This window comes from Nonomuraea sp. NPDC050227 (genome assembly GCF_044459705.1).
Classification (GTDB): Bacteria; Actinomycetota; Actinomycetes; order Streptosporangiales; family Streptosporangiaceae; genus Nonomuraea.
Genome location: NZ_JBITJF010000003.1, coordinates 107940 through 151491, shown reverse-complemented (window position 1 = coordinate 151491; position 43552 = coordinate 107940). Strand labels below are relative to the sequence as shown.

Annotated in this window: 40 protein-coding genes (1 of these 40 running past the window's edge); 25 read left to right on the top strand and 15 right to left on the bottom strand. The window is 74.1% G+C overall.

All coding sequences use genetic code 11. The features are described 5' to 3' along the window. The first annotated feature begins 142 nt into the window (after positions 1-142). From ACIBK9_RS13155 to ACIBK9_RS13140, 4 genes are all read left to right on the top strand, one after another. Complete coding sequence (locus ACIBK9_RS13155; RefSeq protein ID WP_397157830.1) at positions 143-1252, top strand: hypothetical protein; 1110 nt, start codon at positions 143-145, stop codon at positions 1250-1252. 255 nt (positions 1253-1507) lie between these two features. Then, complete coding sequence (locus tag ACIBK9_RS13150; RefSeq protein ID WP_397157828.1) at positions 1508-2815, top strand: discoidin domain-containing protein; 1308 nt, start codon at positions 1508-1510, stop codon at positions 2813-2815. Next, the gene (locus ACIBK9_RS13145; protein ID WP_397157826.1) at positions 2816-4006 is read left to right on the top strand and encodes an MFS transporter; all 1191 of its coding nucleotides are present in this window, start codon (positions 2816-2818) and stop codon (positions 4004-4006) included. It begins immediately after the preceding gene. Continuing rightward, positions 4003-4938: a TolB family protein gene (locus tag ACIBK9_RS13140; protein WP_387682406.1), complete on the top strand. Its 936-nt coding sequence runs from the start codon at positions 4003-4005 to the stop codon at positions 4936-4938. The genes ACIBK9_RS13145 and ACIBK9_RS13140 overlap by 4 nt, the downstream gene beginning before the upstream one ends. 39 nt (positions 4939-4977) lie before the next feature. Here the strand turns inward: ACIBK9_RS13140 and ACIBK9_RS13135 are convergent, their stop codons facing one another. Beyond that, positions 4978-5601, bottom strand: coding sequence for a response regulator (locus ACIBK9_RS13135; RefSeq protein ID WP_397157824.1), 624 nt, complete (start codon positions 5599-5601; stop codon positions 4978-4980). After that, a complete protein-coding gene (locus ACIBK9_RS13130; protein ID WP_387682400.1) occupies positions 5598-6794 on the bottom strand; it encodes a sensor histidine kinase in 1197 nt (398 codons plus the stop codon). Before ACIBK9_RS13130 ends, ACIBK9_RS13135 begins: the two co-directional genes overlap by 4 nt. 200 nt (positions 6795-6994) lie before the next feature. Between ACIBK9_RS13130 and ACIBK9_RS13125 the strand changes: the two genes are divergently transcribed. The 5 genes from ACIBK9_RS13125 to katG all read left to right on the top strand — a co-directional run bounded on the left by ACIBK9_RS13125 (position 6995) and on the right by katG (position 12961). Continuing rightward, complete coding sequence (locus ACIBK9_RS13125) at positions 6995-7552, top strand: heme-binding protein (RefSeq protein WP_397157821.1); 558 nt, start codon at positions 6995-6997, stop codon at positions 7550-7552. Positions 7553-7609: 57 nt separating this feature from the next. After that, on the top strand, positions 7610-8269 hold the full coding sequence (locus tag ACIBK9_RS13120; RefSeq protein WP_397157820.1) for an ankyrin repeat domain-containing protein: 660 nt from the start codon (positions 7610-7612) through the stop codon (positions 8267-8269). Between the two features lie 270 nt (positions 8270-8539). Further along, positions 8540-10165 (top strand): ABC-F family ATP-binding cassette domain-containing protein, encoded by a 1626-nt coding sequence (locus tag ACIBK9_RS13115; protein WP_397157818.1) that lies wholly within the window; start codon positions 8540-8542, stop codon positions 10163-10165. Positions 10166-10260: 95 nt separating this feature from the next. Further along, positions 10261-10698 carry a Fur family transcriptional regulator gene (locus ACIBK9_RS13110; protein WP_352327424.1) on the top strand — a complete coding sequence of 146 codons (438 nt, stop codon included), beginning with the start codon at positions 10261-10263 and terminating at the stop codon, positions 10696-10698. A gap of 34 nt (positions 10699-10732) precedes the next feature. Further along, positions 10733-12961 carry a catalase/peroxidase HPI gene (katG, locus tag ACIBK9_RS13105; RefSeq protein WP_397157816.1) on the top strand — a complete coding sequence of 743 codons (2229 nt, stop codon included), beginning with the start codon at positions 10733-10735 and terminating at the stop codon, positions 12959-12961. A 106-nt stretch (positions 12962-13067) separates the two neighbouring features. Here the strand turns inward: katG and ACIBK9_RS13100 are convergent, their stop codons facing one another. Further along, complete coding sequence (locus ACIBK9_RS13100; protein ID WP_397157814.1) at positions 13068-13655, bottom strand: TetR/AcrR family transcriptional regulator; 588 nt, start codon at positions 13653-13655, stop codon at positions 13068-13070. Positions 13656-13765: 110 nt separating this feature from the next. Here ACIBK9_RS13100 and ACIBK9_RS13095 point away from each other — a divergent pair, with 110 nt between their 5' ends. Together ACIBK9_RS13095 and ACIBK9_RS13090 are read left to right on the top strand one after the other, a co-directional pair. Then, a complete protein-coding gene (locus ACIBK9_RS13095; RefSeq protein WP_397157812.1) occupies positions 13766-16009 on the top strand; it encodes an arylsulfatase in 2244 nt (747 codons plus the stop codon). Positions 16010-16182: 173 nt separating this feature from the next. After that, positions 16183-17367, top strand: a complete 1185-nt coding sequence (locus tag ACIBK9_RS13090; RefSeq protein WP_397157810.1) for an MFS transporter — start codon at positions 16183-16185, stop codon at positions 17365-17367. 20 nt (positions 17368-17387) lie between these two features. On the opposite strand, the gene ACIBK9_RS13085 is transcribed toward ACIBK9_RS13090, so the two are convergent. From ACIBK9_RS13085 to ACIBK9_RS13075, 3 genes are read right to left on the bottom strand one after another with little or no spacing between them, the layout of a single operon-like run. Continuing rightward, complete coding sequence (locus ACIBK9_RS13085; RefSeq protein WP_364335006.1) at positions 17388-17720, bottom strand: metalloregulator ArsR/SmtB family transcription factor; 333 nt, start codon at positions 17718-17720, stop codon at positions 17388-17390. Continuing rightward, positions 17707-18138, bottom strand: coding sequence for an SRPBCC domain-containing protein (locus ACIBK9_RS13080; RefSeq protein ID WP_387682376.1), 432 nt, complete (start codon positions 18136-18138; stop codon positions 17707-17709). The genes ACIBK9_RS13085 and ACIBK9_RS13080 overlap by 14 nt, the downstream gene beginning before the upstream one ends. Positions 18139-18197: 59 nt before the next feature. Further along, positions 18198-19574: an MFS transporter gene (locus ACIBK9_RS13075; protein WP_397157807.1), complete on the bottom strand. Its 1377-nt coding sequence runs from the start codon at positions 19572-19574 to the stop codon at positions 18198-18200. A gap of 123 nt (positions 19575-19697) precedes the next feature. Between ACIBK9_RS13075 and ACIBK9_RS13070 the strand changes: the two genes are divergently transcribed. The 6 genes from ACIBK9_RS13070 (at position 19698) to ACIBK9_RS13045 (ending at position 28398) form a co-directional block, all read left to right on the top strand. Continuing rightward, positions 19698-20462 carry an IclR family transcriptional regulator gene (locus ACIBK9_RS13070; RefSeq protein ID WP_397157804.1) on the top strand — a complete coding sequence of 255 codons (765 nt, stop codon included), beginning with the start codon at positions 19698-19700 and terminating at the stop codon, positions 20460-20462. Between the two features lie 25 nt (positions 20463-20487). Beyond that, complete coding sequence (locus tag ACIBK9_RS13065; protein WP_397157802.1) at positions 20488-21336, top strand: fumarylacetoacetate hydrolase family protein; 849 nt, start codon at positions 20488-20490, stop codon at positions 21334-21336. Further along, complete coding sequence (locus ACIBK9_RS13060) at positions 21336-22349, top strand: zinc-binding dehydrogenase (RefSeq protein ID WP_397157800.1); 1014 nt, start codon at positions 21336-21338, stop codon at positions 22347-22349. The genes ACIBK9_RS13065 and ACIBK9_RS13060 overlap by 1 nt, the downstream gene beginning before the upstream one ends. 20 nt (positions 22350-22369) lie before the next feature. After that, positions 22370-25159 carry an FAD-binding and (Fe-S)-binding domain-containing protein gene (locus ACIBK9_RS13055; RefSeq protein WP_397157798.1) on the top strand — a complete coding sequence of 930 codons (2790 nt, stop codon included), beginning with the start codon at positions 22370-22372 and terminating at the stop codon, positions 25157-25159. Positions 25160-25230: 71 nt separating this feature from the next. Beyond that, positions 25231-26799: a serine/threonine-protein kinase gene (locus ACIBK9_RS13050; protein ID WP_397157796.1), complete on the top strand. Its 1569-nt coding sequence runs from the start codon at positions 25231-25233 to the stop codon at positions 26797-26799. Positions 26800-27054: 255 nt separating this feature from the next. Continuing rightward, positions 27055-28398, top strand: a complete 1344-nt coding sequence (locus ACIBK9_RS13045; protein ID WP_397157794.1) for a cytochrome P450 — start codon at positions 27055-27057, stop codon at positions 28396-28398. A 92-nt stretch (positions 28399-28490) separates the two neighbouring features. On the opposite strand, the gene ACIBK9_RS13040 is transcribed toward ACIBK9_RS13045, so the two are convergent. The 6 genes from ACIBK9_RS13040 to ACIBK9_RS13015 all read right to left on the bottom strand — a co-directional run bounded on the left by ACIBK9_RS13040 (position 28491) and on the right by ACIBK9_RS13015 (position 32392). Beyond that, complete coding sequence (locus ACIBK9_RS13040) at positions 28491-28745, bottom strand: hypothetical protein (protein WP_397157792.1); 255 nt, start codon at positions 28743-28745, stop codon at positions 28491-28493. A gap of 150 nt (positions 28746-28895) precedes the next feature. Then, positions 28896-29177, bottom strand: a complete 282-nt coding sequence (locus tag ACIBK9_RS13035) for a response regulator transcription factor (protein WP_397157790.1) — start codon at positions 29175-29177, stop codon at positions 28896-28898. 71 nt (positions 29178-29248) lie between these two features. Further along, positions 29249-30220 (bottom strand): prolyl aminopeptidase, encoded by a 972-nt coding sequence (gene pip, locus ACIBK9_RS13030; protein ID WP_397158970.1) that lies wholly within the window; start codon positions 30218-30220, stop codon positions 29249-29251. 70 nt (positions 30221-30290) lie between these two features. Beyond that, on the bottom strand, positions 30291-31286 hold the full coding sequence (locus tag ACIBK9_RS13025) for an FAD binding domain-containing protein (RefSeq protein WP_397157788.1): 996 nt from the start codon (positions 31284-31286) through the stop codon (positions 30291-30293). Beyond that, the gene (locus ACIBK9_RS13020; RefSeq protein WP_397157786.1) at positions 31283-31798 is read right to left on the bottom strand and encodes a (2Fe-2S)-binding protein; all 516 of its coding nucleotides are present in this window, start codon (positions 31796-31798) and stop codon (positions 31283-31285) included. Before ACIBK9_RS13020 ends, ACIBK9_RS13025 begins: the two co-directional genes overlap by 4 nt. Before the next feature lie 171 nt (positions 31799-31969). Further along, positions 31970-32392 (bottom strand): nuclear transport factor 2 family protein, encoded by a 423-nt coding sequence (locus ACIBK9_RS13015; protein ID WP_397157784.1) that lies wholly within the window; start codon positions 32390-32392, stop codon positions 31970-31972. 136 nt (positions 32393-32528) lie between these two features. Here ACIBK9_RS13015 and ACIBK9_RS13010 point away from each other — a divergent pair, with 136 nt between their 5' ends. The 5 genes from ACIBK9_RS13010 to atpB all read left to right on the top strand — a co-directional run bounded on the left by ACIBK9_RS13010 (position 32529) and on the right by atpB (position 37648). Then, on the top strand, positions 32529-33122 hold the full coding sequence (locus ACIBK9_RS13010; RefSeq protein ID WP_352365705.1) for a winged helix-turn-helix domain-containing protein: 594 nt from the start codon (positions 32529-32531) through the stop codon (positions 33120-33122). After that, positions 33115-34521 carry an MFS transporter gene (locus tag ACIBK9_RS13005; protein ID WP_397157782.1) on the top strand — a complete coding sequence of 469 codons (1407 nt, stop codon included), beginning with the start codon at positions 33115-33117 and terminating at the stop codon, positions 34519-34521. Before ACIBK9_RS13010 ends, ACIBK9_RS13005 begins: the two co-directional genes overlap by 8 nt. A gap of 140 nt (positions 34522-34661) precedes the next feature. Further along, positions 34662-36170, top strand: coding sequence for a histidine kinase (locus ACIBK9_RS13000; protein WP_397157780.1), 1509 nt, complete (start codon positions 34662-34664; stop codon positions 36168-36170). Continuing rightward, complete coding sequence (locus tag ACIBK9_RS12995; RefSeq protein ID WP_352363766.1) at positions 36167-36760, top strand: response regulator transcription factor; 594 nt, start codon at positions 36167-36169, stop codon at positions 36758-36760. The genes ACIBK9_RS13000 and ACIBK9_RS12995 overlap by 4 nt, the downstream gene beginning before the upstream one ends. 111 nt (positions 36761-36871) lie before the next feature. Beyond that, on the top strand, positions 36872-37648 hold the full coding sequence (gene atpB / locus ACIBK9_RS12990) for a F0F1 ATP synthase subunit A (RefSeq protein WP_364420372.1): 777 nt from the start codon (positions 36872-36874) through the stop codon (positions 37646-37648). Between the two features lie 4 nt (positions 37649-37652). On the opposite strand, the gene ACIBK9_RS12985 is transcribed toward atpB, so the two are convergent. Next, the gene (locus tag ACIBK9_RS12985) at positions 37653-38528 is read right to left on the bottom strand and encodes a diacylglycerol/lipid kinase family protein (protein ID WP_397157777.1); all 876 of its coding nucleotides are present in this window, start codon (positions 38526-38528) and stop codon (positions 37653-37655) included. Between the two features lie 259 nt (positions 38529-38787). Here ACIBK9_RS12985 and ACIBK9_RS12980 point away from each other — a divergent pair, with 259 nt between their 5' ends. The 3 genes from ACIBK9_RS12980 to ACIBK9_RS12970 are packed head-to-tail and all read left to right on the top strand — an operon-like array spanning position 38788 to position 41402. Beyond that, positions 38788-39348, top strand: coding sequence for a hypothetical protein (locus ACIBK9_RS12980; protein ID WP_397157775.1), 561 nt, complete (start codon positions 38788-38790; stop codon positions 39346-39348). 51 nt (positions 39349-39399) lie between these two features. Further along, positions 39400-40071, top strand: a complete 672-nt coding sequence (locus ACIBK9_RS12975) for a response regulator transcription factor (protein ID WP_358297590.1) — start codon at positions 39400-39402, stop codon at positions 40069-40071. Continuing rightward, positions 40068-41402 (top strand): sensor histidine kinase, encoded by a 1335-nt coding sequence (locus ACIBK9_RS12970; RefSeq protein ID WP_397157773.1) that lies wholly within the window; start codon positions 40068-40070, stop codon positions 41400-41402. The genes ACIBK9_RS12975 and ACIBK9_RS12970 overlap by 4 nt, the downstream gene beginning before the upstream one ends. A gap of 121 nt (positions 41403-41523) precedes the next feature. Here the strand turns inward: ACIBK9_RS12970 and ACIBK9_RS12965 are convergent, their stop codons facing one another. Together ACIBK9_RS12965 and ACIBK9_RS12960 are read right to left on the bottom strand one after the other, a co-directional pair. Continuing rightward, positions 41524-42486 (bottom strand): hypothetical protein, encoded by a 963-nt coding sequence (locus ACIBK9_RS12965; protein WP_397157771.1) that lies wholly within the window; start codon positions 42484-42486, stop codon positions 41524-41526. A gap of 90 nt (positions 42487-42576) precedes the next feature. Then, on the bottom strand, positions 42577-43552 hold the 3' portion of the coding sequence (locus ACIBK9_RS12960; RefSeq protein ID WP_397157769.1) for a low temperature requirement protein A. Its footprint extends 137 nt past the window's final position; 976 of the gene's 1113 nt are visible here — the last part of the coding sequence; the start codon falls outside the window, past its right edge; its stop codon occupies positions 42577-42579.

The window sequence follows — 43552 nt, the reverse complement described above, 5'->3', positions numbered from 1 at the left end:
CACTCAAACCCCCCCCACCCCACCCCCCCTCTTTAATTCCCCGGGGCCCCCCCCCCCGGGGGGGCCCCCCCCGGGGGGCCCCCCCCGGGGGGGCCCCCCCCCCCCCGGGCGCGCCCCCCCCCCCCCCGAAGGGAGGAACCCCATGAGACGGGCCCTGCTGACCGGCCTGCTGCCACTCCTGCTGTCCGCCCCGGCCGCCGCGATGCCGCTTTCCGGAGCGGCGGCCGGTGCCGAGGTGGCCGAAACGGCCGAAGCGGGCGAGAAGACCGCGAGGGCCGAGGTGGTCGAGGTGGCCACGGCGGCCCAGCTCGCCGGCGCGCTGGCCGCGGCCGTTCCCGGGCAGACCATCAGGCTCGCGCCCGGCGAGTACCACGGCGCCTTCGTCGCCCGGCGCCCCGGAACGTCCGCCGCTCCGATCACGCTGACCGGACCGGCGGACGCCGTCCTGGTCAACGACGGTCCCTCCGGCGCCGCGCCGTCCTGCCCCGCGCCCGGCGGCGGCTGGGACTCCGGCTACGGGCTGTGGCTGTACGAGGCGCCGTACTGGCGGCTCACCGGGTTCACCGTCAAGGACTCCAAGAAGGGCGTCGTCCTGGACGCCTCCCCGCACGTGGTCATCGACGGCGTGTACGTGCACCACGTCGAGGACGAGGGCGTGCACTTCCGGCGCAGCTCGTCCGACGGCGTGCTGCGTGGCTCCCGCATCACCCACACCGGCCTCGTCCAGCCCGGTTACGGCGAGGGCGTCTACCTCGGCTCGGCCGGCTCCAACTGGGGCTGCCACGGCGACACCGGCGGCGCGGACCGCTCGGACCGCGTCCAGGTCACCGGGAACACCATCGGCCCGTACGTCGCCGCCGAGCACATCGACGTCAAGGAGGGCACCAGCGGCGGCCTGATCAGCGGCAACACCTTCGACGGCACCGGCGTCAGCGGTCAGAACTCCGCCGACTCCTGGGTGGACGTCAAGGGCTCCGGCTACACCATCGAGAACAACACCGGCACGTTCGCCCCGCCCGGCACCTTCGCCAACGGCTACGAGACGCACAATCCGGCCACGACGCCGTCCTTCCTCAACGGCTGCGGCAACGTCTGGCGCGGCAACCGATCCGATCTCGGCGGCGTCGGAGGGTACGCCATCAAGATCACCTCGACGTCGAAGTGCGCGGCCGATCCCAACGTCGTGCACTCCTCCAACACCGTCACCGGCGCCACCCGCGGGCTGACGAACGTCCCGGTGACCCCGGGCTGACGGCCCGCTCAGGACCAGCCGCCCGGCCTCCGGGCGGCGCCCTCGCCGTGCCGCGCGCCGCCCAGGTGAACCCCGCCCAACAGGGTTAAGAAACCTTCCTAACTTCATTGACAGCCCTCAGCGCCCTGCGCCACGATCCCGGTAAGCGGCTCGGCGCGGCTTCCTTCCCCAGGATGTGACGCGCTCAGCGAAAGACCTCCTGCCCCGGCCGCCCACCGGACCGTGCTCCGATCTCTCACCCCCAGGAGAATCGCCATGTCCAGAGTCCGCCTGGCCATCATGGCCGTGATCGGCCTGCTGGCCGGCCTGCTCGTGGCCGCCAACGCCTCGGCCGGCACCGCCGAGACGCTGCTGTCACAGGGCAAACCCGCCACCTCCTCCTCCAAGGAAGCCACCTCCTACGCCGCCGCCAAGGCCTTCGACGGCGACCTCACCGGTACCCGGTGGGCCTCGGCCGAAGGCCACGACCCCGAATGGCTGCGCGTCGACCTCGGCGCCGCCCAGCAGATCAGCCGGGTCAAGCTGACCTGGGAGGACGCCTACGCCACGTCGTACAAGATCCAGACCTCCCCGGACGGGAGCGCCTGGACCGACGTCTACTCCACCACCACCGGCGACGGCGGCGTGGACGACCTCACCGTGACCGGCACCGGCCGCTACGTCCGCATGTACGGGACCGCGCGCGGCACCGACTACGGCTACTCCCTGTGGGAGATGCAGGTCTACGGCGGCGGCACCCAGCCCACCGACCCGCCGGGCGACACGTTCGTCGTGGCCGCCGCCGGTGACATCGCCGAGCAGTGCACCGCGAGCTCCTCCTCCTGCGTGCACCCGAAGACGGCCGCCCTGGTCGAGTCGATGAACCCCGAGTTCGTCATCACCATGGGCGACAACCAGTACGACGACGCCCTGCTGTCGGACTTCCGCAACTACTACGACAAGACGTGGGGCAGGTTCAAGGCCAAGACCCACCCGGTCCCCGGCAACCACGAGACCTATGACCCGGCCGGATCGGAAGCCGGGTACAAGTCGTACTTCGGCGCGATCGCCTTCCCGCAGGGCAAGAGCTACTACAGCTACGACCGGGGCAACTGGCACTTCGTCGCGCTCGACTCCAACCACTTCGACCAGTCCGCCCAGCTCACCTGGCTCAAGAGCGACCTCGCCGCCACCACCAAGCCGTGCGTGGCCGCGTACTGGCACCACCCGCTGTTCAGCTCCGGCGAGCACGGCAACGACCCCGTCTCCAAGCCCGTGTGGCAGGCCCTGTACGCGGCCGGCGCCGAGTTCGTGCTCAACGGGCACGACCACCACTACGAGCGGTTCGGGCCGCAGAACCCCAGCGCCCAGGCCGACACCGCGAAGGGCATCGTCGAGGTGCTCGGCGGGATGGGCGGCGCGTCGCCGTACCAGATCGAGAACGTGCAGCCGAACAGCCAGAAGCGGCTGAGCGGCACGTTCGGCGTGCTGAAGCTGACCTTCACCGGCAGCACGTTCGGCTGGCAGCTGATCGGGACCGACGGCTCGGTCAAGGACAGCAGCCCGACCTACTCCTGCCACTAGATGTACATCTCGCTTCTCGGCACCCGGCTGACCAGGGCGGTGCCCGCCAACGTGGTGGCGCTCGGCCTGGTCAGCCTGGTCACGGACGTCTCCTCGGAGATGGTCACCGCGGTGCTGCCGCTGTACCTGGTGGGCACGCTCGGGCTCAGCCTGGTGCAGTTCGGCCTGCTGGACGGCCTGTACTTCGGCGTCACCGCGCTGGTCAGGCTGGCCGGCGGGCACGCCGCCGACCGGTGGAGCCGCCGCAAGCTGGTCGCCGGGCTCGGGTACGGGCTCTCGGCCGTCTGCAAGCTGGGCCTGCTCGCGGCCGGCGGATCGGCCGCCGCGCTCGGCCTGGTGCTGGCCGCCGACCGCACCGGCAAGGGGCTGCGCACCGCGCCCCGGGACGCCCTCATCACCCTGAGCGCCCCGCCCGACCGGCTGGGCGGCGCGTTCGGGGTGCATCGGGCGATGGACACCGTGGGCGCCTTCCTCGGGCCGCTGGCCGCCTTCGCGGTGCTGACGGCGACGGCCGGCGCCTACGACGCGGTGTTCGTGACGAGCTTCTGCGTGGCCGCGCTGGCCGTGCTGCTGCTGGTCCTGTACGTACGCGACCGGCGCGGCCCGCTGACCGTCCGCGTCCGGCTGCGGGCGGCGGTGACGCGGGAGCCGGGGTTCCGCCGGGCCTGCCTGGTGGCGGTCGCGCTCGGCCTGGTCACGGTCAGCGACTCGTTCGTCTACCTCGTGCTGCAGCGGCGGCTGGCGATCGCGCCGGAGCTGTTCCCGCTGCTGCCGCTCGGCACGGCGGGCGCGTACCTGCTGCTGGCCGTGCCGCTCGGCCGGCTGGCGGACCGGTTCGGGCGCGCGGCGGTGTTCGTCACCGGGCACGTGGCGCTGCTCGCGGTCTACCTGGTGCTGATGGGCCCGGCCTGGCTGCTGCCCGCGCTGCTGCTGCACGGCCTGTTCTACGCCGCCACCGACGGCGTGCTGATGGCCCTGACCGGGCCGATGCTGCCCGAGAGCGCGCGCACCGGCGGGCTGGCGCTGCTGCAGACCGGGCAGGCCACGGCCCGGATGGTGTCGTCCATCCTGTTCGGCCTGCTGTGGGCCGGGACGGGGGAGGGGCCGGCGCTGGCGGTGATGGCCGCGGGGCTGGTGACGGCGTCCGCGATCGCGTGGCGGGCGCTGCGATCACAAGGAGGTCGTCCATGAGACGGGTGCTCGTGCTCCTGGCCGCGGTGGTCCTGCTGGCGGGCGGCGCGACCGCGTACGCCACCTGGGCGGCGTCCTCGCGGCAGACCGGGCCCGCCGTCGCGGGCTTCGACACCGGCGAGCCGGGCCGGGTGCTGGTGCGCAGCGGCGGACGCGTCGCCTCCGTGCCACTCGCCGACCCGGGCGCGCCGCCGCGGGTCAGCTCCCGGGCCTGCGACCGCTTCTACACGGCGAACGGCACCACCCTCTGCCTGGTCACCCGGCCCGGCCCGCTGCCGAAGACCGAGGCGCTCGTCCTGGACCGGTCGCTCAAGGAGACCCGCCGGATCAACCTGGCCGGCGTCCCGAGCCGGGCCCGCGTGTCGGCCAGCGGCCGGATGGCCTCCTGGACGGTGTTCGTCACCGGCGACTCCTACAGCACCGGCGGCTTCTCCACCTGGACCGGCATCCTCGACACCCGGACCGGCTACCTCGTCACCAACATGGAGGACATCCCGCTCTACCTCGACGGCCGCCGCTACCACTCGGCCGACGTCAACTACTGGGGGGTCACGTTCGCCGCCGACGACAACCGCTTCTACGCGACCGTCTCGACCAAGGGCAGGACGTACCTGGTGGAGGGCGACTTCGGGGCCTGGCGGGCGCGCGCGCTCAGGGAGAACGCCGAGTGCCCGTCCCTGTCGCCGGACGGGACCCGGCTGGTGTTCAAGAAACGCGTCTCGCCGGGACCGTGGCGGCTGCACCTGCTGGACCTGGCCACGATGCGGGAGACCCCGCTGGGGGAGCGGGCCAGCATCGACGACCAGGCCGCCTGGCTGGACGACCGCACCGTCATGTACGCCAAGGACGGCGACGTGTGGGCGGCCGACGTAGGCGGCGGCCCGCCCCGACGGCTGATCCCCGGCGCGAGCTCCCCGGCCGCCGTCCGCTGACACGCGGTCACGGGGCTCCCTGGGTCCGGGGGCCGGCGGTCAGGGGAGCCGGATGAGGCGTCTCTCGACCGCCACCGTGACCGCGGCCGTGCGCGTGTCCACGCCGAGCTTGTCGTAGATGTGCACCAGGTGGGTCTTGACCGTCGCCTCGGTGATGTAGAGCCGCCGGGCGATCTCCCGGTTGCTCGCCCCGCTGGCCAGCAGCTCCAGCAGCTCGACCTCGCGGGCGCTCAGCGCCGGGCCCGGCTCGCGCATGCGCCGCATCATCCGGGTCGCCACCTTGGCCGACAACACGCTCTCGCCCCTGGCCGCGGCCCGGATGCCCTGGAACAGCTCCTCCGGCGGGCACGCCTTGAGCAGGTAGCCGATGGCCCCCGCGTCGACGGCCCGCATGATGTCGGCGTCGCTCTCGTACGTCGTCAGCACCAGCACCTGCGGCGGCGCGGGCAGCTCGCGGACCCGCCGGGTGACCTCCACGCCGTCGAGGCCCTCGCCGAGCTGCAGGTCCATGAGGACGACGTCGGGGGAGCAGGCGGCGATGCCGCGCAACGCCTCGGCGCCGTCGGCCGCCTCGCCGACGATCTCCATGTCGGGCTCGCCGCCGAGCAGCGCCACCAGCCCCGCCCGGACCACCGGATGGTCGTCGACCAGGAACAACCTCATGCCCCACCGCCGTCCAGGGCCCGCGGCGGCCACGCGGCGGGCACCCGGGCCGCGACCGCCGTGCCCTCGCCGGGCGCGCTCTCGACGACCAGGACGCCGTGCACCTCCGCCAGCCGGTCGCGCATCGCCCGCAACCCGTAGCCGCGGCCGGGAGCGGGGGCCGGTTCGGCGAAGCCGACGCCGTCGTCGAACACGTCGAGCGTCACCTCGCCGTCGAGGTAGGACAGCGTCACCGTGACCGTCACCCCGGCCGCCGGGTCCGCCGCCGGGGCGGCGTGGTCGCGGACGTTGGCCAGCGCCGCCTGCGCCACCCGGAGCAGGGCCGCCTGCACCTCCGGCGCCAGCGGGTACTCCTCGCCCGCCAGCCGGAAGCGCACCCGCGGCCCGGTCTCGCCGGCGTCCGCGCAGAGCCGGGCGAGGGCCTCGGGCAGCGTGACGTCCACCAGACCGGGCGGCTGGAGGTCGCGGACGAACCGCCGTGCCTCGGCCAGGTTGTCGGCGGCGGCCGCGGCGGCCCGCCGTACGTGGGCGCGGGCCTGGGCCGGGTCGGTGGCCCACATGCGGTCGGCGGCCTGGAGCAGGATGCCCATGCTGGTCAGGCCCTGGGCGAGGGTGTCGTGGATCTCCCTGGCCAGCCGCTCGCGCTCCTCCAGGACGCCGGTGCGGTGACGGGAGTCGGCCAGCGTGCCGCGGGTGCTGATCAGGTCGTCGATGAGCAGCTGCCGGGCGGCGCTCTCGCGCTGCAGCTCCCCGAAGATCACCGCCGTCATGGCCGCGATGCCGACCGGCGCGAGGATCAGGCTGACGTCGAGCTCGCGGGCGATCTCCAGCTGGGCCACGATCACCACCAGGGTCAGCGCCGCGGCGGCCACCGCGAAGCCGTGCGCGTTGAGCAGCCGCAGGCACAGGAAGAGCAGGGGGACCGCACACCAGCTGAACGACGGCGCCAGCACCACCAGCGCCAGCCACACCGCCGCCACGCCGCCCAGCCAGACCAGCCGCCCCTGCCGGCCCAGCCGGTGCCACCAGACGATCCCGGCCGCGTAGGCCAGCGCGAGCAGGCCGCAGACGGCCAGCGACGTCACCGTCTGGGCGCTCATGCCGTGGCGGGACACCAGCCGCAGGGCCGAGGCGGCGAGCAGCAGGTAGAAGCCGACGTGCATGGCCCAGTTGAGCCAGGTGCGCTCCCTCATGGCCCTCCCCGTCGCCGCGCCCTTCGACACTATCCCCTGCCCGAGAATGGCCCCCACCAGGGCGGCGGCGCATCAACCGATCGGTTGACCCGGCCCTCGACCGCTCGGCGCGCGCAGATCGCCCGTGCTCCCGATGGCCCGCGGCGGCCCGCCCGGAAACCTAGAAGTGTCCGACTTCGCCCTGACGAACTGGAGAAACCATGAACATCCGTACTCGCCTGGTCGCCGGCTCGCTGTCGGGGCTGGCCGTGCTGGCCGGCGCCGTCGCCGCCACCTCGCCCGCCCAGGCCGCCGACGCCGCGCACAGCGCCCGGGTCGCCCGGGTCGCCGCGGCCGAGCCCGTCGTGCAGACCGGCACGCTCTCCGCCGACGCCGCGCTGAAGATCGCCGACGCCGCCCTGAAGGAGGCCGTCAAGCAGAAGCAGCGCGTCACCGTCGTGATCGTCGACCGGTCCGGCGCGACCCGCCTGGTGCTCAAGGGCGACGGCGCGGGCCCGCAGACCGAGGAGTCGGCCCGGCGCAAGGCGTTCACCGCGGTCTCCTTCGGCCGCACGACGTCCGAGCTGGGCAAGGGCATCAACGGCGGCGGGCCGTCCATCGCCGACATCCCGGGCACCCTCTTCCTCGGCGGCGGCGTGCCGGTCGCCTCGGGCGGCGCTCCCGTCGCGGGCATCGGCGTCGGCGGTGCCCCCAGCGGCGACATTGACGAGTCCATCGCCCAGGCGGGCCTCAAGGCGGTCGCCGGGCAGCTGCGCTGACCGGCTGGACCGGCCCCCGGCGCGCCGCCGGGGGCGGGCGGACGGAAGGATGAGGGGATGAACCGCCGAGCCATCCTGACCTGGGGACTCGGTCTGATGCTCGCGGCCTGCGGCGGAGCGGGAATGGCCGACGAGGAACTGCTGGCGGGAGCCGCGCGCGGGGACGCCGCCGCCGTCCGGGACGCGCTCGGCGCGGGGGCCGACGTCGAGGCCCGCGACGGGCAACGCCGTACGGCCCTGCTGCTCGCGGCGGCGGCCGACCACGTCGAGGTGGCCAAGGTGCTCGTCGCGGCGGGCGCCGACCCCGACGCCCAGGACGCCAGGAAGGACACCCCCTGGCTGGTCACCGGCGTCACCGGGAGCGTGGCGATGCTCAAGGCGCTGCTGCCCGCCGGGCCCGACCTGACCAGGCGCAACCGGTACGGAGGCGTCTCCCTCATCCCCGCCTGCGAGCGCGGGCACGTCGAGTACGTGCGCGAGGTGCTGAAGACCGGCATCGACGTCGACCACGTCAACGACCTGGGCTGGACGGGCCTGCTGGAGGCGGTCATCCTGGGCGACGGCGGCGAGCGCCACCAGGAGGTCGTGCGGCTGCTCATCGCCGCGGGCGCCGACGTCGACCTGGCCGACCGCGACGGCGTCACGCCGCTGGCCCACGCCGTCTCCAAGGGCCAGAGGGAAGTGGCCGCCCTGCTCCGCGCAGCCGGAGCCCACTGACCCGGCGGGGCCCGGCCTCGGCGGGCGCGCAGGAGGCAGGCGTCCGGAGCGCGGCAGGCGCCTGCTATGGTGTGAAATGCTTGTGATTCTCAGCTAGGAGACCAGACATGGCAGGTGACGACGACATCTCCGGGTGATACCGGAGGTTGATCGGCCCCGGCGTGAGCGCGTGAGCGCCGCCGGTGTGGCCGCGTTCGTCGTTTCCCGAATCCCTGTCCTTTCACCGGGCGGCTTCGGCATGCCCGCGTTCTCCGTCGAGGTCTTCTTCACATGTCCGACGCGTTCATCGTCTGCTCCAACCTGTCCTTCTCCTGGCCTGACGACACCCCCGTCTTCAGCGACCTGTCCTTCAGCGTGCCCGGCGGCCGTACCGGCCTGGTCGCCCCCAACGGCGCCGGCAAGAGCACGCTGCTCAAGCTGATCGCCGGGGAGTACCGGCCGCGCTCGGGCGGCGTGTCCGTCAACGGCGTGCTCGGCTACCTGCCGCAGAGCCTGCCGCTGGCCGGCGACCTGACCGTGGCCGAGGTCCTGGGCATCGCCCCGGTGATCGCCGCGCTCAACGCCATCGAGGCGGGCGACGCCGCCGAGGAGCACTTCACCACCATCGGCAACGACTGGGACATCGAGGAGCGCACCCGTGCCCAGCTCGACCGGCTCGGGCTCGGCCACCTCGACTTCGCCCGCACCCTGCGCACGCTGAGCGGCGGGCAGATCGTCTCGCTCGGCCTGGCCGCGCAGCTGCTCCGGCGGCCCGACGTGCTGCTGCTCGACGAGCCCACGAACAACCTCGACCTCGACGCCCGCCACCGGCTGCACGCCGTGCTCGGCGACTGGAAGGGCTGCCTGCTCGTGGTCAGCCACGACCGCGCCCTGCTCGACCGCATGGACCGCATCGCCGAGCTCGACCGGGGCGAGGTGCGCTTCTACGGCGGCGACCTCACCGCCTACGAGGAGGCCGTGCGCACCGAGCAGGAGGCCGCCGAGCGCAACGTGCGCACCGCCGAGCAGGAGCTCAAGCGCGAGAAGCGGGAGATGCAGCAGGCCCGCGAGCGCGCCGAGCGCAGGGCCGGCAACGCCGCCCGCAACCTCAAGAACGCCGGCCTGCCGCGCATCTTCGCCGGGAACATGAAGCGCGGCGCCCAGGAGTCGGCCGGCCGGGCGGGCCAGACGCACGCCGCCCGCGTCAGCGACGCCAAGGCCCGGCTCGACGAGGCGGGCCGGGCCCTGCGCGACGATCAGCGCATCTCCCTGCAACTGCCGGGCACCAACGTGCCCGCCGGGCGCACGGTCTTCCAGGGCGAGCACCTCATGGCCCGCGGCCTGTTCGCCGAGCCCGGCATCGACCTGGTCGTGCGCGGGCCCGAGCGCATCGCGCTGACCGGCCCCAACGGCGCCGGCAAGTCCACGCTGCTGCGCCTGATCACCGGCGACCTGGAGCCCGACGGCGGCACCGCCAGGCGGGCCGACGGCCGGGTGGCCTACCTGTCGCAGCGGCTCGACCTGCTCGACGACGACCTCACCGTCGCCGAGAGCCTGGCCGCCTTCGCCCCCGCGATGCCGGCCGCCGAGCGGATGAACCTGCTGGCCCGCTTCCTGTTCCGGGGAGCGCGGGCCCATCTGCGGGTAGGTGTGCTGTCGGGCGGCGAACGGCTGCGCGCCACGCTGGCCTGCGTGTTGTGCGCGGAGCCGGCGCCCCAGCTGCTGCTGCTGGACGAGCCGACCAACAACCTCGACCTGGTCAGCGTGGGCCAGCTGGAGAGCGCGCTCGGCGCGTACGAGGGGGCGTTCGTGGTGGTCAGCCACGACGAGCGGTTCCTGGCGGAGATCCGGGTGGACCGCAGGCTGGAGCTGTCCGGCGGGCGGCTGCTGGAGGGCGGCGGGCCGGAGCTGGGGTGACGTCCCCTGTAGGGGGCTATTTCCGGACATATTACTAAACTTGGATGGTTCGTTCTCTTGTGTCATTCAGGTTTGTATAGGTAGGTTTGGCGGCTATGACCGCATCGAAGGCTCCGACGACCGCCGAGGAGCTGCGCGGCGCCGGGCTGCGGGTGACCGCCGCCCGGGTCGCGCTGCTCGAGACCGTCCGCGAGGGTGACCACCTCGGGGTCGAGGCGATCGCCTCGGGGGTGCGCGAGCGCGTGGGTCATATCTCGTTGCAGGCCGTGTACGACGCCCTCCACGCGCTGGCCGCCGCGGGGCTCGTCCGCCGCCTCGACCCCCCGGGCAGCTCGGCCCTGTACGAGGGCCGCGTCGGGGACAACCACCACCATCTCGTGTGCCGGTCCTGCGGCGCCGTGGCCGACGTCGACTGCGCCGTCGGCCACGCCCCCTGCCTGACCGCCTCCGACGACCGCGGCTTCGCCATCGACGAGGCCGAGGTCATCTATTGGGGCCTGTGCCCCGCCTGTTCCACCGGCAGCAGTTCCTGAGCACCCAGATTCCGCCTCGTCCGGAAGGATTCCCATGTCTGAGAACCATGATGCGATCGTCACAGACGCCAAGTCGGAGGACTCGGGCGGCTGTCCGGTCGCGCACGAGCGCGCCCCGCATCCGACCCAGGGCGGCGGCAACCGCCAGTGGTGGCCGGAGCGGCTCAACGTCAAGATCCTGGCCAAGAACCCGGCCGTGGCCAACCCGCTTGGCGAGGACTTCGACTACGCAGCGGAGTTCAAGACCCTCGACCTCGCGGCCGTCAAGCGGGACATCGCCGAGGTGCTGACGACCTCGCAGGACTGGTGGCCGGCCGACTTCGGCCACTACGGCCCGTTCATGATCCGGATGGCCTGGCACAGCGCGGGCACGTACCGCATCAGCGACGGACGCGGCGGCGCCGGGTCCGGGCAGCAGCGCTTCGCGCCGCTCAACAGCTGGCCGGACAACGGCAACCTGGACAAGGCCCGCCGCCTGCTGTGGCCGGTCAAGAAGAAGTACGGCCGCAAGATCTCCTGGGCCGACCTGCTGATCCTCACCGGCAACGTGGCCCTGGAGTCGATGGGCTTCAAGACCTTCGGCTACGCCGGCGGCCGCGTGGACGCCTGGGAGCCCGACGAGGACGTCTACTGGGGCCCCGAGTCCACCTGGCTCGGCGACCAGCGCTACACCGGTGACCGCGAGCTGGAGAACCCGCTGGCCGCGGTCCAGATGGGCCTGATCTACGTCAACCCCGAGGGCCCCAACGGCAACCCCGACCCGCTGGCGGCGGCCCGCGACATCCGCGAGACCTTCCGCCGCATGGCGATGAACGACGAGGAGACCGCCGCCCTCATCGTGGGCGGTCACACCTTCGGCAAGACGCACGGCGCCGGCCCGGCCGACCACGTCGGCCCCGACCCCGAGGCCGCCCCGATCGAGCAGATGGGCCTCGGCTGGCGCAACAGCTTCGGCACCGGCAAGGGCGGCGACGCCATCACCAGCGGCCTTGAGGGCATCTGGACGAACACCCCCACGACCTGGGACAACAGCTTCCTGGAGATCCTGTACGGCTACGAGTGGGAGCTGTTCAAGAGCCCCGCGGGCGCCAACCAGTGGCGGCCGAAGGACGGCGCCGGCGCCGGCACCGTGCCCGACGCCCACGACCCGGCCAAGCGGCACGCTCCGACGATGCTGACGACCGACCTGGCCCTGCGCGTGGACCCGATCTACGAGCAGATCACCCGCCGCTGGCTGGAGCACCCCGACGAGCTCGCCGACGCCTTCGCCCGCGCCTGGTACAAGCTCACCCACCGCGACATGGGCCCGCGCGCCCGCTACCTCGGCCCGGAGGTCCCGGCCGAGACGCTGCTGTGGCAGGACCCGCTGCCCGCGGTGACGCACGAGCTCGTCGACGCGGCCGACGTCGCCGCGCTCAAGGAGCAGATCCTCGCCACGGGGCTGTCGGTGTCCGAGCTGGTCTCCACCGCGTGGGCCTCGGCCTCCTCCTTCCGCGGCAGCGACAAGCGCGGCGGGGCCGACGGCGCGCGCATCCGCCTGCAGCCGCAGAGCGCGTGGGAGGTCAACGACCCCGACCGGCTGGCGACCGTGCTGGGCACGCTGGAGGGCGTCCAGAAGGCGTTCAACGGCGCCCAGACCGGCGGCAAGCAGGTCTCGCTGGCCGACCTGATCGTGCTGGCCGGGTGCGCGGGCGTCGAGCGGGCCGCCAAGGAGGCCGGCTTCGACGTCCAGGTGCCCTTCACGCCGGGACGCGCGGACGCCACGCAGGAGCAGACCGACGTGGAGTCGTTCGCCGCGCTGGAGCCGGTCGCCGACGGGTTCCGCAACTACCTCGGCAAGGGCAACCGGCTTCCGGCCGAGTACCTGCTGCTCGACCGGGCCAACCTGCTGACGCTGAGCGCGCCGGAGATGACCGTCCTCGTGGGCGGCCTGCGGGTGCTGGGCGCCAACCACCGGCAGTCGACGCTCGGCGTCCTCACCACGACCCCGGGGACGCTGACCAACGACTTCTTCGTCAACCTGCTCGACCTGGGCACGACGTGGCACTCGACCGAGGACGCCAACCTCTTCGAGGGCCGCGACGCCGCCACCGGCGAGGTGCGGTGGACCGGCACCCGCGCCGACCTCGTCTTCGGCGCGAACTCCGAGTTGCGCGCGGTCGCCGAGGTCTACGCCAGCGACGACGCCAAGGAGAAGTTCGTCCGTGACTTCGTCGCGGCGTGGGACAAGGTCATGAACCTCGACCGGTTCGACCTGGCCTGAGCCTGACCGGAACGCCCGGGGCGGCCGCCCCGGGCGTTCCGCGTGCCCGGCGACCTGCCTGGCGGGCCGGGACGCCTTCCGCCCCCGGCGCGGGCCGTGCCGGACGTCAGGCGGTGAGCAGGGCCTGAGAGGTGACGTGCAGGTCGGCGACGGCCGCCGCGGCCCGCCCGGCGTCGAAGGCGGGGTCGCCCAGGCGCTGCTCCAGGTCGGCCAGCACCACGACGACGTGCAGGTTGAGCACCCGCAGGCGCTCCCGCGTCAGGCCGGGCAGCCGCCGCCGCAGCAGCACGGCCAGCTCGGCGACCCCGGGATGGTGGTCGCTGGAGTAGGGCCAGGAGCGGTAGCCGCCGGACAACACGTAACGGCTGGTGAAGCGCAGGTACCAGCTCGTGCCCGGGTGGGCGAGCACGTGCTCGGCCAGCGGGGCCAGGTACGCCGCGACCAGGGCGGGAAGGTCCTCCTCCAGGCCGCGGGCGCGCAGGTCGCCGATCAGCGCGCGGCGGCGCTCGTTGAGGGGGGTCATGCGGTGGGCGTACAGGGCGTCGATCAGGCCGGCCTTGCCGTCGAAGTGGTACTGGACGGCCGAATGGTTGCCCTGCCCGGCCGCGACGGCGATCTCCCGGAGCGAGACGTCGAGGCCGCGCTCGGCGAAGAGCCGTTCGGCCGCCAGGAGAATCTTCTCTTTGGCCTGCATTCCCACCTTTTCCGGATCACCGAGGTATCGTCGCGAATTAAGACAACCTGTCTTACTCTCGTGCCGTCTGCTGTCCAAGACCGTACGCCTCTCCTGGCAGGAGCCTCGCCGTGACCGCAGAACCGATCTTCCGCCGGGCCGGCCGCCCGCCGGAGCACGCTCCGAACGTCCTGGCCGTCGTCCTGGACGACACCGGCTTCGCCCAGCTCGGCTGCTTCGGCTCCGGCATCGCCACGCCGCACATCGACCGGCTCGCGGCCGGCGGCCTGCGCTACAACCGGTTCCACGTGACGGCCCTGTGCTCGCCGTCGCGCGCCTGCTTCCTCACCGGACGCAACCACCACGCCGTCGGCATGGGCTTCCTCGCCGACATCCCGCTCGACCACCCCGGCTACACCGCCCGCATCCCGCGCTCGGCCGCGACCCTGCCGCGGATCCTGCGCGACCACGGCTACTCCACCATCGCCATCGGCAAGTGGCACCTCACGCCGCGCTACGAGCGCTCGGCCGCCGGCCCGTTCGGCCACTGGCCGCTCGGCCAGGGCTTCGAGCGCTACTACGGCTTCCTGCAGGGCGACACCAACCACTACGCGCCCAACCTCGTCCGGGACAACCACTACGTGGAGCCGCCCGCCACCCCCGAGGAGGGCTACCACCTCACCGAGGACCTCGTCACGCAGGCCGTCCGGCACCTCGACGACCAGCGCCACGCCGCCCCCGGCAAACCCTTCTTCCTCCACCTCGGCCTCGGCGCCACGCACTCCCCGCACCACGTCCCGCCCGAGTGGAGCGAGCCCTACCGGGGCCGCTTCGACCAGGGGTGGGACGCCTGGCGGGAGGAGATCTTCCGGCGCCAGACCGAGACGGGCGTCGTCCCGCCCGGCACCGTGCTCACCCCGCGCCCGGACTGGGTGCCCGCCTGGGACGGCCTCACCGCCGACCGCCGCCGCCTGTACGCCCGCCAGCAGGAGGTCTTCGCGGGCTTCCTCACCCACGCCGACGCCCAGCTCGGCCGCCTGATCGCCCACCTGGAGGAGACCGGGCGGCTCGACGACACCATCATCGTGATCTTCTCCGACAACGGCGCCAGCGCCGAGGGCGGCGTGGACGGCAGCGTCAACGAGCACCGCTTCTCCGCCGGCATCCGCGAGTCCCCGCAGGACAACCTGGCCCACCACGACGACTGGGGCGGGCCGCGCACCTACAACCACTACGCGTGGGGCTGGGCGTGGGCCGGGAACACGCCGTTCCGGCTGTGGAAGCGCTACACCTGGCTCGGCGGCACCCGTACGCCGCTCATCGTGCACTGGCCGGCCGGGATCGGCGGCGGCGGCGCGGTGCGCGACCAGATCGTACACGTCAACGACCTGTTCCCGACCCTGCTGGACGCGATCGGCATCCAGGCCCCCGACGTCGTGGACGGGATCGAGCAGCAGCCGGTCGACGGGGCCAGCTTCCTGGCCACCTTCGCCGACCCCGGGGCGCCCGCGCCGCGCACCACCCAGTACTTCGAGATGCTGGGCTCGCGCTCCCTCATCCACGGCCGCTGGAAGGTCACCACCGACCACGTGTCCACGGGCGTCCTGGACGAGGAGGAACTGCTCACCGGCAGCCGCGACCTCGACGCCGACCACTGGGCGCTGTTCGACCTGGCGGCCGACTTCTCCGAGGCGGCCGACGTGTCCGCCGGGCATCCGGACGTGGTCGCCGAACTGCGGCGGCTGTGGGACCGGGAGGCCGGGCGCAACAACGTCCTGCCGCTGTACGACGACCTCGTGGCCCGCCTCGGCGCGCTCATCGGGCCGGCCTGGCCGCCCGGCGACGACCGCACGTTCCGGCCCGGGGCCTCGCCCGTGTGCGACGAGTCGTTGCCGCTGCTGTTCGGCGGCTTCCGCTGGACGGCCGAGATCGAGGCGGCCCGCGAGCCAGAAGGCGTGCTGTTCGCGCTGGGCGACTGGAACGGCGGCTTCGCCCTGTACGTCACCGGAGGCCGCCTGGCCTTCACCTTCTCCCGCGCCGGGGAGCCGCTGGAGCTCACCGCCGACCGCCCGCTGCCCGCCGGTCGCCAGTCCGTGGACGTCGTGCACACGACGGGCCCCGCGGGCTCGGCGTTCCACCTGTCGCAGGGCGGGGTCGTGGTGGGCGCCCTGGCGTTCGACGGCCTGCTGCCGGTCGCGCTCCAGCACGGCGGGGCCGGGCTGCGGCTCGGCCACGACCTCGGGCTGCCCGTCTCCGGCCGGTACCGCGTCCCGGCCCGGTGGAACGGGCGGCTGCTCTCGGTCCGGCTCAGGACGCCGGGCGCCGCGACCCCCGACCTGCTCGCCGGCCTGCGGACCGCGCTGCACGCCGACTGACGGGCCCTTCCCGCGCATCGCGCCGTCGCCGGGGGCGGTTGACGGTGTGGTCCGAGGGTTGACGGTGTGGTCCGGGGGCGGTTGACGGTGTGGTCCGAAATCGGCCGGTGCCGGGGACGTCGTGGCTGGTTGGCTGGTTCGCCGTAGATCAACCCATGTCCTGGAACGGAACCATGTCCACCACCACCCTCGCCCCGCCGCGCCCGCCGCTGATCTCCTGGCTCGCGGTCGCCTCGATCACCCTGGGCATCTTCGCCATCGTCACCAGCGAGATCCTGCCCATCGGCCTGCTGACGACCATAGGCGCCGACTTCCGCGTCACCGACGGCACCGCGGGGCTGACCATGACGTTGCCGGGCTTCGTGGCCGCCGTCGCGGCGCCCGTCCTGACCGTGGCCACCGCCCGGCTGGACCGCCGGGTGATGCTCTGCGTCCTGATGGCGGTGCTGGCCGCAGCCGACGTGCTGGCGGCCGTGGCCGGGGCCTACTGGGTGGTGCTGGCCTCGCGGGTGCTCGTCGGGCTCACCATCGGCGGCTTCTGGTCGATCGCGGCGGGGCTGGCGTCCCGGCTGGTGCCGCCGGCCGCCGTGGGCGCCGCGACGGCGGTGATCTTCTCGGCCGTGCCGCTGGGCTCGGTGCTCGGGGTGCCGGCCGGAACCTTCATCGGCCACCTGGCGGGCTGGCGGACGGCGTTCCTGGTCCTGGCCGGGCTCTCGGTCCTCGTGCTGGTCGCGTTGCTGCGCGTGCTGCCGCCGCTGCCCGCCCGCCAGGTCACCGGCGCGCGCGTCCTGCTGGACCTGCTGCGGGTGCGCGGCACCGGGATCGCCCTGCTGGGCACGTTCCTCGTCGTGCTGGCGCACTTCGGCACCTACACCTACGTCACGCCGTTCCTGGAGCACGTCACCCGGCTGTCCCCGGCCGCCGTCAGCGCCGTCCTGCTGGTCTACGGCGCGGCGGGCATCGCGGGCAACTTCCTGGCCGGCCGGGCCGTGGCCGGCGCACCCCGCCTGGCCTTCGCCGTCTGCGGCGGCCTGATCGCGGCGGCCACCCTGCTGCTGCCCCTGGCCGGCAGCTCGCCGGCGGGCGCGGTCGTGCTGCTGGTGGTGTGGGGGCTGGCCTACGGGGGAGTGCCGGTCTGCTCCCAGGCGTGGTTCCTGCGGGCCGCGCCCGGCGCGCCGGAGGCGGCGACCGTCGTGTTCACCTCGTCGTTCCAGGCGACCTTCGCGCTCGGCGCGCTCCTGGGCGGCACGGTCGTCGACGCCTTCTCGGTCTCGGCCGCGATGGTCGCGGGCGGGCTGGTCGCGCTCGTGATGGCCGGGGCGTTCTCCTGGCTCACCCGTCCCCGCCGGGCCGCGTGAGCGGGGGAGGGGACGGGGGGTCAGCCGTCGAGGTGGTCGCGCAGGGCGTCGAGGCGGCCGTCCCAGTCGCTGGCCAGCGCGGCCAGGAACTGCTGGGCCACCCGCATCGGAGCCGAGCGCAGCCGGTAGCGGACGCGGCGGCGCTCACCGGGCTCGGCCGTCACCAGACCGGCCTCGCCCAGCAGCGTCAGGTGCTTGGCGATGGCCTGCCGGGTGATCGGCAGGCGGGCGGCCAGGTCGGTCGCCGTGGCCGGGCCCCGGGCGGCCAGCTCGGCCAGGACGGCGCGCCGGCTCGGGTCGGCCAGCGCGACGAAGACCTGCTCGGCGACCGCCTCGATGTCAGGCGGCGTCAAGGTGCCCGGCCAGCTCGCCCAGCTCGCTCGCCCACCCCTCGGTGTGGGCGTCGTACGCCTTGCGGTGGTGGTCGTCCGGCAACTGGGCGAAGCCGGTCTCGACGACGGTCAGCCGGGTGCCCGTGCCGGCCGGTTCGAGGGTGAACTCGACGTACGTGCGGCGCGGGTCGCCCTCCGGCATGCCGAAGACCGGCCAGGTGAAGCCGAACACCGACGGCTCCTCCACGCGCTCCACGCGCAGGTCGACGGTGTGCCCGTCGCTCCAGCTCAGCCGCGCCGGCCCGCCGGGACGCAGCTCGATCGCCGCCTCCTGGCCGAACCAGGCGGCCAGCCCCTCGGGGGTGGTGAGCGCCGCCCACACCTTGCCTGGCGGATGGGCGAGCTCGACGGTGCGCTCGACCCGATCGGGGAATCCCATGACGACCTCCATATGCGGCAGGGAAAAGGTTGCCACACCTCGTGGCGACAGGTGGACGGTCACCGCTCCGGCCGTGCGTTCCGGCGCAGGCCGTAGGAGACGAGGACGACGGCGGCGAGCGTCACCGCGACGTCCACCAGCAGGGCCAGGCGGATGCCGGCCGGCTCCCCGGCGCGCGTGGCGGCGACCGCGCCGAGGAGCGGGATGCCGACGGTGACGGCCACCTGCTGCGTCATCGACGTCAGCCCGGTCGCCAGCCCCTGCTCCTCGTCCGGCAGGCCCGAGGTGGCGGTGACGGTGTAGGCGACGATCGCGGTGACGTGCCCGAAGAACCCGACGAACAGCGCGGGGACCAGGATCGCCAGGACCGTCCAGCCGGTCCCGAGGAAGACGGCGGGAAGCGTCGCCAGCGCCTGGACCGTCATGCCGGCGACCAGGACGCGGCGGCTGCCGTGGCGCCCGACGAACCGCCCGGCGATCACCCCGGCGACCACCGAGGCCAGCCCGGGGACGCCGAACACCAGGCCGGTGACCAGCGGCGACAGCCCCAGCACCCGCTGGAGGTACACCGTCACCAGGAAGATCATGGCCGGCTCCATCGTGAAGATGACGAAACCGGCGAAGTTCCCCCACTTCACCGTGGGCCGCCGAAGGATGCGCACCGGCGCCAGCGGCGCGGGCGCGCGCAGCTCGATCAGCCAGAACGCGCCCAGCAGCAGCACGCCCGCGACGGCCGCCAGGAGGTTCGTCTCGACGGCCGCGTAGATCACCGCCAGCAGGCCGCCGGTCACGGTGACCGCGCCGGGCAGGTCGAGCCGCACCCGCTCCGGCAGCACGCTCTCCCGGATCAGGAACGGCGTCAGCACCACGATCGCCACCGCGACCGGCACGTTGAACAGGAACGCCGCCCGCCAGCTCAGCAGGCTGACCAGAGCGCCGCCGAGCAGCGCGCCGACGGTGAACCCGCCGGACAGCAGGGCGCCGTTCAGCCCGAGGACGCGGGCGCGCAGCGGGCCCTCCTTGAAGGTGGTGGTGAGCAGCGACAACGCGGCGGGGACCGTCATCGCCGTGGCCAGGCCCTGCAGCACCCGGGCGGTCAGGAGCGTCGCGGGCCCGTCGGCGAAGCCGCCGAGCAGGGAGGCCCCGGCCAGCACGACCATGCCGGCGAGGAACAGCCTCCGCCGGCCGAACAGGTCGGCCGTCCGGCCGAACACCAGGGTGAACCCGGCCGCCGGCAACGCGTACGCCGAGGTGATCCAGGGCCACTGGGCCGGGTTCAGCCCGACGCCCGCGCCGGTCTGGGGAAGGGCGACGTTCAGGATCGAGAAGTCGACCGCCAGCATGAAACCGGCGCCGAGCAGGACGAACGCGATCAACCGCTGTCTGCCGTCGAGGCGCGGCGGGGCGGCCTCGACGGTCGCGACAGGAACACTCATTGCGGCCTCCGAATAATAGCAACCGATCGGTTGCCACATTATGGCAACCGATTGGTTGCGTCAACGCTGGGCGGGATTGGGGCAAACTTCCGTTTTCCGGAACGGTGGTCTAACCTTCGGAACATGTCCGACGGTGACGCCAAGCTGGTGGGGGCCGACCGCGTGCTGGCCGTGCTGGCCGAGCTCGCCCGGCACCCCGACGGCATCGGCCTGGAGGAGATGGCCCGCGCCGTGTCCAGCCCGAAGCCGACCGCCCACCGCGCCCTGGCCGCGCTGCGCCGCGCCGGGCTCGCCGTCCAGAACGGCCACGGCCGGTACGTGCTGGGCGACGAGTTCCTGCGCATGGCCTTCGCCCACCACGAGGCCCGGCCCGACCACGTCCGGGTCACCCCGATCCTCCAGGCGCTGTGCGACCGCTACGGCGAGACCGTGCACTACGCGGTGCTGGAGGGCACGTCGGTGGTCTACCGGTCCAAGCTCGACCCGCCGTCCGGCGCGGTCCGGCTGACCTCGGTCGTCGGCGGGCGCAACCCGGCCCACTGCACCGCCGTCGGCAAGATGCTGCTGGCCGGGACGCTGCGGGACGAGGCCGCCGTGCGCGCCTGGGTGGGCGACCGGCGGCTGGAGCGGCCCACCGAACGCTCGGTCGGCACCGCCGAGGAGCTGCACGCCGAGCTGGTACGCGTCCGCGCGCAGGGCTACGCGGCCGACGACCAGGAGAACGAGCCGGGCGTCAACTGCGTGGCGGTCCCGGCGTACCTGACCTCGCCCACCGTGCCGAGCGGCGCGGTCAGCATCAGCGGCCTGGCCTACCGCACCCCTTTGAGCGTGCTCGTCGAGGACGTGCCGGCCATCCGCGCCGTCGTCGCCGGGCGTCACCTTCCCTGACCCGTACAGAACCGGAGAGTCCCCCTTGTACCTCATGCGCATCGGCGCGCCCGGCGCCGAGAAGCCGGTCGTCCGCGTGGACGACGACCACTACGTCGACGTCTCCGACCTCACCCCCGACTTCGACGAGCGCTTCTTCGCCGCGGGCGGCCCCGCCCTGCTCGCCGAGCGGGTCGCCGCAGGCCCGCGGCAGGCGTTCGCCGGCGAGCGCGTCGGCGCGCCGATCGCCCGCCCGCACCAGATCCTGTGCATCGGCCTGAACTACCGCGACCACGCCGCCGAGACCGGCCAGGCCGTCCCCGCCGAGCCGATCCTGTTCACCAAGTCGCCCAACACCCTGGTCGGCCCGGACGACGACGTGCGCATCCCGCGCGGCGCCACCAAGACCGACTGGGAGGTGGAGCTCGGCATCGTGATCGGCCGCCGCACCTCCTACCTGGACTCGCCCGAGGAGGCCGCGGCCGCGATCGCCGGCTACTGCGTGGTCAACGACGTCAGCGAGCGGGCCTTCCAGATGGAGCGCGGCGGCCAGTGGAGCAAGGGCAAGTCGGCCGAGACCTTCAACCCGGCCGGCCCCTGGCTGGTCACCCCCGACGAGCTGGCCGACGTCCGGAACCTCGGCATGTGGCTGGACGTCAACGGCGTGCGCCGCCAGACCGGCAACACCAAGACGATGATCTTCGACCCGTACGTCATCGTGCACCACCTGAGCCAGTTCATGGTGCTGGAGCCCGGCGACCTGATCAACACCGGCACCCCGCCCGGCGTCGGCATGGGCCACGACCCGCAGATCTGGCTGCGGCCGGGCGACGTCATGGAGCTCGGCATCGACGGGCTCGGCAGCCAGCGCCAGCGGGTCGTGGAGCCCCGGTAGTGCGGGCGCTCGTCCTGACCGGGCCGGGCGCGGCCGAGGTCCGGGAGGTCGAGCCCCCCTCTGCGGGGCCCGGCCAGGTGGTCGTGGACGTCGAGCGCGCCGGCGTGTGCGGCACCGACATGGAGCTGTTCAGCGGCGGGATGAGCTACCTGCGCACCGGCCGCTCCCGCTACCCGCTGCGCCCCGGCCACGAGTGGTGCGGGCGCGTCGCGGAGCTGGGCGCGGGCGTGGACCCGTCGTGGCTGGGGCGGCGGGTCGTCGGCGACACCATGCTCGGCTGCGGGCGCTGCGACCGCTGCCGTCAGGGCCGCCACCACGTGTGCTCCGACCTGGCCGAGCTCGGCATCAGCCGGGGCGCCGCGGGCGCGCTGGCCGAGCGGCTGGCCGTCCCGGTCGCGGCGCTCCACCGGCTGCCCGATACGGTGGACGCTACCTCGGGCGCGCTGGTCGAGCCCGGTGGCAACGCCTTACGCGCCGTCCGCGCGGCGGGGCTGGAGGCGGGGGAGCGGTTGCTGGTTCTGGGCACGGGCACGATCGGCCTGCTGGCCGCGCTGTTCGCGCGCGCCGGCGGGGCCGAGGTGCACCTCATGGGCCGCGCCGAGCCCGACCTGGGCCTGGCCGCGGGCCTCGGGTTCCGGCACGCCCACACCCGCGCGACGCTGCCCGCCCTGCCCTGGCACGCCGTCATCGACGCCACCAACGCCGCCGCGATGCCCGCGCTCGCCCTCGGCCTGGCCGAACCGGGCCGCCGCGTCGTCTACATCGGCCTGGCCGGCACGCCGTCCACGCTCGACACCCGCGAGCTGGTGCTCAAGGACGTCACCGCGGTCGGCGTCCTGGGCGGCTCGGCGGGGCTGGCCGGGGCCATCGACGCCTACGCCGACGGCTCGGTGGACGCCCGTCCGCTGGTGGCCGCCACGGTCGGGCTCGCCGAGACGGCCGGCGTGCTGGCCGGACGGCGACCGCCCGGCGCCGGCCCGGGGCCCAAGATCCACATCGATCCCCGGCAATGAACCTGGAAGAGAGCACGAGCATGACCCACCGTGAACCGCGACGGCTGAACGCGCCGGACGCCGCCGTCCTGGCGGCGGTCGAGACGGCCGTCCCGGGGATCACCCGCGCCCGCGCGAGCGACCGGCTCGGCATGGCCCACGACGCCTCCCACTACCTGCTGACCCCGCAGGCCGTGCTGGTGGCCGAGAGTGCCGGCCAGGTCGCCGCGCTGCTGCGCACCGGCCTGCCGCTGACCTTCCGCTCCGGCGGCACCAGCCTCAGCGGCCAGGGCGTCAGCGAGCACCTGCTCGTGGACACCCGCCGGCACTTCCGCTCGATCGAGGTGCTCGACGACGGCGCCCGGGTACGGGTCCAGCCCGGCGCGGTGCTGCGGCAGGTCAACGCCCGCCTGGCCCCGTACGGGCGCAAGCTCGGCCCCGACCCGGCCAGCGAGTCGGCCTGCACGATCGGCGGCGTCGTCGCCAACAACTCCAGCGGCATGACCTGCGGCACGCACGCCAACACCTACCGGACGCTGGAGTCGATGACGCTGGTGCTGCCGAGCGGCACCGTCCTGGACACCGGCGCCCCCGACGCCGACGAGCGGCTGCGCGCCCTGGAACCCGACCTCGCGGCCGGCCTGGAACGGCTGCGCGACCGCGTCCGCGGCAACCCCGGCTCGGTGCGGCGCGTCCAGGAGCAGTTCTCGCTGAAGAACACCATGGGCTACGGCCTGAACAGCTTCCTCGACCACGACGGCCCGGCGCAGATCCTCGCCCACCTGGTCATCGGCAGCGAGGGCACCCTCGGCTTCGTCGCCGAGGCCGTCTTCCGCACCGTCCCCGCCCACCGCCTGGCCGCCACCGGCCTGCTCGTCTTCCCGACGCTGCGCGAGGCGATGGCCACGGTGCCGGAGCTGGTCGCCGCCGGGCCCGCCGCCGTCGAGCTGCTGGACGCCGAGTCCCTGCGCGTCGCCCAGACCGACCCCAAGGCCGACGGGACGCTGCGCGCGATGGCCGTCGCCGAGCACGCCGCGCTGCTGGTCGAATGGCAGGAGTCCGACGCCGAACTGCTCACCGAGCGGGAGCGGACCGCCGAGCGGGTCTTCGCCGGGCTGCGCCTGGCCGCCCCCGCCCGGCTGAGCAGGGATGCCGGCGGCCGGGCCGCGCTGTGGCACATCCGCAAGGGCCTGTACGCCACCGTCGCCGGCGCCCGCCCCAGCGGCACGACCGCCCTGCTGGAGGACGTCGCCGTCCCCGTGCCCGCGCTGGCCGACCTGTGCGACGACCTGACCCGGCTGTTCGCCGAGCACCGCTACGAGCGCAGCGTCGTCTTCGGCCACGCCAAGGACGGCAACCTGCACTTCATGCTCAACGAGCGCTTCGCCACCGATCTCGGCCGCTACGCCGAGTTCACCGAGGACATGGTGGAGGCCGTCCTGGCCAGGGGCGGCACGCTGAAGGCCGAGCACGGCACCGGCCGCGTCATGGCCCCGTTCGTGCGCCGCCAGTACGGCGACGAGCTGTACGAGGTGATGCGCGAGGTCAAACGCCTGTGCGACCCGGCCGGCACGCTCAACCCCGGCGTCGTCCTCACCGACGACCCCGAGGCCCACCTGCGCGACCTCAAGACCGTCGTGACCGTCGAGCCCGAGGTCGACCGCTGTGTGGAGTGCGGCTACTGCGAGCCCGTCTGCCCCAGCCGCGACCTGACCACCACCCCGCGCCAGCGCATCGTGCTGCGCCGCGAGCTGGCCGCGGCCCAGGCGGCCGGCGACCACGCCCTGGCCCGCGAACTGGAGGACGCCTACGCCTACGACGCCGTGGACACCTGCGCCGTGGACGGCATGTGCGCCACCGCCTGCCCCGTCCTCATCAACACCGGCGACCTGACCAAACGCCTGCGCGCCGAACGCCACGGCCGCGCCGCCCGCCGCGCCTGGACGGGCGCCGCCCGCCACTGGGACGGCGTCACCCGCGCGATGAACCTGGCCCTCGACACCGCCGCCGCGGTCCCGCCCGCGCTGCCCGAGGCCGCCTCGCGCGCCGCCCGCGCCCTGGCCGGCGCGGACGACGTCCCGCGGTGGAGCCGCGACCTGCCGCGCGGCGGCACCAGGCGCCGCCCGTCCCCGGCGGACGACGCCGACGCCGTCTACCTGCCGTCCTGCCTGAACACGCTGTTCGCCCCCGCGGACGGCGGCCCCGGCGTGATGACCGCCTTCCAGCGCCTGGCCGCCCGCGCCGGGCTGACGCTGCACGTCCCGGAGAAGATCGCGAGCCTGTGCTGCGGCACCCCGTGGTCGTCCAAGGGCTTCGCCGGCGGCCACGAGGCCATGGGCGAGCGCGTCCGGGACGTGCTCGCGCGCGCCACCGACGGCGGCCGGCTGCCCGTGGTGAGCGACGCCGCCTCCTGCACCGAGGGCTACGCCCACCTGGTGCCCGGCCTCCAGGTGGTCGACGCGGTCGCCTTCACCGCCGAGCACGTCCTGCCCCGCCTGCCGCAGGCGCGCCGCCTGCCGTCGCTGGCGCTCCACCCGACCTGCTCCTCCACCCGCCTCGGCCTGGACGCCGCCGTCACCCGCCTCGCCGAGGCGGTCGCCGAGCAGGTCGTGATCCCGGACGGATGGCAGTGCTGCGGCTTCGCCGGCGACCGCGGCCTGCTGCACCCCGAGCTGACCGCCTCGGCCACCCGCGCCGAGGCCGCGTCGGTGGCCGAGGCGGGCTGCGCCGCGCACGCCTCCGTCAACCGCACCTGCGAGCTGGGCCTGACCCGCGCCACCGGCCAGACCTACCGGCATCTCCTGGAGCTCCTCGACGAGGCAACCGCCTGAGGGGGGCGCGGTTTACACCGATGTGTCAATAAGATCGTCGCTGTTGCGAAGATCCGGCGATCGGGAGCACGATGAGCGACCCCGGCGGCTTCGGCCCCCTGGAGATGGACGAACGCGAGCGCATCGGTCCCTACCGGATCGTGGGCCGCATGGGCGCGGGCGGCATGGGCGTGGTCCACGCCGGGGTCGCGCCCGACGGCGGGCGGGTCGCGGTCAAGGTCATCCATCCGGGGCTGGCCGCCGACCCGCACTTCCACGACCGGTTCGTGCGCGAGGTCGAGATGTTGTCGCGGGTGCGCGGGCGGTGCACGGTCGCGGTCCTGTCCGCCGACACCGCCGCCTCGCCGCCGTGGCTGGCCACCGAGTTCGTGCCCGGCCCCACGCTGACCGAGCACGTACGCGACCACGGGCCGCTGCCGCCGGACGACCTGGTCGCCTTCGGGGTGGACATCGCCGAGGCGCTCACCGACATCCACGGGGCCGGGATCGTCCACCGCGACCTCAAGCCGGGCAACGTGATCCTGGCCGCGTCCGGGGCGAAGGTGCTGGACTTCGGGATCGCCCGCGCCCTCGACGAGAGCGGGCTGACCGGCACCGGCGCGCTCATCGGCTCGCCCGGCTGGATCAGCCCCGAGCAGTACCGGGGCGACCAGGCCGACGCCGCCGCCGACGTCTTCGCCTGGGGCGCGCTGATGGTCTACGCAGCGACCGGGCGGCCGCCGTTCGGCACGGGGGCGCCCGACGTGCTCGCCTACCGGGTCATGAGCGTCGACCCGGACCTGTCCGGGGTGCCCGAGGGCGTGCGCGACCTGGTCCGGGCGGCGCTCGCCAAGGACAGGGCGGCGCGTCCCGGGGCGGCGGAGCTGCTCGGCGCGCTCCGCTCGGGCACGCTCCTCCTGCCGCGGCCCTCGTCCGGCACGCTCCCTCTGACACCCCCGCCCCCTCCACCCGGCACACTGCCCCTGACACCGCCCCCGTCCGGCGGGCAGGGGCCGCTGGGGCCATCTTCGTCTGGCGGGCAGGGGCCGCTGACGCCGCCGTCGTCCGGGGGGCGGGCGCGGTTGTGGCCGGTGGCGGCCGCCGTGGTCGCGGTCGTCGCCGTCGTGGCGGTCGGCGCGGCCTTCGCGCTGAACGCGGCCGGCACGCCGGACGCGCTGCCGTCCCAGGACGACGGGCCCACCTCCTCCTACACCGACCCGCCCGCCACCTCCGCGGACCCGGACCCGACGGACACCCCGGAGGAGAGCGAGACCCCCGAGGAGACCCACACCCCGGAGGACACCCCGACCGAGACCGAGACGCCGGAGAAGACGCCCGAGGCGACGCCCACCAAGAGCAGGCCCCGCACGTTGCCGTGCGCCTCCTCGGGCTCGATCCTGCGCGAGGCAGCCGCGCTGAACGGCGGCAGCCTCCCGCAGGACGCCGTGGTCGCCCGCAAGCGCTGCGTCGGCTCCTGGGTCGCCGCCGAGTTGTCCTCCCCGAGCGTCGGCGCCATCGACCTGATCGCCCGGCGGAACGCCTCCCGGTTCCTCGACGCCCAGATCGGCAGCAACTTCTGCTCCCTGGAGGGCCGCCCGGCGCTGGTGGCGAGCGCGCCCGCCTCGATCAAGAGCTTCCTGTGCCCCAACGGCTTCGGCTGATCCGCACCCTTCCGCCGGCTTCGGCTGGTCGGTCCTGACGATCGGCGCCGGGTACGAGAGCACCTTGATCTGGATCGCGCGAGCGTTGAGGATGATGCTCACCGACCCACACCTGGCCGGCCGCGTCAACGGCGGACGCCTGGGTATCGACGAGGCGCCGATGAGGTACTGAGGCGGGACACCCCGATGACCCACATGCCCACGCGCCACTGCCCTCGGCGGCCGCCCCGTCGCAGCCGCTCACGCCACCCCAACGTGCTGGAGGATTCGGTGCCCGCTTCCCATCAGTCCACTCCCGCCACCAACCCCGACGACGCCGCAGCGGCCGCATCCGGCGATCACGTGGTGCCCGTCATCACCTTGGATGAAAGCGGCGCCGATCACCATGGTGAAGCCGCCCGGTTACGTGCCGCCGGACCGGTCGTACGCGTCGTGCTGCCCGGAGAGATCCCCGCATGGGCCATCACTGACCAGGACCTCCTGCACAGTGTCCTGACCGACCCCGGCATCAGCAAGGACTGGCGCCTTTGGACCTGCGTCCGCAACGGCGCCATCCCCGACGACTGGCCTCTCACCGGCATGCTCAAGGTCACCAACATGGTCACCGCCGACGGCGCCGCTCACCAACGGCTGCGCCGGCCGGTCACCCGCACCCTCACCGCACGGCGCCTGCAGGAGATGCGCCCCCGCATCACCGCCCTCATCACCGAGGTCATCGACGCGCTGCCCGCCCACGCCGACGGCACCGGCGCCGTCGACCTGCGCCGGCACTTCGCCTATCCCATCCCGATGGCCGTCATCTGCGAACTCGTCGGCGTGCCCGAGAGCAACCGTCTCCATCTGCGCCACCTGGTCGAATCCATCTTCCGGTCCACCACACCCCCGCACGAGGTCGTCCAGACACAAGCCGGGATCACCAGCGTTCTCACCGAACTCGTCCGGCAGCATCACGACGAACCCGGAGCCGACCTCACCACCGACCTGATCGCACTCCAACGCGACGACCCCGACGCGCTCACCGACGCCGAACTCGTCGGCACGCTGTGGCTGATGATCGCCGCCGGTCACGAAACCACCCTCAGCCTGATCCTCAACGCGGTCCGCGCCCTGCTGACCCACCCGGATCAGCTCAGTGCCGTCCTGGAGCAGGCCGCGGCGAATCCGGCGGACACGTGGGCCGCCGTGGTGGAGGAGGTCCTGCGCTGGGACGCGCCGATCGGCAACTTCATGGCGCGTTACCCCCGCACCGACCTGACCCTCGCGGGCGTCACCATCCCCGCCGGCGACGCCATCCTGGCCCCCTACAGCCTCCTCGGCCGTGACCGTGCCCAGCACGGCGCCGATGCCGCCGACTTCAATTGGCGCCGGCCGCCCAGCAGGCATCTGGCCTTCGGAGGTGGCCCCCACGCCTGCCCAGGCGCTGCACTGGCCCGTCTGGAAGTCACGCTCGCGCTGGCCGCGCTCTTCGATCGCTACCCCGACATGCGGCTGGCCGTGCCCGCCGGCGACCTCGTCCCCGTTCCGTCTCTGTTCTCCAACTCCATCCAGTCACTCCCCGTACGCTTGTCTCCCCGTCGTCCAGCCGAGAGCCGTCACTGATCGCTGATCGCCCACTGCCCACTGAGTGCTGGGCCGACTGCCGTCGCAAGCGGTGCCGGAGCGGCTCCGGGCGGCCGGCCCGCGCGGATCTGTCATGCGACCTGTGGCGTGTTGGCGGGACGCCATTCGGCCGACGGCAGCGGGATGCGTACCGATACCAGCGTCCCCTCGCCGGGAGCGGTCTCGACGTCGGCGCTGCCGCCCACCGCGCGGGCGCTCTCCCGGATGGAACGGGCGATGCCGAGGCCGGTCGTCGGCGCGTCCGGGTCGAAGCCGCTGCCGTGGTCGAGCACGCTCAGCGCCGGCGTCCCGGACCGGCATTCGGCCCGCACCACGGCGTGCCGCACGCCCGCGCGTCAGCCACCGCCCGTCGCCCAGCACCTCCAGCGACCCGCACAACACCAGCGCGCCCACCCGGACGACCACCATGGTGAGGGCCCGGCTGCGCTCCATGCCGGCGACCGCCGTCCCGGGCGGGCGCGGCGGGCGCGAGGGGCTCACGGCCGGTCGCGGCGTTCGAGCCGGTTGAGCGCCGCGCGCGTGAGCTCGGCCTTGTTGCCGACCTGCAGCTTGGCCCTGATGCGCTCGACGCAGGTGTCGACGGTGGCCTTGCTGACGCCCATCCGGCGGCCCACCTGGGCGTGGGTGAAGCCCTGGGCGATGTAGGACAGGGTCTCCTCCTCCCGCGCCGACAGCCGGGGCCGGGCGTCGCCTTCTGAGCCGCCCTCCGAGCCGTCCTCGCCGTTCCCGGAGCCGTCGGCCGCGGCGGGAGGTGACATGTCAGCAACGGTGAGCAGAAGTGTGCAAGACCAGCAAGTCCTGCAAAACCACTACAAGTTCGCCTTGTAGATCATGAACCCTGTGGTGCACGGGCGTTCGGACGGTAGCCGTCGGTGGCCCTGACGAGCTCGTGCAGCGTGCCGGGTTCGGCGCCGCCGTGGCCGGCGTCCTCGACGATCCGCAGCTCGGCCTCCGGCCAGGCGCGGTGCAGCTCCCAGGCGGCGTCGGGCGGCGTCTTCATGTCGTAACGGCCGTTGACGATGACGCAGGGCACGTCCCGGATCGCCGCCACGTCGAGCAGCTCGCCCTCCCGCAGGAAGCAGCGCCGGGTGAAGTAGTGCGCCTCGATCCGGGCGAAGCCCAGCACCTCCCGGTCCGTCAGCGGAGGGGGAGGCGCGGGCAGCAGCGTGTTGGCCGCCAGCTCCCACGCCGCCCACGCCCGCGCCGCCGGCAGGTGAACCTCGGGGTCCGGGTCGAACAGGCGGCGGTGGTACGCGCCGAGCAGGTCGTCCCGCTCGGCCTGCGGGATCGCGTCCCGGAAGGCCGCCCACTCCGCCGGGAACAGCCGGGCCGCCCCCGAACCGGTGAACGCCCACGCCTCGTCGGCCGCGCTCGCCAGGTAGACGCCGCGCAGCACCAGCTCGGTCACCCGGCTGGGGTGGCGGCGTGCGTACGCCAGGGCCAGGGTCGCCCCCCACGAACCGCCGAACACCTGCCAGCGGTCGATCCCGAGCCGCCGCCTGAGCAGCTCCATGTCCGCGACCAGATGCCAGGTGGTGTTGGCCTCCAGCGACACCCCGGGGTCGGCGGCGTGCGGGCGGCTGCGCCCGCAGTTGCGCTGGTCGAACAGGACGATCCGGTAGGCGGCGGGGTCGAAGAACCGGCGCTGCACGGGCAGCAGCCCACCGCCCGGACCGCCGTGGAGGAGGACGACCGGTTTGCCGCCGGGGTCGCCGCAGGTCTCCCAGTAGATCTCCTGGCCGTCGCCGACGTCGAGCAGGCCGCTCTCGTAGGGCTCGACGGGCGGGTAGAACGTCATCATCGTCATGGCTACCAGACCTACTCGCCCCGGCCGCCCGGCGCGCGGCCGATTCGCGCAAATGCGGGCGCTTTTATGACGGGCGCGCGAGTTCGGTGAGCGTGCGGCGGAGCAGCCGTGCGGCCAGCACCGGCTTGAAGGCGTTGTGCCGCAGCGGCCGGGCCTCGGCCAGCGCCGCGCCGGCGGCCCGCGCGAAGGCGGACGCGTCCGGGACGGCGCCGGTCAGCAGGTCCTCGGCGGCGTGGGCGCGCCACGGCTTGTGCGCCACCCCGCCGAGCGCGACCCGCGCGAACACGATCCGGCCGTCCTCGACGTGCAGCAGCACGGCCGTGCTCACCAGCGCGAACGCGAACCCGGCCCGGTCCCTGACCTTCGCGTACGCCCCGCGCCCCGGCGGCGCGGGCGGCAGGTCCACGCTCGTGACCAGTTCGCCGTCCCGCAACACGGTCTCCACCTGCGGCGTCCGGCCGGGCAGGACGTGGAAGCCGGTGAACGGCACGCTCCGCGCCCCCCGCGGCCCCGTCAGGTTGACGGTCGCGTCGAGGGCGGCCAGGGCCACGCACATGTCCGAGGGGTGGACGGCGACGCAGCTCGGGCTCGCCCCCAGGACGGCGTGCGCGCGGTTGAATCCCTCCAGCGCGTCGCATCCCGCGCCGGGCACGCGCTTGTTGCAGGCGGCGGCGGTGTCGTAGAAGTAGCGGCAGCGCGTACGTTGCAGCAGGTTGCCGCCCACGGTCGCGCGGTTGCGCAGCTGCGGCGAGGCGCCCGCCAGGATGGCGCGGGCGAGCACCGGATAGCGGCGCCGCACCCGCGGGTCGGCCGCGACCTTGGTGTTGCCGGCCAGCGCGCCGAGCCGCAGCCCGCCGCCGGGCAGGTCCTCGACGGCCGACAGCGGCAGGCGCGAGATGTCCACCACCCGGCCCGGCCGCTCGACCTCCTCGCGCATGAGGTCGACGAGGTTCGTCCCGCCGGCCAGGTAGCGGGCCGGGCCGCCGTCCGGCGGCGTCGCGGCCATCATCGCGACGGCCTCCGCCACACTGGCCGCCCGCAGGTAGGTGAACTGCCTCACCTCGCGGCGACCTCCCGGACAGCGGCGGCGATGTGGTGGTACGCCCCGCACCGGCACAGGTTGCCCGCCATGCGCTCGCCGAGCTCGGCGTCGGTCAGCTCGCGCGGGGGAGCGGTCAGGTCGGGCGTCGCGGCGCTGGGCACGCCGTCCCGCAGCTCGGCCAGCAGCCCGGCGACCGAGCAGACCTGGCCGGGCGTGCAGTACCCGCACTGCAGGGCGTCGTGCCGGACGAACGCGTCCTGCACCCGCGCGCCCACCTCGTCGTCCGCCAGGCCCTCGACGGTGACGATCTCCATCCCCTCGCACTGGACGGCCAGCAGCAGGCACGCGTAGACCCGCCAGCCGTCGGCCAGGACGGTGCAGGTGCCGCAGGCCCCCTGGTCGCAGCCCTTCTTCGTGCCGGTCAGCCGGAGATGCTCGCGCAGGAAGTCGAGCAGGGACACGCGCGGGTCCGCCGGCGGCTCGTGCGGCCGGCCGTTGACGCGCAGGGGGAGCGGGGCGCGGCCGTCCATCCCAATCCCTCCGGCCGTACGGGCTGTGGCGATCACCGTAACCGCATCTGGGCGGGACGACGCGGTCCGTGCGCCGGTCGAGGGACAAAACGGTGGCGGGCATTGCCGAATGCGGATCATCGGGCGAGGATCCCGCCGCCGCCCGCGCCCCCCACCTGCGTTCCCAGGGGATCACCCCTTGGCGGTCATGGCCTCCGCGACCGTCAGACTGTCCTCGTAGATGTGGCTGCGCGTGATCAGGCCGCCCTCGACCGTCAGGTGCAGCGCGAACGGCGTGGTGTAGGCGACGCCGGTCGCGCGCACGGTCTGCACGATCTGCCCCAGCACCACGGCGTCCGGCCCGTCGACCAGGATCTGCCGCACCGTGGTGCCGTTCAGCTCCGGCACGTGATGCGCCCCCAGCGAACGGTAGTGCTCGGCCACCTCGGCCCGCCCGGACCTGGGCCGGATCCACGGCACCGCCGGATGCCCCTCGACGGGCCAGCTGAGCTGCCAGTCGACCGGCTCGGCGAACAACTCCGCCACCCGCTCCGGATCGCCCTCGCCGATCCGCCGCAACAACTCCTGCACGATGTCCCGCGTGTCCCTCTTCATGCCCCCAGTCTCGCGGCCCGCCTGAACGCCGTCGATTACCCCGGAGGTAACCGCCGACGGTACCCCGGCGGTATCCCGGCCGGTATTCCAAAGGAATCCTTGACATCGCCGGAGCGGGTGGCGGAACATTCCAAGCATGTCTTTGGAATCTGCGGGGCGGCGGCTGGTGCTCGACGATCCCGCCGCGATGCGGGCGTTCGCCCATCCGGTCCGGCTGGCGCTGCACGAGCTGCTGTTGCGGTCGGGGGCGACCACCGCCGCCGACGCCGCCCGCGAGGTCGGGATCAGCCAGGCGCTGGCCTCCTACCACCTGCGGCAGCTGGCCAAATACGGCCTGGTGGAGCAGGCCGAGGCGCGCGACGAGCGGGAGCGGCCCTGGAAGGTGACTGCGAGCGTCCAGGTGTGGGACGACGACGTCACCGGGTCCGAGCGGTCGGCCGCCCGCAGTCTGCTGGAGCAGGTCCTGGCCGAGCGGGCGCTGTCGCGGCTGGTGGAGTGGCAGGAGGCGCGGCGGGGCGAGGAGGAGCCCTGGCGGGGCGTCGGCGGCATCGGCAACACCTACCTCTACGTCACCCCGCAGGAGATCACGGCGCTCGGCGAGGCCGTCGCCGACCTGCTGCGGCCGCTGATGGCCCGCGTGGACGACGCGGCGGCCCGTCCGGAAGGGGCCCGGCCCGTGCTGGTGACGCAGATGGTGATCCCGCTCGCCCCGACGGCCTCCGGTGACTGAGCGACGCTCCCCGGCGAGGGAGACCGGCCGGGCCGGTGGGCGGACGGCCGAGGAGCCGCCGGGCCGGGAGAGCGCGGCTCGTCGATGGCCGGCGCGGGACGGCGGCCTGCGGTGGCGGCCGGCGCGGCAGGCCGGGGTGCGGTGGTGGCCGGCGCGGGGCGGTGGCGGGTGGGTGTCGCCCGGCGGCGGGCGGGGGTTCGGGCGGTTGCTGGTCGCGTCCGTCGTGTCCCAGACGGGCGACTGGGTGATCAGCACCGGGCTGGCGTTCCACGTCTACCGCCTGACCGGCTCCACGCTGTCCACCGCGATCATGCTGCTGGTCTCCCGGCTGCCCCACGTCCTGCTCGGGTCCGTGGCCGGGGTGCTGGCCGACCGCTGGGACCGCCGCCGGTTGCTGGTCGTCACCGACCTGCTGCTCGGGCTCGGATTGCTGCCCCTGCTGGCGGTACGCGGCCCCGCCCAGGTCTGGATCGTCTACGCGGTCGCCCTGTGGACCGGCGTGCTCGGCACCCTGCTCGCCCCGGCGCAACGGGCGCTCGTCCCGCAGCTCGTGCCCGCGTCCGGGCTGGTCCGGGCCAATGCCCTGCACGGCCAGAGCGGTCAGCTCGCCCGGCTGCTGGGGGCGATGCTGGGCGGCGTCGCCGTCACGGCGGGCGGGCTGCCCGCGATCGTCCTGCTCGACGTGGCCAGCTTCGTGATCTCCGCGGTCCTGCAGGCGACCCTGCGTGTCCCGGCCAGGTCGCCGGTCGTGGCGCGGGCGCCGTCCGTCCGCGCCCAGTGGGCCTCCGGGGTGCGGTCGGCCATGGGGAATCCCGGCATCCGGTTGCTGGTCGCGTACATGGTGATCACGGGGCTGGGCGAGGGCGTCTTCGCCACGCTCGCCGCCCCCTTCGTGGCCGACGTGCTGGGCGGCCAGGGCGACGCGTACGGGCTGTTCCTGTCGGTGCAGGCGGTCGGCGGGCTGGCCGGTGGGCTGGGCGTGGCCCTGCACCGGCGCGACCCCGCGCCACGGGTGCTCCTCGGCTGGGGCACGGTCGCGTTCGGCCTGCTCGACCTGGCGCTGTTCGCCTACCCCCTCGCCCTCGACGCGTTGTGGCCCGCCCTCGTGCTGATCGCGCTGGCCGGGCTCCCGGCGGCGGCGGCGATGGCCGGGTTCGCGACGCTGGCCCAGACGGCCACCACCGACGAGCGCCGGGGCGGCCTCATCGGGCTGCTCGCGAGTGCCCAGGCCGTCACCTCGCTGCTCGGCATGGCGGCCGCCGGGGCGCTCGGCGAGGTCGTCGGCATCGTTCCCGCGTTGTGTCTGCACGCGGCGGGGCTCGTCACCGCGGGCGTGCTCGTGCTGACGAACCGCGCACCCCACCCCGGGCGTGCCGCGTCCGACCGGAGTCGACCATGACGTTTGTCATGGAGGCGTCTCTGACTGTCGGCACTACACCCGGCGCCGCCACTCCCAGCAGGCTGGTTCCATGCTGAAACTCAAGGACGGCGGCCCCCGGCGGTCGCCGCGCCGGCCGCCGGGCGTTACCGTCGGGCCCTGTGACGGGTGAGGCGGCGGTGCGGGAGGTGGAGTTCGGCCGGGGCCGGACGGCGGCGCGCGCCGGGTCGTGCGGGTGGCTGCTGCTGGTGGTGTGGCCGCTGTGGTCGTTCTTCTCCTCGCGTCCCGGCGTGCTCGCCGTGGTGTGGGTGGTCGCGGCGGTCGCGGTCTTCGTGGCGTGCTGGCTGCGGATCATGTGGCGGGCGCTCAGCGCCCTGGGCGCGGCGACGCTGACCTGGGCGCCGGTGGGGCTGGTGGCCGCCGCGCTGGCGCTGCTGCCGGTGCTGCGGGCGCCGTGGGCGTACGTCGGGTTCGTGTTCGTGGTCAGCGCCCTGTCCGCCTGCCTTTCGCGGGTCGCCTTCGTCGTGTCGGCGGCGGTGACGATGGTCGTGGTGGTGGCCGCGCTGACGGCGTACGGGCGGCCGTTCGAGCAGGTCTGGTGGGTGCCGCTGGTGATCCTGGTCGAGGCGGTGACGGTGGCGAGCCTGAAGCACCTGGGCGAGATGGTCGCCCGGCTCGACGCCGCCCGCGCCCACGTCGCCCGGCTCGCCGTGGACAACGAACGCCTGCGCTTCGCCCGCGACCTGCACGACACGCTCGGCCACACGCTCACCTCGATCACCATCAGGAGCCAGCTGGCCGCCCGGCTGGCCGGTACCGACCCGGAACGGGCCGCCCGCGAGATGGCCGACGTGGAACGCGCCGCCCGCCAGGCGCTCGACGAGGTGCGCCACGCCGTCGCCGGCTACCGCGCCCCCTCGTTGTCGGGCGAGCTGCGCACGGCGGCCCACAGCCTGGACCTGGCCGGGATCCGGCTGGAGGTCTCGCCCGCCGCCGGGCCCGTCCCGGCCGCCGCCGAGACGCTGCTGGCCTGGACCGTACGGGAGGCCGCCACGAACGTCGTGCGCCACAGCCGAGCCCGCCACTGCCACATCGACCTCACCGTCGACGACCACACCGCCACCGTCGAGATCCGCGACGACGGCCCCGGCCCCGAATCCGCCGGGATGTGCGACGGCCCCGGCCCCGGATCCGCCGGAGACGCGGCCCACGGCCCCGCCACCCGATCCGCCGGAGACGCGGTCAACGGCGACGACGCCCCCAACCCCGGAGCCGAAGGGCTCGGGATCAGAGCCGATGCGGCCGGGCCTGCGGCCTTCAGGGGCCTGGCCGACGGAGCCGGTGCCGCCGGCCCCGGAGCCACAGGGGGCGGGTCCCGCCTCGAAGGGCCCGGTTCCAGGGCCGATAGGGCCGGGCCCACGGCCGACGGAGGCTTCGTCGACAGGGGCGGTTCCACCAGCGCCGGAGCCGCAGGGGGCACGGCCGACGGGGTTGGGAGCGGCGGGGTTGGGGCTGGGGGAGCGGTGGTACAGGGGGTCGGGGGTGTTGGGGGTAATGGGCTGACTGGGTTGGCTGAGCGGATCGCTGCCGCCGGCGGACGTCTGGAGGCCGGGCCGCTGCCCGGCGGCGGCTACCGGCTGCACGCCCGAGTGCCCTTGGAGGTGCCGTGATCCGCGTCCTCATCGCCGACGACCAGGACCTCGTCCGCGGCGGACTGGCCGCGCTGCTCGCCCTGGAGGACGGCATCGAGGTGGTGGCCGAGGTCGGCCGGGGCGACCTGGTCGAGCCCGCGGTGGCCGAGCACCGCCCCGACGTGGTCCTGCTCGACATCGAGATGCCCGGCATGTCCGGCCTGGAGGTCGCCGAACGCCTGCGCGGCCACCGGGTGGTCATCGTCACCACGTTCGGCCGCCCCGGCTACCTCAGCCGTGCCCTCGACGCGGGCGTGTCCGGGTTCGTGGTGAAGGACGCGCCGGTGGCCGAGCTGACCGCGGCCGTGCGGCGGGTGATGGCCGGTGAGACGGTGATCGATCCCAAGCTGGCGGTGTCCGCCCTGACCGTCGGGCCGAGCCCGCTCACCCAGCGCGAGGCCGAGGTGCTGCGGACCGCCTCCGGCGGCGCGACCGTCGCCGACATCGCCCGCACCCTGTTCCTGACCGAGGGCACCGTACGCAACTACCTGTCCTCGGCGATCACCAAGACCGGGGCGCGCAACCGCGCCGAGGCCGTCCGCGTCGCCGAGTCCCGCGGCTGGCTCTGACCCCCCGGCCACCCCGCAACCCTGCAAGCCCGCAACCCGGGAACCCCGCAAGCCGGCAACCCGTAACCCCGCAAGCCCGTAACCCCGCAACCTCTCAAGAGGAGCTTCGCCATGCCCTCCGACGACTTCCGCCCGCCCGGACCGGAGTTGTTCGACTACCCCGCCCTGTGGGACGGCGCGCCGCTCTGGCTCACCAAGCCGGTGCTGCTGGCCGCCGCCGGCGTGCTCGTGGTGTGCGCGCTGGCCTGGGGCGCCTTCTCCCGGCCCAGGCTGGTGCCGCGCGGCCTGCAGAACGCGGGCGAGTACGCCTACCTGTTCGTCCGCGACCAGATCGCCCGCCCGTCGCTCGGCGCCGACGCCGACCGCTGGATGCCGCTGCTGCTCACGCTCTTCCTGCTGATCCTGCTCTGGAACGTGATGGGCGTGATCCCGCTGCTCCAGTTCCCGGTCACCGCCCACGTCGCCTTCCCCTGGGTGCTGGCCGGAGTGGTCTACCTGCTCAAGCTCTACCTCGGCTTCAGGCACCAGGGCCTGGCCGGCTACCTCAGGAACGCGATGTTCCCCGAGGGCCTGCCCAAGGCCCTGGCGATCACCTTGTACGCGCCGCTCGAACTGTTCTACATCTTCGTCACCGCGCCGTTCACCCATGCCGTGCGGCTGTTCGCGAACATGTTCGCCGGGCACACGCTGCTGGCCTTCTTCAGCGCGGTCGGCTACTGGTTCCTGGTGGAGCGGCCGACCGTGGGCGGCGTGGCGGTGGGCGTGCTGGGCGTGTTCATGACGTGCCTGCTGACCGCGTTCGAGATCTTCGTCATGTTCCTGCAGGCGTACCTGTTCACCATGCTCACCGCCATGTACCTCGGCCAGTCCCTGCACCCGGAGCACTGACCGGTCAGGACGCCGGCGGCGCCAGGACCCGCCAGGCGGACGGCCGCACGATCCAGGTACGCCGCTCCGCCACCTGCTCCAGCTCACCGTCCACGCTGGCCGGGACGGGCCCGCCCGCCACGGTGATCCGCCTGCCCCGGAAGGTCTGCACGTCGGGGCGGGCGGGGTGCCGGCCGCGGCGCAGCCCGGCGGCGAAGGCCAGCCGCGCCAGCGGTCCCGTGGCGTAGGAGACCACCACCTCGGCCAGCCCGTCGTCGGGCCGGGCAGCCGGGGTCAGCGGCGTGCCGCCGCCGATCGTGGCGCCGTTCCCGACGCCGGCCATGAGCACGCGGCGGCGGCCGGTGCACACCTGGGCGCCGTCCACCCTGATCCGCAGCCGCCATCCGCCCGTCCCCGCGCCCGCCAGCACCGCGCCCACCGCGTACGCGGCCCGGCTGAGCAGCGGCTTCAGCGGCGCGGCCCGCTCGGCGGCGTGCGCGCCCACGCCGAGGTGCGCGGCGTTGACCACGATGCCGCCGTCGTCGTCGATCAGCAGGTCCATGGGCCGTTCGTGTCCCGCCAGCACGACGCGGGCCGCCTCGGCCGGGTCGAGCGGGATGCCCAGCGTGCGGGCCAGGTCGTTGCCGGTGCCCATGGGGATCAGCCCGACCGGGCCGGCGTCCAGGCGGCCGTGCTCCAGCAGCGCGGCGACCAGCGCGTGCACGCTTCCGTCGCCGCCCATCACCACCGGGACCCGGTCGTCGTGCGACCGCGCGGCCTCCCGCGCGTCGCCGTCGCAGACCCGCACGTCGGCCTCCGCCCGCAGCAGCCGCAGCACCTCCCGCGTGCTGTCGTCGCCGACGCCGCCGGCCTGCCGGTTGCAGATCACCAGAAGTCTCACGGGTCCTCGCCTTCCCTTCCGCTGGGCGGATCGGTCTCTTCCCCGGGCGCCTGGCACAATGCCCCGCCGCCCGAACCCGTTCGCGGGGCGGAGGTCCGGCGCGCGGGACGCGACGGCGCGCTTCCATGGCGTTCCTGAATGTTCCCGACGGCTTCTATGGCGTTCCTAAGGTTCCCCGACGGTGGGGTGAAGGTGGCCGCGGTTGAGTTGCCGCAGCGGGCCGGGCCACCGGGGACCGGCCGCCAGAAGGGCAACCGACATGAACCAACGAAAGACCGCGATGAACCCACGAAAGACCGCGCTGGCCCTCGGGACGGCGGCGGCCCTGACGCTGGCCGCCTCCGGGGCGGTGCCGGCCGCGGCGGCCGGCCCGTGTGCCCAGGTCTCGTCGACGTGCTCGCCCGCCGACGTGGCCAAGGACCACGCGGGCGAGAAGACCGCCGACGTGAAGGCCGGCGTGAAGGTCGGCGTACGGACCGACGTGCGGAAGGACCCCGGCGGCGGGAAGCCGCGCGACGGCAGGCCCGGCTGCGGCCCCGAGCAGACGGACCACCCAGGAAAGCCCGGCAAACCAGACAACAAGGACCACGGCATCTCCCAGGAGGCGTTCGCCAAGGCGCTCGCGGCCGAGCTGGGCGTCGGGTACGACCGCGCCCTGCGCGCCGTCAAGGAGCTGGACGCCCTGACGAAGAAGGGCCGCGTGGACCCGGACTCGGCCGGGTTCGGCGCGGTGGCCGAGCACCTCGGCGTCACCCCGGACCGGCTGGAGCAGGCCCTGCGGAACGTCAAACGCGCGCTGGCCGGTGCCGAGCCCGCATAGAGACCGGCACCGATCTTCCTCAGCCGGGGCTCCGGAGGGGAGAGTGGCACCATGCACGTCCTTGTTGCCGACGACGACGAGGCGGTCCGCCGCTCCCTGACCCACGCGCTCACCCGCGAGGGCTACGACGTCAGCGTCGCCGCCGACGGCCTGCGCGCCCTGGAGGCGGCCGGCGGCGGACGTCAGGACGCGGTGGTGCTGGACATCATGATGCCCGGCCTGGACGGCCTGGAGGTGTGCCGCCGCCTGCGGGCCGCGGGCGACCGCACCCCGATCCTGATGCTCACCGCCCGCGACCTGGTCGGCGACCGGGTCGCGGGCCTGGACGCGGGCGCCGACGACTACCTGGTCAAGCCGTTCGCGCTGGAGGAGCTGCGGGCCAGGCTGCGCGCGCTGCTGCGCCGCAGCGCGCCCGCGCAGGGGCTGCTCCGCCACGCCGACCTGGAGCTGGACCCGGCCGCCTGCCGGGCCAGCCGCGGCGGCCGGCCGCTCGACCTGACCAGGACCGAGTACACCCTGCTGAAGGTGTTCCTGCGCAACCCGGGCCGGGTGCTCAGCCGCGAGGTGATCTTCGACTCGGTCTGGGGGTACGACTTCGGGCCGTCCTCGAACGCGTTGTGGGTCTACATCAGCTATCTGCGGGCCAAGCTGGAGGCCGGGGGAGAGCCGCGGCTGATCCAGACCGTCCGCGGCCTGGGGTACGTGCTGCGGGAGGAGCCGTGAGGCTGCGCACCAGGGTCGCGCTGACGGTCGCCGCCGTGGTGGCCGCCGCGCTGCTGGCGGTCTCGCTGGTGGTCTACCCGGCGGCCGCGGCGGGGCTGGCCGGCCAGCACGACGGGGAGCTGGTGCTGGCCGCCGGGCAGGCGCCGCGGCTGCTGGAGTCGCTGAAGGCCGCCGACTCGCCGCTGCCGGCCAGGCCCCTCCCGGTGGGCAACACGCTGCTGCAGTTCTGCCCCGACCCGCTGCTGACCGGTCCGACCGCCGGGTTCGTGCCGCTGGCCGAGCAGGACCAGGCGGTCGCGTTCGGCAAGCTGCCCCCCTACTTCCGGGACGTCACCCACGACGGCGTGCGCTACCGGCTCTACACCGCCCCGCTCAACCTGGGCAAGGGCGTCCTGGTGCGCACGGCCTTCCCGCTGGACCGCGACGAAGAGACGCTGAACGCGCTCAAGCTGCTGCTGGCCGCGCTGACCCTCGGCGGCGCGCTGGTCGCGGCGGCGGGCGCGCGTCTGCTCGCCGGCCGGGCGCTGCGGCCCGTCGCCCGGCTGACGGCCGTGGTGGAGCGGGTCACCGCCACCGGCACCCTCACCGCCGACGGGCTGGAGGGCATGGGCGCCGGACGGGACGAGGTGGCCCGCCTGGCCGGCTCGTTCACCACGATGACGCACGCGCTGCGCGAGTCCGTGCTGGCCCAGCGGCGCCTGGTCGCCGACGCCTCCCACGAGCTGCGCACGCCGCTGACCAGCCTCACCACGAACCTGGAGCTGCTGGAGGAAGGGCGCGGCACGGCCGACCCGCAGGCCCCGGCCCTGGTGCACGAGGCCCGCGTCCAGGCCGAGGAGCTGCGGGTGCTGGTCAACGACCTGGTCGAGCTGGCCAGGCACGGCGACGTCGAGCTGCACCTGGAGGACGTGCGGCTCGACCTGGTGGCCGGACGCGTGCTGGCCAGGGCCGCGGCCCGCGCCCCGCACGTACGGCTGCGCGGCGAGCTGGCCGAGTGCCTGGTGACGGCCGATGCCGACGCGATCGAACGGGCTGTCTCCAACCTGGTGGACAACGCGATCAAGTGGAGCCCGCCCGGCGGCGTGGTCCTGGTACGAGTGGACCCCGCGGGCTCGTTGTCGGTGGCCGACCAGGGCCCCGGCATCGCGGCCCACGACCTGCCGTTCGTGTTCGACAGGTTCTACCGCGCCGAGTCGGCCCGTTCCCTGCCGGGTTCGGGGCTCGGCCTGGCCATCGTCCGCCAGATCGCCGAGGCGCACGCCGGATCGGTGCGCGCCGAGCCGCTGCGGCCCGGCGTACGGCTGGTCCTCGCGCTGCCCCCGAGCGCGTGACCTGACACTGAGGGCGTGACCTGACACTGAGCGCGTGACCTGACACTGAGGGCGCGACCGCGGGCGCGGACCCCCGCACCCGCGGCCGCGCCGGTCCAGGGGCCGGTGGCCGGTCCGGCGTTCAGTGAGCCTCGGCGACGGGCACCGCGGGCGTGGCGGGCGCGGCGGGCCGGGGCATCGGGCGCGGCGGCAGCGCCATCAGCGCCAGGCCGAGCACCGCCCACAGCCCGAGCACCGTCAGCGGGACGGCCAGGGCGGCGCCGTCGAAGTAGACCACGCTGCGCACCAGTTCGAGCGCCGACCGGGTGGGCAGCACGTAGCCGAGCGCCGCGTACCAGGGCTCGATGAACGCGGCGCCGAACGGGCCGCCGCTGGCCGGCAGGCCGATCGGGATGAACAGCACGGCCGCCGCGATCACGCCGCGCGGCCCGAAGCGGCGCATCAGCCCGTTCACCGCCACCGAGACCAGGAAGATCACCGCGCCGGAGACGGCCAGGAGCCCGAGCGGGGCGCCGGTGAGCGCGCCGAGCAGGCCGTCGACGACCCAGGTGAGCGCCAGGCCGCCGGTCACCGCGCCGAGCGCGAGCACCGCGAGGCGCAGCCCTCGGTGCATCATCGGCTGCATGCGCATGGTGAGCACGGTCGTCGCCAGCGCGGTCAGCAGCAGGCCCAGCACGTAGAACATGCCCGACACGCCGGAGGAGTCGCCCTCGGCCAGCGGCCGCACGTCCTCGACCGCGAGCTGCCGTCCGGCGGCGCGCTGCATCAGGGCGGTGAAGTGCGGGGCCGCCGTGTCGCCGCCCGCGCTGGCGACCAGCAGCCGGCCCTCGCCCGCCAGGTAGGCGGCCTCGACCTCGCGCCGGAGCACCGCCGTCCGCGCGCCGGCCGCGTCGGCGTACGGGCGCGCGTCCACGGCCCCGCCCGCGGCCTGCTCCAGCCGGGCGGCGTCGGGGCCCACCACGGCGAGCGGCACCCCGTGCGGAACCGGGTGGTGCAGCGCTCCGACGAACGAGCCGATGATCACGGCGCCGACGACCGCGGACACCAGATAGGCGACCGCGACTCGAACAGCGGGATTCTTCATGACGCTCCTCAGTTGTCCACCCGGCTCAGGTCCTGGTGGCGGCCCGCACGACGGGCGCCGCCGCCCTCACCCTGCCGGTTAGAGCGCGCGCTAAGTCAAGGCGTCGGACTCGGATCTGGCCCGCGAATGTTCCAGGAAGTTGAACGTCATCACCACGAGCACCAGGGCGGCCACGGACAGCAGCGCCGGCGCCTGCAACGCGATCGGGATGATCGCCAGGCTGGCCACCGGCATGGCGAGCTGCGGCCCGGACCACTTGCCGAAGATGTGCCAGCGGGCGTAGCAGAACGTCGCGAAGTACAGGGCGCAACCGCCGAACAGCAGCGCGGTCACGGGTGGGGCGAAGACCTGGCCCGGATGGGAGACGACCTCGGCCATGCCCACCGCCATCGCCATGATCGACCCGATGAAGGCCAGGTGGCCGTAGGAGAAGACGCGCCGGATCAGGTCGGTGCGGATCACGGCGTCGTCCAGGGCCTTGGGCAGCGACTCGGCGGCGAAGATGAAGTACACCCACCACAGCGCGCAGGCCAGCACGAACGTCGCGGCGACCGCGCCGATCGAGCCCACGGCCAGCGGGCGCGCCGCCGACGCCTGCGCGCCGATGGCCAGGATCGGCTCGCCCATCGCGATGATCAGCAACAGGCCGAACCGCTCGGGTAAGTGATGGGGGTGGAAGTTGACCCGCACCAGGTGGCTGCGGGTCAGCACCGGCGCGGCCAGGTCGATGGCGGCGGCCGCGGCCCAGACCCACACCCGGGCGCCGCTGTCCAGCAGGCCCCCGGCCAGCAGCAGCGGCCCGGTCACGCAGACCGAGAGCGTGAAGGGGTTGACCAGCTCGAACGGCCGGCCGCGGAAGTACAGGGCGGCCAGCAGCGAGCGCTGGGCGAAGTAGGCGGCGCCGAACATCAGGCCGCGCTCCTCGTAGGCCAGGGGGGTGGCCAGCGCCATGAACAGGCCGCACAGGCTGAGCGCCAGGATGCCCAGCCGGTCGGGGGTGTTGTTGACGTCGCGGGTGTTGGCGTGCACCGCCATGCCCACCCAGGCCCAGTACGTCGGCACCAGC

Bases quoted from the DNA above. Each gene is read 5' to 3' on its own strand.
- ACIBK9_RS13155 (WP_397157830.1), top strand. From the start codon at position 143: ATGAGACGGGCCCTGCTGACCGGCCTGCTGCCACTCCTGCTGTCCGCC.
- ACIBK9_RS13150 (WP_397157828.1), top strand. From the start codon at position 1,508: ATGTCCAGAGTCCGCCTGGCCATCATGGCCGTGATCGGCCTGCTGGCC.
- ACIBK9_RS13145 (WP_397157826.1), top strand. From the start codon at position 2,816: ATGTACATCTCGCTTCTCGGCACCCGGCTGACCAGGGCGGTGCCCGCC.
- ACIBK9_RS13140 (WP_387682406.1), top strand. From the start codon at position 4,003: ATGAGACGGGTGCTCGTGCTCCTGGCCGCGGTGGTCCTGCTGGCGGGC.
- ACIBK9_RS13135 (WP_397157824.1), bottom strand. From the start codon at position 5,601: ATGAGGTTGTTCCTGGTCGACGACCATCCGGTGGTCCGGGCGGGGCTG.
- ACIBK9_RS13130 (WP_387682400.1), bottom strand. From the start codon at position 6,794: ATGAGGGAGCGCACCTGGCTCAACTGGGCCATGCACGTCGGCTTCTAC.
- ACIBK9_RS13125 (WP_397157821.1), top strand. From the start codon at position 6,995: ATGAACATCCGTACTCGCCTGGTCGCCGGCTCGCTGTCGGGGCTGGCC.
- ACIBK9_RS13120 (WP_397157820.1), top strand. From the start codon at position 7,610: ATGAACCGCCGAGCCATCCTGACCTGGGGACTCGGTCTGATGCTCGCG.
- ACIBK9_RS13115 (WP_397157818.1), top strand. From the start codon at position 8,540: ATGTCCGACGCGTTCATCGTCTGCTCCAACCTGTCCTTCTCCTGGCCT.
- ACIBK9_RS13110 (WP_352327424.1), top strand. From the start codon at position 10,261: ATGACCGCATCGAAGGCTCCGACGACCGCCGAGGAGCTGCGCGGCGCC.
- katG (WP_397157816.1), top strand. From the start codon at position 10,733: ATGTCTGAGAACCATGATGCGATCGTCACAGACGCCAAGTCGGAGGAC.
- ACIBK9_RS13100 (WP_397157814.1), bottom strand. From the start codon at position 13,655: ATGCAGGCCAAAGAGAAGATTCTCCTGGCGGCCGAACGGCTCTTCGCC.
- ACIBK9_RS13090 (WP_397157810.1), top strand. From the start codon at position 16,183: ATGTCCACCACCACCCTCGCCCCGCCGCGCCCGCCGCTGATCTCCTGG.
- ACIBK9_RS13080 (WP_387682376.1), bottom strand. From the start codon at position 18,138: ATGGGATTCCCCGATCGGGTCGAGCGCACCGTCGAGCTCGCCCATCCG.
- ACIBK9_RS13075 (WP_397157807.1), bottom strand. From the start codon at position 19,574: ATGAGTGTTCCTGTCGCGACCGTCGAGGCCGCCCCGCCGCGCCTCGAC.
- ACIBK9_RS13070 (WP_397157804.1), top strand. From the start codon at position 19,698: ATGTCCGACGGTGACGCCAAGCTGGTGGGGGCCGACCGCGTGCTGGCC.
- ACIBK9_RS13055 (WP_397157798.1), top strand. From the start codon at position 22,370: ATGACCCACCGTGAACCGCGACGGCTGAACGCGCCGGACGCCGCCGTC.
- ACIBK9_RS13050 (WP_397157796.1), top strand. From the start codon at position 25,231: ATGAGCGACCCCGGCGGCTTCGGCCCCCTGGAGATGGACGAACGCGAG.
- ACIBK9_RS13035 (WP_397157790.1), bottom strand. From the start codon at position 29,177: ATGTCACCTCCCGCCGCGGCCGACGGCTCCGGGAACGGCGAGGACGGC.
- pip (WP_397158970.1), bottom strand. From the start codon at position 30,220: ATGATGACGTTCTACCCGCCCGTCGAGCCCTACGAGAGCGGCCTGCTC.
- ACIBK9_RS13020 (WP_397157786.1), bottom strand. From the start codon at position 31,798: ATGGACGGCCGCGCCCCGCTCCCCCTGCGCGTCAACGGCCGGCCGCAC.
- ACIBK9_RS13015 (WP_397157784.1), bottom strand. From the start codon at position 32,392: ATGAAGAGGGACACGCGGGACATCGTGCAGGAGTTGTTGCGGCGGATC.
- ACIBK9_RS13010 (WP_352365705.1), top strand. From the start codon at position 32,529: ATGTCTTTGGAATCTGCGGGGCGGCGGCTGGTGCTCGACGATCCCGCC.
- atpB (WP_364420372.1), top strand. From the start codon at position 36,872: ATGCCCTCCGACGACTTCCGCCCGCCCGGACCGGAGTTGTTCGACTAC.
- ACIBK9_RS12980 (WP_397157775.1), top strand. From the start codon at position 38,788: ATGAACCAACGAAAGACCGCGATGAACCCACGAAAGACCGCGCTGGCC.
- ACIBK9_RS12975 (WP_358297590.1), top strand. From the start codon at position 39,400: ATGCACGTCCTTGTTGCCGACGACGACGAGGCGGTCCGCCGCTCCCTG.
- ACIBK9_RS12965 (WP_397157771.1), bottom strand. From the start codon at position 42,486: ATGAAGAATCCCGCTGTTCGAGTCGCGGTCGCCTATCTGGTGTCCGCG.